The organism is Kitasatospora sp. NPDC101157 (genome assembly GCF_044768255.1).
In the GTDB taxonomy this organism is placed as follows: Bacteria; Actinomycetota; Actinomycetes; order Streptomycetales; family Streptomycetaceae; genus Kitasatospora.
Window position 1 is genome coordinate 258,302 of record NZ_JBIWPL010000007.1, and the last position, 56,958, is coordinate 315,259.

Sequence of the window (56,958 nt, forward strand, 5' to 3'; positions counted from 1 at the left end):
CGGACCGGACGGCGACGGCACCGTCGAGCTCCTCGTCCTCTTCGGCCACCAGGGCGAACGTGCCCACCTCCGGGCCCGTACCGCCTGAACCGAACAGCGCGTCGCAACCGCTCGGGCGGCTCCTGGGGGGAGGCCGGGGAGTGTCGTTTCCGGTTGTGGACCTCGGTCTTCACCCAGTTCCTTGTCCGATCAGTTCAAGCGCCTCGTCGGTGGTCCGTACGTCGCCGAATGACCGGTAGATCGTGTGCAGTGCGGCGTTGTGGTCCTGGTCGCGGCGGGCCGCGTTCGCGTCGGCGATCATCAGTACGCGCAGCCCCGTGGTGGCCGCGTCCCGAGCCGAGGACTCGCAGCAGACGTTGGTGAGCGTGCCCGTGACGAGGACGGTGCCGATGCCGCGCTCCGCGAGCAGTTCCGGCAATGGTGAACGGCCGGGGAAGAAGGCGCTGTAGGCGGTCTTCTCCACGAGCAGATCCGTTTGCCGGACGTCGAAGGCGTGCCACAGACGCGAGCGCAGTGGGCCTTCGCCGCCGGTCGCCGCGAACGTCTCGCTGACTGTCGGTCCGTAGAACTCGGTGCTCGGATTTCCGAGCGGTGCCTCGTTCGCCGGTACCACCCAGGCAACCACGCCGCCGGCCCGGCGTACCGCCTCGGCAGTGCGGTCGATGTTGGGCACGATGCCGCGGGCGTACGGATTCGCCTCGACGAAGAAGGGAACCATGTCGATCACGATCAACGCGGTGCGTGCGGGGTCGAGGTTCTCGTACGCGTGACGCCTGCCGCGTCTCGCCTCCTGGCGCGCGTACTCGCGGGGCTCGATCCGCCAGTCGTGGATCTTGGAGTCGGTCTGCACGTACCCTCCGTCGGCTTCCCCAGCGGCTCGGACAAGTCGGCCCCACGACACGGTGACCAGGTAGTGGGCCCAGTCGCACCGCGGACCGGCCCCACCCGGCGCGATCAAGTTCTGCGGTTGGAGTACTGGTCCCTCGGCAGTTCCAGGGCGTCGCGGAGGCGGCCGTCGGCGGCTGCGAGGAGTCGGGCGGCGGTGGGGGCGTCCACGTCGGCGAGCAGGACCAGAACGGCGTCCTTCGTGCGGCCGTCGGTGGCGGTGAGGGCGCGGCGGACGGCGTCCTCGTCGGCGCCGGTGGCTTCGGCGACGATCCGTCGGGCGCGGTCGCGGAGTTTGACGTTGGTGGCTCGCAGATCGACCATCAGATTTCCGTACGTCCGGCCGAGGCGGACCATCACGGCCGTGGACAGCAGGTTGAGCACCAGCTTCTGCGCCGTGCCAGCCTTCAGGCGGGTGGAGCCGGCCAGCACCTCCGGTCCTACCTCCACCTCGATCCCCAGCTCCGCCGCCGCCACCAGTGCCGAGCCCCGGTTGCAGGCCAGCCCGACGGTCAGCGCCCCGGCCGTCCGCGCCGCACGGACGGCGGCCAGCGGGTAGGGGGTGCGGCCGGAGGCGGAGACGCCCACCAGGGTGTCGGCCGGAGTGAGGCCGAGCGCCGCGACGTCGGCCTCGGCGAGGTCGGTGCGGTCCTCGGCGCCCTCGACAGCCTCCGTCACGGCCGTCCGGCCGCCCGCGATCAGGCCGACCACCAAGGACGGTTCGGTGCCGAAGGTCGGCGGGCACTCGGCGGCGTCCAGTACGCCCAGCCTTCCGGCCGTGCCCGCTCCGGCGTAGACCAGTCGCCCGCCGCGTGCCATCCGCGCGGCCGCGGCGTCCACCACGGCGGCGATCGCCGCGAGCTCCCCGGCGACGGCGGCCGGGACGGTTCGGTCCTCGGCGTTCATCAGGCGGAGCAGGTCGAGCGTGGGCAGCCGGTCGATCCCGGCCCAGTCGGCGCGGACCGTCTCGGTGGTGGGGACGGCGTCCTGGGTCATCGCGGCCTCGGGGGTGTCCAGGGGTGGCAATGGCTGGTCCCTGCGATCCTACGGGCACGCTGCCGCTCCCGCGGGGCTGCGGCTGGTGCCGAGGGCAGCCGGTCCTGGGCGGCCGGTCCTGAGGGGGCCGGTTGGTTCGTCAGGCCATCCAGAAGAAGACCGCCGTCATCCGGCGGTCCGCCAGGTCGGTGCCGTAGTAGTCGGTGGCGCTGTGGATCAGGTTGGCGTGGTAGAGCAGCAGTTGGTTGTAGCGGTTGGGGACGCGGACGTCCTCGGTGAAGTGGTCGGCGGGGACGTGGCGGGTGCCGAGGGCCTCGACCAGGTTGTTGTGCGGGGCGTTGACCAGGTTGCCGCCGAGCCTGCCGCCGGGGAACTGCTGCCGGTAGAAGCTGGTGCCGGCGTCCTTGGGGGCGCCCGGGCTCAGGTAGAGCACGGCGGCGTAGCGGCAGAGCGCGCGTGAGTCGGTGTGGGGGCGGGACTCCGACTCGCCGGCGCCGACGACCTGGACGCAGTTGTGGTTGAGCGTGCCGCCGCCCGGCGTGCTCTGCACCCAGAGGCGGGAGGCACCGGTGGCCTTGCGGACCTGGGCCTCTACCCGCGCCAGCTCGCCCGGCTCCAGACCGGGCATGGTGCGCAGGCCGGGCCAGGTCTCGGGGCGGTGCGGGTAGCCCTCGGTCCAGTCGCCGCGTGCCAGGACGCGTTCGCGGACCGCATCCGGGTCGGGTAGGACGTTGTCCAGGACCCAGTAGTCCCGGCCGCGGGTGGGCTTGCGGTAGGGCAGGACCGGCAGTGCGGCGGGCCTGATGGGCTGTGAGGGCATGGGCCGACCATAGGGGTGGCCCGCGTCAACTATCTGCCGTGAACAGGTCAACCTTTCGTCAAGGACAGCAGGTGGGTGGAGGCCCCGACGGTCCTTCAGTGGCGGATCCGGACGAAGTCCGCCGTCGGGATGGGGTGGTGGGCGAGCGCCGGCGAGACCGGGGTGCGTTGTCCGCGGACGGTTCGGTCGGGCGGTCGGGCGGTCGGGCGGTCGGGCGGTCGGGCGGTCGGTGCGGTTCGTCAGTTCTCTCGGACGGCGTAGGAGCCGAGCGCGCCCTCCAGTCGGTCGAAGGCCTGAGCGGCGGACGGGCGGACGGCGGCGGCGATGGCGGCCTGCTCCTCGCCGGCCAGGGTGCGGCGGAAGACCTCGGAGAGCACCGCCCGGTCGACGGCGGCGAGGAGGGCGGCGGCGACCCTGCTCTCGAAGTCGACGCCCCGGGGCTCGTCGGGAGCCGGGTAAACGGCCTCGGCCAGCGCCTCGGCGAGTGCGGCCTCGCTCTGCTCGTTCAACTCGCGCAGCCGGGCGCCGAGGGCGGGACTCTCCGCGATCGTGCGGGCGAAGTCGGGGCCGGAGAAGCCGAGTCTCGGGTCGCGGCGGTCCAGGCCGGCCAGGCAGTCGCGGCGCAGTGCGGCGAGCGCGGACTCGCCGGGGGCGCGCTCGGCGACGGCGCGGGGGAGCCGGTCGACGATCTCCTCGTGCAGGTCGAAGAAGAGGTCCTCCTTTCGCGGGAAGTGGTTGGTGACGGTCATCTTGGCGACCCCGGCAGCGGCCGCCACCTCGGCGATGGTCGTGCGGTCGAAGCCGCGCTCGATGAAGAGCCTGGTCGCGGCGTGCGAGATCGCCTCGCGGGTGCGGCGCTTGTTGAGCTCGCGCAGGTTCGGAGTGGTGCCGGTGTCGGTCATGGTCCGAGCCTAGCCCAGCTCGCTGGGTCGAGCACAGTAATTAGGCTTGACCTAATCAGTGGGTCCGTCCTAAGTTCTTTCCGGGCGGTCGGAGCGGCCGCCGGAGCAACGACCCAGGGGAGGGCTCATGACCACGTCGGTCACCACGAAGGGCAGGTCCGGCGAGGCGCGATCGGAGCGGTTGGAGCCGTTGCCACCGGGCCTGTGGAAGATGGGCGTGGTGCTCGCGCTGGGCCCGATCCTGGCCCTGCTGGACACCACGATCGTCAACGTCGGCATCGACTCGGTCGCCCGCGACCTGCACGGCTCGATGGCGGCGGTGCAGTGGATCGCCACGGGGTACCTGCTGGCGATATCGCTCACCATGCCGCTCTCGGGCTGGGCCGCCGGTCGGTTCGGGGCCAGGCGGGCCTGGCTCGGCTCGGTCGTGCTGTTCGTGCTCGGGTCCGCGCTGTGCGGCCTGGCCTGGTCGACGGGCAGCCTGGTCGTCTTCCGGGTGCTCCAGGGCATCGGCGGCGGGATGATCCAGCCGCTCGGCCAAGCGATCATGGTGCAGGCGGCCGGGCCCTCCCGGATCGGGCGGGTGATGGGCACCCTGCTGTTCCCGATCAGCCTGGCCCCGGTCCTGGGGCCGATACTCGGCGGGCTGGTGCTGGAGCACCTGGACTGGCGCTGGATGTTCCTGCTGAACGTGCCGGTGGGACTGCTGACCGTGCTGCTGGCGTCCCGCTGGCTCCCGGCCGAGGCACGGTCCGGACTCCCACGGCCCCGGCTGGACGTGACCGGCCTGGCGCTGCTGTCGCCCGGACTGACCGCACTGCTCTACGGACTGTCCACGGTCGGCGGGGGAGGCACGGCCGGCCCGGTGGCGGTCGTCGCGGGCGCGGTGCTGCTGGCGGCCTACGGGCGGCACGCGCTGCGGGTCGGACGCCGCGGCGACCGGGCTCCGCTGATCGACCTGCGGCTGTTCGCACGGCGGGGCTTCGCCGTGGCGACGGCGAACAGTTTCCTGCAGGGAGCCGTGCTGTACAGCTCGATGTTCCTGGTGCCGCTCTACTACCAGCAGGTGGAGCGCACCGGAGCGGTGGCAGCCGGGCTCCTGCTGGCACCCCAGGCGCTCGGTACGGCGGTCACCTCGTTGCTCTCCGGCCGAATAGCCGACCGCTTCGCGCCGCGCCCGCTGATCCTGATCGGCATCGGCTGCTCACTGCTCGGCACCCTTGCCTTCACCCGGCTCGGTCACGGCGCCGGCCCTGCCGACTGGCTGGTCGTCGGTTCCCTGGCCCTGCGCGGGGTGGGCATGGGGATCACCGTGATCCCCGGCATGGCGGCGGTGTACAAGAGCGTCGAGAAGGCCAAGGTGCCCGCGGCGGCAGGTGCGGTCAACGTGCTCAACCGGTTGGGCGGGGCGCTCGGTACGGCGGTGCTGACGCTGGTACTCCAGCAGACCCAGGCGGGGCACTCCGGGAACGCCGGGGCGGCCTTCGGCACGACCTTCTGGTGGGTGCTGGGCCTGTCGGCGCTCTCGATCGCACCGGCCCTGCTCTACCCGGGCTCCGCCCGTACGACGGACTGACCGGCCGCCGCTCCTGGCCGACCGTCATGTCCGTCCGACTCTTTAGACCCTTTCGATCCTTTCGACCCTGATCGAACTTGGAGGTACCCGTGTTCACCAAGCCCCCCGGTGGCCTGCGACTGCTCACCGTGCACGCCCACCCCGACGATGAGTCCAGCAAGGGCGCGGCCACGCTCGCCCGGTACGCGGCCGAGGGCGTGGACGTCCTGGTCGCGACCTGCACCGGGGGCGAGCGCGGTTCGGTGCTCAACCCGGCGCTGGACCGGCCCGAGGTACGGGCCGACCTCACCCGGATCCGCCGTGAGGAGATGGAGGCCGCGCGTGAAATCCTGGGGGTGCGCCAGCAGTTCCTCGGCTTCGTCGACTCCGGGATGCCGGGCCCGGACGAGCCGCTGCCGGAGGGCTGTTTCGCCGCCCAGCCGTTGGAGGTCGCGGCGGCGCCGCTGGTCGCGCTGATCCGGGAGTTCCGTCCGCACGTCGTCATCACCTACGACGAGACGGGCGGGTACCCGCATCCGGACCATGTGATGACCCACAAGGTCACCGTCGAGGCCTTCGAGGCGGCTGCCGATCCGAAGCGCTACCCCGGGGCTGGAGAGCCGTGGCAGGCGGCGAAGCTCTACTACCACCTGGCGCTCTCCCGGGCCTGGTTCCAGACGATGCACGACGCCATGACGGAGCGCGGAGTCGCTTCGGAGATGGCCGAACTGCTCGCCGGCTGGCCGGACACGCCGCCCACCCTCGCGACCACGACCCGGATCGAGTGCGCCGATCGGTTCGCCGTACGGGACGCGGCGATGCTGGCCCACGCCACCCAGGTACAGCCCGGCGTCGCGTTCATGGCGCATCCACGGGACATCGAGCGCGAAGTCTGGCCGACCGAGGACTACCACCTGGCGCGGAGCTTCGTGCCCGGGGCCGGCGTCGCGGCCGGGACAATAGGATCGGCCGGGTCGGCCGACGCCGTCGAGAACGATCTGTTCGCGGGGGTGAGGGCCGTGGACGGGGCTTGAGCAAGGAGTTCGAACCGGGCAGGTTGATCTCATGACGAATCCTCAGCCTGCCGCCGGCCGGCTCAAGCTTCCGGCCGGTCAGGAGCCGCGGACCCGAACCCACAGTTGGACGCAAGGTCCGCCGATCTCCGAGTTCTCGCACCTCACCGGTGAGGAGATCCTGCTGGAGTGGATCGCCGGGCGCATCCCGGAGCCCTCGATCTGCAGCACCATGGGTTTCCACCTCATTGAGGTGAAACCCGGTACGGCGGTGTTCGAGGCGGAGGTCGGGGACCACCTCTTCAACCCGATGAACACCGTGCACGGCGGGTACCTGGCGACCCTGCTCGACTCGGCGCTCGGCTGCGCCGTGCTGAGCAAGCTGCCGGCTGGGGTCGGGTACACCACCACCCAGTTGAACGTCCACATGCTGCGCCCGCTCTTCGCCGACTCGGAGCCGCTGCGTTGCGAGGGCGTGGCGCTGCACCAGGGCCGGTCGATGGCGACGGCGGAGGCCAGGGTGGTGGGCGCGGAGAGCGGCAAGCTCTACGCGCACGCAACAACCACCTGCGCGATCCTGGCCCCCCGCCCGGTGGCCTGACCTCGCCGGGGACCAGGGGGCCGGGGTGCTGGCAGCGCTCAGAGCGCCGCCAGCACCCCGCAGAGCGCAAGGAGGCCGCAGATCCCGAAGTTGACCAACTTGTGGGCGAGGAAGATCGCCGCGAACTCGCGGATGGTCGCGCTCGGCCAGTAGTAGCGGGCGGTGGGCGAGCCGAAGACGTGCCCGTTGACACCGGTCTTGCGGGCGGTCAAGGCCGCCCGGAAGGCGTGGAAGTTGTTGGTCACCACGACACAGCGGTAGCCGGGCCTGGCCCGCTCCATGATGGCCTTGCTGAAGAGCAGGTTCTCCTCGGTGGTCCGCGAGCGGTCCTCGCGCTCGATGTGCTCCGCCGGGAAGCCGTGTTCGATCAGGTAGGCGGCCATGGCGTCGGCCTCGGGCAGCTTCTCGTCCGGACCCTGGCCGCCCGAGGTGATCAGCACCGGCGGCTTGCCGCGCGCGGCCTGCTGCTCGTACACCTCGCGCCCCCGGTTGAGCCGGCTGGCCAGCAGCGGCGGGACGCGCTCGCCGCCGATCAGACCGGAGCCGAGCACGACCACGAAGTCCACGTCCCGGCGCGGCCGGTGGCGACCGTACAGGAAGGCGTAGCCGACGAAGCAGACGAACAGGAAGGAGATGTAGCCGACGACCAGCACAGCGGTGCCCGCCAGGATGCCGAGCCGCGGTGATCGGGTGACGATGGCGGCGAACAGCAGCGCGATGACCGCGATGATGCCCAGTCCGGCGAGCAGGGAGAGCAGGTTGGCCGGGCGTCGGCCCTCCTTACGGATCATGGTCACGCCGTTGGCGAGCAGGAACCAGACCAGGGCGACCGTTCCGGCGGTCGGCAGCAGGACGATTGCCACCGCCGCGAGTTCCGCCACCAGCGTGGGTGCCCTGCGGAGTTCGGTGAGCAGGGCGAGGGCGAGGAGCGAGACGGCGATGCCGAGCAGGACGGCGTTGCTGAACCGGCGACGGTCGCGCAGTACCCCGATCCCGCACAGGAGGAAGAACAGGGCGGCTGGGGCATAGACGAGCATGAGTCGTATCGTAGGGGGAACTGACTTCTGGATCATCTGTACGAACGGCCCGGTGGCCCCACGGTGTTCGCCCTCAGGCGAAGCGTTCGACGGCGGCGAGGAGGGCCTCCGCCATCCGTGGACTGCCGGTGTGCCCGGCCTCGTCGATCACCGTCAGTCGGGCGTCCGGCCAGGCCCTGGTCAGTTCCCAGGGGGTGCGGAGCGGCCCGCCGAGGTCGAGTCGGCCGTGGATCAGTTCGCCCGGGATCCCGGCCAGTCGACCGGCGTCGCGCAGCAGTTGGCCGTCCGCCAGGAAGGCCCGGTGGGAGAAGTAGTGCGCCGTGATCCGGGTGAAGGCCATCAGGGCGTCGGAGGGGCGGTCGGAGTAGGCGTTCGGCTTGCCCAGCACCTCGTGCGAGATGACCGCGTCCTCCCAGGTGGACCAGGCCCGGGCGGCGGCCCGACGGACGCTCTCCTGTGGGCTGTTGAGCTGCCGACTGTAGGCGGCGAGCAGGTCGAACACGTCGCCGTCCCGGTCGGCAGCGGGCAGGAAGTCGCGGAACTCCTCCCAGGGGCCGGGCAGGAAGCGGCCGACACCCCAGTAGAGCCACTCGGTCTCCTCCGGGCGCGTCATGGTGACCCCGCAGATCACGATCCCGGACACTCGCTCCGGGTGCGCCTGCGCGTACGCCAGGATCAGCGTGGATCCCCAGGAGCCGCCGTAGAGCAGCCACTTGTCGATGCCCAGGTGATCGCGCAGCTGCTCCAGGTCGGCGACCAGGTGTGCGGTGGTGTTGTGCTCCAGCCCGGTCGACGGGTCGGCGGCGTGCGGCAGGCTGCGCCCGCAGCCGCGCTGGTCGTACTGGACGACGCGGTAGCGCCGCGGGTCGAAGTAGCGCCGGGAGCCCGGGTTGTGGCCCGAGCCGGGCCCGCCGTGCACCACCACGGCCGGCTTCCCGGCCGGGTCGCCGGAGGTGTTCCAGTGGATCCGCTGCCCGTCGCCGACGTCCAACAGGCCTTGGGCGTACGGCTCGTCGTGGCGGTAGGGCTCAGGCATCGGACACACCTCCGTGGGTTCGGACGGGCTGCCGGGTGAGCCTACCTGCCGTTGGGGCCGAGTGGCCGTCGGGTCTCGATCAGAGCCCGATGTCCGGCCCGAAGGCGGTGCCGAAGGAGGCGTAGAGGACGCAGAGGACCAGCCAGAAGCCCAGTGCACCCGTGATCTTGGCGGTGATCCGGCCGAGCCGGCCGCGCCGCTCCTTCGGTCGGCGCCGGTGACGGATGCCGTGGGCGAGCCCGAGCAGGCCGAGCGCGGCGAGCCCGTACGCGCCGACCGGGCTGGCCCGGTGGAGCGCCTGGGCGAGGAAGAAGGCCGCCGCGAGCGAACCCGTGGTGAGGGCGACCAGCAGGGTGCCGCCGACGAGTTCGACGAGCAGCTCGCCGAGGCAGCCCGTCGACTCGCGGGCGGCGCCGGTGAGCAGCCCGACCTGACCGCCGGGGACGGGTGTCGGGTCCCCGGGTTGCGGCCCGGCCGGTTCCTGTGCCGCCTGTTCCCCGGCCATGTCCGACTCCCCTTTGCCGATGCTTTGACTCCGCTTTACCTGGGGCATCGTAGCCGATCGCCGCGGCGACGCCGCAGGTCAGCGGCGGTCCGGTGGCAGCAGGGCGGCCAGGCCGTCGAGGACGCGGTTGAGACAGAAGTCGAAGCGGGCGTCCATGTCCGGACCGGTGAGGTGGTCGGCCAGGTGCGAGAGGTTGGGGTACTGGTCCGTGGGCAGGCTGCGGAAAAGGTCGCCGGCGGCGTCGGCGATGTCCCGGCGGCTGGTGCCGAGCACCTCGGCGGCCGAGATCGGTGACTGCTCCTGGAGCACGAAGCCCTGGACGAAGGCACCCAGCAGGTAGCTCGCCATGGCCGCGTCGGCGTCGGTGAACCCGGCCGAGCGGATCCGGGTGAGCTGGTCCTCCATCAGGTCGAACAGGCACGGCCCCGGGGCGAGGCGGCCGGCCAGGACCTTGGCGGCGTCGCGTTTGTCGAGCAGCAGCCGGCGGTAGCTGGCGCAGTACTCGTACAGCTCGGCCCGCCAGTCCGCCTGTCGCGGCGGGGGTTCGGCCGAGGCGAGGATCGCGTCGCTGAGCAGATCGAGCAGTTCCTGCTTGTTGCGGACGTGCCAGTACAACGAGGCGGCCTTGACGCCGACCTCGGTGGCGACCTTGCGCATCGACAGTCCGTCCAGTCCGTCCCGCTCCAGCACGCGCAGCGCGGCCCGGGTGAGGGCCTCGCGGGTCAGGGCGGGGGTCGCGTCGTCGTTCTCCGGCATGGCTGTGCGGACGCCTCCAGCGGTCGGGCGGATGGGTTCGGTGCGGCAGGTCGGTGCCGGTCGGTGGACGGGTTCGGTGCGGCAGGTCGGTGCCGTCCGGTGGATCGGAGGTCCGGTGGCCCCGGTGCGGCGGGTCAACAGTGCCACGAACGCTCGGCGGGCGAATGCGCAGGTCGGGAATGCGACTTGCGAACTAACGGTGTTAGGGGCACTCTGTTCGTACCATGCCAATCCCTGACACCGTTAGGGATGGGGAATCGGGAGGGATCCATGGAGGAGTCGAGTACGCGCCGGAGGCAGGGGCTGGCGCTGCTGACACTCTGCGTCGCCATGTTCATGGCCATGCTGGACAATGTTGTCGTCAATGTCGCGCTGCCCCGGATCGGGCAGGACCTGGACTCCGGGATCAGCGGACTCCAGTGGGTGGCCGAGGGCTACAGCCTGGTCTACGCCGCACTCGTGCTGACCGGCGGCGCGCTCGGCGACCGCCACGGCCGCGCCCGGATGTTCGTGGTCGGCCTCGGCCTGTTCACGGTCGGCTCCGCCGTGGCCGCACTCGCCGGGACGATCGGGGTGTTGGTCGGCGCCCGGATGGTCCAGGGCGTGGGCGCCGCGCTGCTCACCCCGGGCAGCCTGACCCTGCTCGGCCACGTGTTCACCGACGAGCGGGAACGCGCCAAGGCGATCGGTGTGTGGTCAGGGGTGTCGGCCCTCGGCCTGTCGATCGGCCCGGTGATCGGCGGCCCGATGGTCGAACACCTCGGCTGGGCCAGCGTGTTCTGGATCAACGTGCCGATCGGCGTGGCCGGGGTCGTCCTCGCCGCCAAGGTTCTGCCGACGATTCCGCCGCGCGCCCGGAGGATCGACTTCGGAGGCTTCGTGCTCTCGGCCGCCGGCCTCGGTCTGCTGGTCTACGCCCTGATCGAGGGGCCCTCACGAGGCTGGACCGACTCCCGGGTGATCGGCTGCGGCGCCGTCGCCGTCGTTCTGCTGGTCGCCTTCCTGCTGCTCGAACTGCGTCTGACCGAGCCGATGCTGGAGCTGCGGCTGTTCCGAGACGCCGCCTTGAGCGGCGCCATGCTCAGCGGCTTCATGGTCAGCTTCGGGATGTTCGGTGCACTGTTCTTCCTGCCGCTGCTGATGCAGGGCGTGCTCGGCTGGTCCCCGTCCGGCTCGGCCTACGGCGGGCTGCCGATGACCGCGATGCTGGTGGTCGCCGGCCCGCTGTCCGGTCGCCTCGCCGCCCGGTACGGCCCCCGGCTGCCGATGGTGCTCGGCCTCTCGCTCTGCGCCGTCGGCCTCGGCGGACTGTCGCTGTACGGCGAGCACGCCCACTACCCCGAGTACCTCTGGACGCTGTTCCTGCTGGGCTTCGGGATGGGCCTGACCTTCACGCCGGTCTCGATCGCGGTGCTCCAGCGGGTCTCCCCGGTGCAGACCGGGATGGCCTCGGCGACCATCAACACCCTGCGCGAACTCGGCGGCGTGCTCGGGATCGCGGTGCTCGGCGCCGTCCTGACCAACCGGATGACGGACGAGCTGACCGCGGCCCTGAACCGGCTCGGCGTCCCGGCGTCGGCCGTGGGCTCGATCGCGGACGCGCCCACCGGGGCGGCGAACGCCGGCGGCGGGGCGGCCGAAGCGCTGCCCGCGCCGGTCCAGCAGGCGGTGGACGGAGCCTTCGTCGACGGCATCCACCTCGCGCTGCGCTGCGGCTCGGTGGCGCTCGCCGTCACCGCGGTGCTGGTCGCCGTCCTGCTCGGCCGGGCGCGTCCGCTCGCCGCGGCCGGCCACGACGACGCGCGGCCGGAGGAACTCGCTGGGGCCAGCTCCGTCTGAGCGGAGCCGAGCCGGGCCGGGCCGGTTCGGGCCGGTTCGGGTCGAGCGGGGCCGGGCCGGGCCGGTTCGAGTCGAGTGGGGCCGGGCCGGGGCGGCCCGGGGCGGCCGGGCGACGCGAGTGGCCGCGGACACAGCCGCCTCAGCGGATCCCCTCCACCGCCGCCTGCGCCGCCCGGGCCAGCTCCCGCCGGGCCCCCGCCCGGGAGGGCTGCGGCCCGGGCGGCGGGATCGGCGGCAGGAAGGTGACGTCGGCGACCAGCCCGCGTACCGCGACCACCCGGGCGAGCGAGGTGAGCAGCCCGTCGTCACCGATGAAGGCGGGTGCGCTGGTCGGCCGCCCGTCCGCCAGCCGGTAGCGGATCGTCACCGGCTGGACGAAGGCGCCCGCCTCCACCGCCGCCTGGAACAGCGCGGGCCGGAACCGGCCACTCTCCCGCCCGCACCACGTCGACCCCTCCGGGAAGACGATCACCGGGTGCCCGGAGCGCAGCACCTCGGTCACGGTCGCCACGGTGTCCGGGAGCGTGCGCAACCGGTCACGGTCCAGGAACACGGTGCCGCCCCAGGCGACGAGCGGCCCGAGCACCGGCCACCTGCGGACCTCGGTCTTGGCCAGCGAGCGCCCCGGCCGCCCGGCGGCGAGCAGCGGGATGTCCAGCCAGGACACGTGGTTGGCCACCACCAGAGCCCCGTCGGCGCCGACCGCCCCGCCACCGACCGGAGATCCGCCGCCCGTTCCGCCCGTCCCGGTTGCTCCGCCCGTCCCGGCTGCCCCGGGTGTCCGCGGCGTCCGCGGGGTCCCGGGCGTGCCGAGGTGGACGGTCACCCCGAGGGTGCGCAGCAGCACCCGGGCCCAGAGCCGGATCAGCCGGTCCCGGGCGCCGTACGGCAGCAGCCGCACCGGCAGGCTGAGCAGGACGCCGACGAGCACCACGACCAGGCAGGCGGTCAGCCGAAGCGCCCGCCGAGGGTGCGAGACCTCCGGTGCGCGCTCGCCCAGGCAGGTTTCCGGTCGGCATGGCGCGGTCGGGAGCCAGACGCTCATGACGAGGCTCCCAGGGCGGGTGCTCCGGACAGGAAGTGCCGCAGGTAGCGCGGGTCGGTGCATTCCAGTGACAACAGCACGTACAGGTCGGCGCAGTCGAAGTCGGGGTCGTACGCGGGCTCACCGCAGACCCAGGCGCCGAGTCGCAGGTAGCCGCGGAGGAGGGCGGGCAGGGCGCCGCGCTCGGCGCGCGGAACGCCGGTGGCGTCCCAGCGGCGGTGCGGGGCCACCCGGTACTGCTCGGGGGCCAGGTACTTGGCGCTGACGGTGTCCCAGACCCGGGCGGCGGTGGCGCCGCCGTCCTCCAGGCCGATCGAGCAGCAGCCGCCGACCCAGGTGTTGCCGGTGTCGGCGAGGTAGCGGGCGATTCCGCCCCACATCAGGTTGATGACCGCGCCGTTGCCCCGGTGGGCGGGGTGGATGCAGGAGCGGCCGAGCTCGACCAGTCCGGACCGCACCGGCGCCAACCCGGAGAGGTCGAACTCGCCGTCGGAGTAAAGCCGTCCGGCCCGGCGGGCGGCCTCGGGGCGCAGCAGCCGGTAGGTGCCGACGACGGCGCCGTCCTCGCCCTCGCGGACCAGCAGGTGGTCGCAGTACTCGTCGAAGGGGTCGATGTCGAGTCCGGCGACCGGGCTGTGCAGGTCGGCGCCGAGTTCGGCGGCGAAGACCTGGTGGCGCAGCCGCTGGGCGGCGCGCACGTCGCCCTCGTCGCGGGCGAGGGAGACGGTGTAGGCGGAGGCCGGGGCCGGCCGGTGGCGCGGGGCGGGAACCACCGGGGTGTCGTGGGTGGGGGCGACTGCGGACGGAGCGTACGTGGGGACGGTGGTCATGGCGGACCCTCCAGGGCAGCACGATCGGCGGTGCCGTGGATCGCCAGGGCACCGTCCCGGCCCGCAGGAGTCGGGCATGGGTGCGAACCGGTCCCCGTATGTGTCTCCAAGCCGGTTGGCATTCACGTTGCGGCCCGGCGGAGCGCAGATGTGCACCTGTTGAATGGGATCCTTCGCAGCCTGCCGGTCATCTGCCCGGCACCAGGCGGTCGTTCGTCCTGGGTGGACAACGGGGGCGCGCACCTGACTCGCGCGCCCCCGCGGTCCCGGCTGCTCCGCCGTCAGGTCGTCGCCGGCGTCACATTTCGCCGTTACGTCCCCGCCGTCACGTTCCCGCCGTTACGCCCCCGCCGTCACGTTCCCGCCGTCACGTCCGGGGCTTCACGTCTCCGCCGTCGCTCAGAACGCCCGCCAGCCCTGCGGGTCGACGCCCCCGGGAACGGCGGCGGCCTGTTCGTACGGCTCGCGGGTGTAGACGAAGGAGCCGATGTCCAGGTGGCTGACCGTCCCGTCGGGGTGCCGGACCACCCGCAGGGTCTCGCCCGCGTAGTAGTTGTCCAGGCCGAGCCAGCTGCCGTCCGGCTGGGGCCGGAAGCGCGAGCCCCGGTGGCCGCCCGCGAGTTCGGTGAGCTCCAGCACGCCCTCGGCCCGCAGCCGCAGGACGTTGGGCGCGGCGCCCCAGTACCAGGGGCCGGTGAGCGCCAGCAGTTCCGCGTCCACCTCGGACAGCGGGCGCCAGGGCGCGGGCACTCGCGGCTCGTGGGCGGCCGTGATGCCGATCAACTGGGCGGCGAGCAGCGGCGTGTTGGCGCCGCTGGTGGCGTTGGACAGGGCGAAGGCGGCCAGCCCGTCGTCCGCGCTGACCCACAGCCCGGCCGTGAAGCCGGGCATCGAGCCGGAGTGGCCGTACAGCACCCGGCCCTCGTGGCGCCGCAGTTGCAGGCCGAGGCCGTAGCCGGAGGTCCACTCGGCGTCCCACGGGCCGACGGCGGGGCGGCGCATCTCGGCGAGGGTGCCGGCCGTGAGTACCTTGTCGTCGCCGGCCGCGAGGAAGGCCGCCCAGCGTGCCAGGTCCGCGCCGGTGGACCAGAGCTGGCCGGCCGGACCCATCAGGCCGGTGTCGGTGAGCGGTTCGGGCAGCATGACGTCGGCCCAGGGGTGGACGGCGAAGCCCCCGGCGTGCGGGTGCTCGGGCAGCAGGGTGGTGCGGTCCATGCCGAGCGGGGCCAGCACCTCACGGCGCAGCACCTCGCCCCAGGGCTCGCCGCGCAGTTCCTCGACCAGGGCGCCGAGCAGGGCGTAGCCGGGGTTGGAGTAGTGGTGGCGGTGCCCGGCCGGGTGCTTGAGCGGGTTCTCCTGTTCCAGCAGGTCGCCGAGTTCGGGCCGCAGGGAGCCGTCCGTCCGCTCCCACCAGGGCTCGGGGGTCTCGGCGGCGAGCCCGCCGGAGTGGGCGAGCAACTGGGCGACGGTGACCTCGTCGGCCGGGGTGCCGGGCAGGTGGCGGCCCAACAGGTCGGCCAGGTCGAGCAGGCCCTCGTCGCGCAGCCGGAGGACCAGCACCGCGACGAAGGTCTTGGTGAGCGAGCCGATCCGGTACTGGACGTCCGGGTCCGGGGCGTGGCCGTCGACCATGCTGCGGGCGCCGCTCCACACCAGGCGGCCGTCCCGCACGACCCCGGCCACCAGGGAGGGGGTGCGGCCCTCGGCCTGGGCGACGGCGACGCGGTGCAGCAGGGCGCGTCGGGTGGTGGGCAGCAACTGGTCGGACTGGTCGGTCATCTGATCGTCTGAGCTCATCGGCATGGACGGACAGTAGCCCAACCGGGCCCCGGACCAGTGCGAACAGGGCTGCACCGGCCCTCCGGTCAGTCCCTCCGGTCGGTCCCGTAGGTCGGTCCCTCGGTCCCGTCGGTCCGTCCCGCCGACCCGCTCGATCAACGCGACTTCACCCGATCAGGCGGAGCCACCCGATCAGGTGGACCCTCCGATCAGGCCGTCAGCGGCGGAAGTTCCGGCCGCTCCAGCCACGCCTCGAACAGCGGGCCGAGCGGGGTCGCGGTGTACCGGGAGGCGTGCGCGAGCAGGTCGGAGGTGGCGACCACGCCGTGCCGGTTGACGCCCGCCCAGTCCCTCAGCATCGCGAAGAACGCGTCCTCGCCGAGCGCCAGCCGCAGCGCGTGCACCGTCAGGCCGCCGCGCTGGTACAGCCGGTCGTCGAACATCAGCCTCCGGCCCGGATCGCCGAGCCGGAGGTCCTGCGGCAGCCCGGCCAGCAGCCGGTGCGCGGCGGCGGCGTGCACGGCCGCGCCCGGGCCGCCGGCGTGTTCGGACCAGAGCCACTCCGCGTACTTGGCGAAGCCCTCGTTGAGCCAGATGTGCCGCCAGTCGGCGATCGAGACGCTGTTGCCGAACCACTGGTGGGCCAGCTCGTGCGCGATCAGCCGCTCGCGCTCCCAGCCGCCGCCGAGGTGGTTGGTGCCGAAGGTGGCCACGCCCTGCGCCTCCACCGGGACGTCCAGCTCCTCGTCCGCGACCACCACCGCGTACTCGCCGAACGGGTACGGCCCGAAGACGTCGGTGAAGTACGCCATCATCTCCGGCTGCCGGGCGAAGTCCCGGGCGAAGGCTTCGGCCAGCCGCTGCGGCACGTACCCGGTCTGCGGCACGTACCCGGTCCGCGGCGCGAATCCGGCCCGGGGCGCGTCGGGGCGGGCGGTCAGCGGCACCGGCCGGTAGTGCCCGATCGAGACCGTCACCAGGTACGACGAGGTCGGCGCGCTCTGCTCGTACACCCAGGTGGTGCTGGAGGCGCGGCTGGTCCGGGTGAGCAGCCGCCCGCCGGACAGCACCGTGAACGGGGACGGCGTGGTCACCGCCACCTGGTACGCCGCCTTGTCCGCCGGCCGGTCGTTGCACGGGAACCAGGACGGCGCCCCGACCGGCTGACTGGCCACCAGCGCGCCCTCGGTCAGTTCCTCCCAGCCCAGCCCACCCCACGGGCTGCGCACCGGTCGGGGGTTGCCGGTGTAGTGCACCTCGACGGTGAAGGCCGCACCCGCCGCGAGCGCCTTCGCCGGGCGGATTCGCAGCTTGCCGCCGCGGTGGGTGTAGCGGGCGGCCTTGCCGTCGACCAGCACCCGCCCGATCCGGAAGTCGGCCAGGTCGAGCGCGAACTCGGCCAGCGCCGCGTTCGCCACCGCGCTCAGCCGGGCCGAGGCGGCCAGCCGGTTGGGCCCGGGCCGGTAGTCGAGGGCGAGTTCGTAGCGGTGCACCCGGTAGCGGTGGTCGCCGCTGTTCGGGAAGTACGGGTCCGGACCGCCGGCGGCCGGCGGGGCGTGGTGGGGCTTCACGGGGGCGGGCGCTTCCTGCGGGCCGGGACGGGGGGTCGTGCCCGGGCGGTCGGTCTTGCCGGGACGGGCGGTCGTGCCGGGGGGACGGCTGGTCGTGCCCGGGCGGTCGGTCGGAGGGGTGGTCACGGGGTGCTCTGCCAGGCCTCGATGGGGTTGCCCAGCCACCGCGTGTCCGCAGGGACGGACTCGGCGCGCATCACCAGCGAGGCCGGTCCCAGCGTGCTGCGCGCACCCACCGTGCTGCCGGGCAGCACGATCCCGCCCGGGCCCAGGGTGGCGCCCTCGCGGAGGACCACAGTATCCATCCGCATGATCCGGTCGTGGAAGAGGTGCGTCTGCACCACGCAGCCCCGGTTGACGCTCACTCCGTCCCCGAGGGTGACCAGGTCCGCCTCCGGCAGCCAGTAGCTCTCGCACCACACGCCGCGCCCGACCTTGGCGCCGAGCGCCCGCAGCCACAGGTTCAGCACCGGGGTGCCCAGTACCGCACCGACCAGCCAGGGCACCGCCAGCACCTCGACGAAGGTGTCGGCGAGCTCGTTGCGCCACACGAAACCGCTCCACAGCGGGTGCTCCACCGCCCGGAAGCGCCCGACCAGCAGCCACTTCGCGGCCACCGCGACCAGGCAGGCCACGCCGCCCGCCGCCAGCAGCACCGGTCCGGACAGCAGCGCAGCGAGCAGGGTGGAGCCCGCGGCGGCCAGCCAGGACAGCGCCGCCACCGTCGCCAGGCCCAGCGCCCCCGAGACGAGCACCGGCACCAGCCTGGCCAGCTCGACCAGTCCGCGCGCCCACCGCAGCCGGGCCGGCGGCTCGTAGGTCAGGCTCTGGTCCGCCCGGTCCGCCGCGCGCGGTAGCCGCACCGGCGGCATGCCCAGGTACGAGCCGCCCTTCTTCGCCTTCGCCGGCGTCGCCGAGAGCACGCCCACCAGGCCCCGCTTGGGCACCGAGCGGCCCGGCGCGGTCATCCCCGAGTTGCCGAGGAACGCCCGGTCGCCGACCTTCGCCTCGCCCAGGCGCATCCAGCCGCCGCCCAGCTCGTACGGCGCGATCAGGGTGTCGTCGGCCAGGAACGCGCCGTCCCCGACGGTGGTCAGGCTGGGCAGCGCCAGCACCGTGGACACCTCGGCACCCCGGCCGACCCGCATCCCCAGCGCCCGCAGCCACAGCGGGGTCACCAGCCCGGCGTACAGCGGGAACAGCACCTCGCGGGCCCGGTCCATCAGCTGGCTGACCATCCACGCCTGCCAGCTGACCCGGCCGTGCAACGGGTGCGCCCCGGGCACCAGACCGGTGCTCAGCAGCCGGACCAGCACCACCAGCTGCGTGGCGTACAGCGCTCCGTACGCCAGGGTGGCGGGCAGCAGGCCGAGCAGGGCGCCGCCGAGGGCCGGACCGAGGTCGGCGCCCCGGTCGACGAAGCCGGAGAGCACGGCGAGGGCGGCCGCGGCGGGCAGCACCGGGAGCAGGCCGAGCAGGGCGTCGCCGGCCGCGTACAGCGCGGCCCAGGCGGGCCGGCGGACCGGCGGCTCGGCGGGCCAGGACCACTCGGCCCGGCCCAGTTTGACGGCGGGCGCGCCGCCCCAGCGCTGGCCGGTCGGCACCTGGCCGGTGACGCTGGAGCCGGGCAGCACCTGGGCGCGCTTGCCAACCCGGGCACCGGGCAGCAGCGTCGAACGGGTGCCGACCACCGCATCGGCGCCGACCCTGATCTGACCGACCTCCAGCCGGTCGCCGTCCAGCCAGTAGCCGGACAGGTCGACCTCGGCCTCGACGGCGCAGCCCCGGCCCAGCTTGAGCATCCCGGTGACCGGCGGCAGCGAGTGAAGGTCCACCTCGCGGGCGATCTTCGCGCCCAGCACCCGGGCGTAGGGAACCAGCCAGGCGCCGGACAGCCCGGTCGCGCCGCTCAGCTCGGCGAGCCGCTCGGCCGCCCACAGCCGCAGGTGCACGGCCCCGCCGCGCGGGTAGCTGCCCGGGCGCAGGCCGCGCAGCAGCAGCCGGGCGCCACCGGCACCGATCGCGAGCCGGCCCGGCGAGCTGTACAGCACGAGCGCGCCCGCGCCGACCGCCCACCAGGAGGCGGTGGGCGCCCACGGGTAGCCGCCGAAGTGGGAGAGCAGGTTCCCGGCGGCCAGCAGGCCGACCGTCCAGCGCAGGCCGACCACGGTGAACAGCGGGACCAGCAGGAGCAACTGGAGCAGCTTCGCCCGGGTCGGGACCAGGGTGACGGTCCGGGCCTCGCCGCCCTCGGCGGCGCCGCGTTCCAGGTGGCGGGCGAGCTTGCGCAGCGTCGGGTGCTGGTAGATGTCCAGCACGGCGGCGCTCGGGTAGCGGATGCGCAGCAGCGTGGTCAGCCGGGCGGCGGCCAGACTGCCGCCGCCGATCGCGAAGAAGTCGTCGCGCGCGCCGGTCACCTGCACGCCGAGGATCTCGGCCCACTGCTCGGCGAGCCAGGCCTCGGTGCCGTACAGCTGCTCGCCCGGTCCGGCGGCCTTCAGCTCGGGCAGCGGCCAGGGCAGGGCGTTGCGGTCGACCTTGCCGGACGTGCGGGTGGGCAGGGTCTCGACCGGGGCGAGCAGCGGCACCAGGGCGGCCGGCAGCTCGGCGCGCAGCCGCTCGACGGCCTGCTCGCGGTCGAAGCCTTCCTGGACCACCAGGTAGCCGACCAGCAGCTGGTTGCCGCCACGCGCGGTCCGCACGGCGGCGGCCGCGCCCGCGACACCCGGCAGGGCCTGCAGGGCGGCGTCCACCTCGCCGAGTTCGATCCGGCGGCCCCCGAGCTTGATCTGCTCGTCGGTGCGGCCGAGGAACAGCAGGCCGGCCGGGTCCGCCTGCACCAGGTCCCCACTGCGGTAGGCGCGCTCCCAGCCCAGCGAGGGCAGCGGCGCGTACTTCTCGGCGTCCTTCTCCGGGTCCAGGTAGCGGGCCAGGCCGACCCCGCCGATCACCAGCTGCCCGGTGCCGCCGGGGGCGACCGGCTGCCCGGCCTCGTCCACCACGGCGAGGTCCCAGCCGTCCAGCGGCAGGCCGATCCGGACCGGGCCCTCGCCGGTCAGCAGGGCGGCGCAGGCCACCACGGTGGCCTCGGTCGGACCGTAGGTGTTCCACACCTCGCGGCCCTCGGTGACCAGGCGCTGCACCAGCTCGGGCGGGCAGGCCTCGCCGCCGAAGATCAGCAGCCGGACCTCGTTCAGCGCCTCGGCGGGCCACAGCGCGGCCAGGGTCGGGACGGTGGAGACCACGGTGATCTCCTGCTCGGCCAGCCAGGGGCCGAGGTCGGCGCCGCTGCGCACCTGGGAGCGGGGGACGGGCACCAGGCAGGCGCCGTGCCGCCAGGCCAGCCACATCTCCTCGCAGGAGGCGTCGAAGGCGACGGACAGTCCGGCCATCACCCGGTCGCCGGGGCCGATCGGCTCCTCCTGGAGGAAGAGCGCGGCCTCGGCGTCGACGAAGGCGGCGGCGTTGCGGTGGGTGACGGCGACGCCCTTGGGCTTGCCGGTCGAACCGGAGGTGAAGATGATCCAGGCGTCGTCGGCCGGGGTGGGGCGGCGCACGCTCGCGGCCGGGCGGGTGGTGGTGACGCTCAGGCTGCGCCCGGCGCCGAGCACGGCGGCGACGGCTGCCTCGCCGAAGACCAGCTGGGCCCGCTCGTCCGGGTCCTCGGCGTCCACCGGGACGTAGGCGGCACCGGCGGCGAGCACGGCGAGGATCGAGACGTACAGGTCGTTGGTGCCGGATGGCACCCGGACGCCGACCCGGTCGCCCGGGCCGATGCCGGAGGCGGCCAGCCGGCGGCGCAGCTGCTCGACCTCGGAGGCCAGGGCGCGGTAGCTGAGCACGGTGCGGCCGTCGTCCAGGGCCGGCTCGTCGGGGTGGGCCCGCACGGTGGCGTCCAGCACGTCGGCCAGGGTGCGCGGGGCGGCGGCCGGGCGGCCGGGGAACAGGGCCTGCGGCTGCGCGGGCCGCGCAGACCGCGTCGGCGCGGGCCGGTCGGCGGTGGCGGGTTCCGGGCGGTCCTGCTTCGGCGCGTCCTGTTCCGGCGCGGGCCGCAGCGGCGTGGCGTACTGCTTCGGGTGGCTCGGTCCAGCTGTCATGGCAGCCGTGCGCTCCTCGTCCTCGCCCCGTTCCGACCGATGTCCGGCCCCTGGGGCGGTGGGAGCACTCGCCTGACGGGTGCCCCCACTCCGGGGCCGGAGCGGACAACCCGACCGATGGTAGCCCCGGCCTTCCGGGCCGGCAGGAGCTGGGACTCGGCCCAACTGGGGCCGTGATGGCTTGATCTGACGCACCATCAGTGTGCAACTGATACGCGATGGCTTTGACATGACGACCCGTCAGTCCATTTGACGGACCGTCAGCTCGAATGCGCGATCGTGATCCATGCCACAGGAAGTGCTGCTCCCTTCGGGTGATGGGCCGGGCGGGCCGGGGTTTCGGCGGTCTTCGCCCCGGCCCGCCCGGCCCCGTGGCGCCGCGCCGGTCCGTACCTAGGCGGCCCGGGGAGCGATCCTGGGCGGGGTCCAGTCGGCGTGCTTCAGGACGGTCCGCATCATCGCGCCGGGCGGGGTGAGGCGGATCGCGGCGTTGCGCAGGCCGACCGCCAGCGGGTTGGTCAGCTGCTGGCCCATCCGGCCGGCCCGGCGGGCGTCGCGGGCCACGGTCTGGCTGCGCGGACGGCGGGCGGCGTCGTAACGGGTGAGCGCGGCCTCGACCGTCCGGCTCCCGGCGACCGCCGCCGCGAGGGTCGCGGCATCCTCCAGGGCCTGGCAGGCACCCTGACCGAGGTGCGGCGTCATGGCGTGGGCCGCGTCGCCGAGCAGGGCGATCCGGCCCGAGACGTACGAGGGGAGAGGGGTGACCAGTTCGCTGACGTCGTGGTGCAGCACCGCCTCCGGGCTGGTCGCGGCCAGCAGGGCCGGGATCGGGTCGTGCCAGCGCGCGAAACGACGGCGGACCTCGGTCAGCGGGTCGCGGTAGCGCACCCCGGCCGGGGAGTTGAGCACGGCGTGCCACTCGGCCCGGCCGTCCGGGAAGGCGATGTGGCCGAACTCGGCGCCGTGTCCCCAGGTCAGTTCGAAGTCGGCGGTCAGCCCGTCGACCGGGCGCTCGGTGATCGCCCGCAGCACCGTCGAGCCGCTGTAGACCGGCCCGGGGTGGGCGGGGAAGAGCCGGCGCCGGATCCGGCTGTTGATGCCGTCGGCTGCGACGACCAGACCGGCCTCCAGGGTGGTGCCGCCGTAGCCCACCGTGACCCGGGCGGGGTCGGTGGTGTCGATCTCCGTCACCTCGGCGCCGATCACCAGGGACTCGGCGGGCAGCGCCTCGCGGAGGATGCGGTGCAGGTCGGCGCGGGGAATGCCGACGATCGGCGCCCCCAGCTCGCGCTCCAGCGCCCTGCCGTCCATCAGGGCGAGCCGGCGGCCGTCCGGCGTCCGCGTCCCGCCGGTGTACTGGCGCCGCGAGGCCGCCTCGACGGCGTCGCCGACGCCGAGGATCCCGAGTGACCGCATGCCGTTGGCGTGGAGCGAGATCCCGGCTCCGGCGTCGTCCAGGACGGCCGCCCGCTCGATCACGGTGACGTCCCACCCCGCCAGCCGGAGCCCGATCGCGGTCGCCAACCCGCCGATGCCGCCACCGACCACCACCGCGCTGTTGTTGCTCATGCCCGGTCCTTCCCGTGCTGCCGCGCTGTCTTCTACAGCTGTAGAAGGAGCGTACTACGGGCTTACGGGGGCGACCGGAGGGGAGGGGTGGGCTCTCCTGGACGGTGGAGACGGCTGCTCCAACGGCGGCCGGAAGGGCGAGATGGGAGCCCGGCCCGGTAGAAAGGGGGGATGCGGCGAGACCAGGACGAGAAGCAGGGCGGCACGGGCGGGGCGGGGAGGCCGGACCGGCGGACCGTGCTGGCGGATGCGGCGATCGGCGTGCTGGCGGACGCGGGGGTCCGGGGGCTGACCCATCGGGCGGTCGACGCGGCGGCCGGGCTGCCGGTCGGCACCACCTCGGCCTACCTGCGCACCAGGCAGGCACTGCTGACCGCACTGGTGCGGCGCCTGGTCGAGCTGGACCAGGGGGAGCTGCAGGCGATGGGGGAGCGGGTGGTGATCCGCTCGGCGGACGAACTGGTGGAGGGCATAGCCGAGTTGATGCGGCACCGGCTGACCGGCGAGGGCCGGCGGCGGTCGCTGGCGAGGTACGCCTGTGCGGTGGAGAGCGTCCGCGATCCCGAACTGCGGGAGATCCTCGTGCCGCGCGAGAACGCCGGCCGGGCCGTCGTCCGGACCTTCCTCGCCGACCGAGGGGTCGCCGACCCTGACGGGCGGACCGCCACCCTCCTGGCCTGCATCGACGGACTGGTCTTCGACCGCCTGGTCGGCGGGGGCGAGACCGGGGCCGACGAGCTCCAGGGCCTGGTGGCGGCCGCGCTGCGCGGCGCGACCGGGGCTTAGGAACTCTGCCCGGCCGCGGCCGGTTGGCCGTGATGCGGATCTGCGATGCTTGCGGCCATGACTGAGCTCCGAACGGTGGGAATCGTCGGCCTGGGCCGCATGGGCCAGACCCTGGCGGCGGCTTTCAGTCGGGCCGTCGGGCCGGACCGGGTCCACGCCGTCGGGCGCTCTGCTTCCAGCATCGCGCGGTTCGAGCAGGCCGTCCCCGGCGTGCGGATCGCGCCCGCGCCGGAACTGCCGGGCTGCGCGGCACTGATCGTCCTGTGCACGCCGCAGGCGGCGCTGCCCGCCGTACTCGACGAGCTGCGGCCGGGGCTGACGCCGGACCACCTCGTGGTCACCATCAGCAACCGGCAGCTCCTGTCCGATCTGGCCGAGGCGGTGCCGGGACCGGTGGCCAAACTGATCCCCAGCGCGGGCAACGAGATCGGCGTCGGCGCGACGCTCGTGGTGCCCGGGCCAGGCATGACCGAGCCCGCGGTGGAGGACCTCCTCGCGCTGCTGCGGACGTTCTCCACCCCGTTCGTCGTCTCCGAGGACCAGGGCCGCGCCGCGACCGACCTGGCGTCCTGTGGCCCCGCCCTGCTGGCGGCGGCCGCAGCGGCGATGGCTCAGGCCCAGTGCGGGCGAAACGCCCCGTTGCCGCGGGCGCTGGCGGAGCAACTCGTCTCGTGCAGCCTGGAGGCAGCCGGTCTCCTGGTCGGCGGCGGTGCCTCCCTGTCCGAGGTGATCGACCGTGTCGCGGTTCCCGGCGGCAACACCGCTGCCGCGATCGACGCCGCCCGCGACGGCCTCGTCACAGCCTGGCGTACCGCCTTCCAGGCCACCCGTGACAACGAGCGGTCCGGCCAACTCCTGCACTGACCCCGGCACACGCGGGCCGACCGGCGCGGTTCCCCGGGCTCAGGCCGCGACCGACCCCGGGAGCGCACGCCACCCGGCAGGTGTGACGGCGGGCTCCCCGGTTGAAGCGGAACCGCGCGACGGTCCGCGGGATGACGAGGTCACTGCTCGCGGTCGTGTCAGGAGGCGGGGTCCTCCGGGTGTCCCAGCTCGGCGGCGTAGCCGGCGAGCAGGATGCGGAGCGTGCGGTGGAAGCGCTGCTCGGAGTCCAGGCCCTCGCCGGTGTCGAAGGCCCGGGCGAGGTGGGGATAGGCGGTCCGGTCGAGTGCCGAGAACTGCCCGGGCCGGGGCTCGGTGCCCTCGTGGTGCGGCGTTTCGCCGACCTCGCTGAGGGTGTGGCCGAGGGTCCACATGACCACCGAGTTGAGGACGTCGAGCGCGTCGGCGAGCGGGACGCCGTCCTCGCGGAGCACGGTGATGCCGCGTTCGAGCAGGGTGAGCGAGGCGGTGGTGGCGGCGGGCCTGGTGGCCAGGACGGTGAGCATGGCGGGGGCGCGGGAGGTCATCACCATCGCGCTGATCGAGGGCGACCACGGGCCGGAGTCCATCGGGGAGTGGATGGAGCGCCTCGCCCCGGTCGAGGAGCGCCGCTTCCGGCGGATCAAGGACCTGGTCGGGCCGCCGAGTCTGAACGCCGTCTACCAGGTCGTGGCCGAGGACAACCTGTCGCAGCCGATCGCCGAATAGCGGTCGGCCCCCCGGGTCGTGGGCGCGCCGGAGCCCACGGCCCGGGCCGACTCCCTCGTCCCGAAACCTCGGTCGTTGAGCCGCCGTCGGGTCAATGAACCGTCAAGTTGCCTCATTCACAGAATATTCCGAACGGGTACGGCGCGGAACTCGAAAGATTTCCGCCGCTTCGAGGTCTTCACACGGAGTTCTCAGACTGACAGGCTGGGGCCGCCCTTTCAGTACGGAGGAGGTTCCTTGTCCCGCATATCCACGTTGGCCGGAGCGGTCACCTGCGCGCTCGCCCTTGTCACCGGAACCGCCGTGGCCGCGTCGGCCGCGCCGTTCGACCAGGCCCCGGGTGCGGCGGCCGCAGAGGCGAAGGTCGACCCCGTCGACTGGAAGCCGTGCAACCCCGACCCGAGTAAGCCGGACCCCGGCATCTACGACTGTGCCGTCTACCCCGTGCCACTGGACTACGACAACCCGTCCGGTGAGAAGGTCGGCATCGCCATGATGCGGCGGCGCGCGAGCGACCCGTCGAAGCGGATCGGCTCGCTGTTCCTCAACCCGGGCGGCCCCGGCGGCAGCGGCTACATGTGGGCGACCACCACCCGCTTCGGCGCCGAGGTGCAGGCCAAGTTCGACCTGGTCGGCTTCGACCCCCGCGGCGTGGCCCGGAGCAACCCGCTCAAGTGCTTCAAGACCCAGGAAGACGCCGACGCGGTCAACAAGCGCATGGTGGGCGTGCCCGTCACCAAGGCCGAGGTCGACGAGACCCTGGACGCCGACCAGGACTACACCGACGCCTGCAGCAAGAACGCCGGCCCGCTGATCGAGCACATGTCGACCATCAACGTGGTGCGCGACCTCGACCGGATGCGCCGTGCCGTCGGTGACTCCCAGCTCACCTTCGCCGGCTTCTCCTACGGAACCCTGATCGGTTCGACGTACGCGAACATATACCCGAACAAGGTGCGCGCGATCATCATCGACGGCAACGTCGACCCGAACCTGCGCCTGCACAACGGCCTGGAGTACGACCGCCAGCGGGCGGGCGGCTTCGAGCTGGCCCTGGACGAGTTCCTGAAGCGCTGCCAGGCCGCCGGCGCCCCGCGCTGCGCCTTCGGCGACGGCGACACCCGGGCCAAGTTCGACGAGCTGCGTGACCACCTGCGGACCAGCCCGATCACGCTGTCCAACGGCTCCCAGGTGACGCTGAGCAGCTTCACCAGCGAGGTGGCGAGCGCCCTGTACTCGCAGGCCAAGCTGGCTCCGCTGGCGAAGTCGCTGCAGGCCACCTACCAGGTGATGCGGAAGCCGGCCGCGGCCGCCCTGCTGGCCCCGAAGGCGAGCGTCCCGGACGACGAGGCCAACACGCTCACGGTGAACGTCCCGCGCGCGCTGCGCGAGGCCCCGGCCGACTCCGAGTACACCGGTGACGACTCCTACATGGGCGTCAACTGCCAGGACAAGCCGTACCCGTCGAACGACCGGGTGTTCGCCAACGTCGCCCGGGCGTGGGAGAAGGAGTCGCCGACCTTCGGCCGCTACCAGGCCTTCGACGCCCCGGCCTGCGCGAGCTGGCCGGCCCCCGCCCGGGACGCCGAGCGCTTCAGCGGCCCGTGGAACAAGAAGACCTCCAACACCGTGATGGTCATCGGCAACCTCTACGACCCGGCCACCCAGTACAAGTTCGCCCAGCGGATGCAGCAGGAGCTGGGCAACGCCGTGCTGGTCAGCGTCGACTCGATCGAGCACTGCGCCGTCGGCCGCAGCACCGCGCTGAACACGATGGTCACCCGCTACCTGGTGGACGGCACCGCGCCGAAGCCGGGCCAGCTGCTCAAGCCGGACGCCGAGATCTTCCCGGCGGCCTGAGGGCCCTTCCCCCGAACGCCCGGCCGCTGAGGCCGGGGCTGTGGGGGCCGGCGGTTCCGCCGCCCACCACAGTCGCGTTTCCGGCCGCGTTCCCGGCCGTGACCCTCGGAGCAGCGCCCGGAGCCTGCGGAGAATGCGGTGGAAGATCGTCATCGAACCTCCCGTTGAGCGGATTCCTCGGAGTTGTCGTGGACCGTAGTCGACGCCACTGACAATCGACCCCAGGGCTGGCTCCTGGACGAGTCCGCGAGGCGGCACAAGAAATGACGTACAGTCACACTAATTCGTAAAGGAATTCACAAAGCCGAATAGTGGTGTTAGCGTGCGGCCCGCCAGACTCTCTCGGACCTGAGAAAGTGGGGAAGGGCATGCGAAACGAATTCTCCGGGCGGACGGTACTGCCGGGCGATCCCCGCTACCGGACGCTCAGCCAGGGCTTCAACCAGCGTTGGCACAGCAGCCCCGCCTACATCCGGCTGGTGGCGGACGACGCCGACGCGGTCGCCGAGTTGAACCGGGCGCTGGACCGCGGACTGCGTCCGACCGTACGCGGCGGCGGGCACTGCTACGAGGGCTTCGTCGACAACGACGGGGGCGTGATCCTCGACCTCAGCACGATGCGCGGAGTGACCGCCGGGACGGACAAGTTCGGCCGGCCCACGTACTACGTCGAGGGCGGCGCCACCAACTGGGACGTCTGCACGACACTGTTCCGGGAGTACGCCGTCACCCTGCCGACCGGGTCCTGCTACTCGGTGGGCGCGGGCGGGCACATCTGCGGGGGAGGGTTCGGCCTCCTCTCCCGCCGGCACGGGCTCACGGTCGACCACCTCGTCCAGGTCGACGTGGTCACCGTCCGCGGCGGCCGCGCCGCGGTGACGAGGGCGAACCGGCAGGACGCGAGCGGTTCGCCCGAGCAGGACCTCTTCTGGGCCCACACCGGTGGCGGTGGCGGGAACTTCGGGGTGGTGCTGCGCTACCACTTCGCGGTCGACGTGCCCGAGCCTCCGCCGCGGGTCTGGATCAGCAGCGTGGCCTGGCCCTGGGACGAACTGATCGACCGCCCTGGCGACTTCGAGGCACTGCTGACCAACTTCGGCGCCTTCCTGGCCGAGCACAGCGGTCCCCGCGAGCCGGTCTACGACGGGCTGTTCGCGATCCTCAAGCTGACCCACCACTCCAACGGCAACGTCGTGCTGTTCAGCCAGTGGGACGGCGAGGACCCGGCGCCGCTGGACGCGTTCGTGGCGGCGGTCGAGCAGGGGATGGCGACCCGGTCGGTGGTCCAGACCCACAGCGTCACCGGTCTGTTCCTGCCGTATCCGGAGCGACGGCGTCAACTCCCCTGGTTCCAGGCGACCATGACGCTCAACCCGTCGGGTGACAACCAGCGCGGCAAGTACAAGTCGGCCTACCACCGGGAGCCGTTCGACCGCCGCCGGATCGCCACTCTCTGGGACTGGCTGACGCGGGACGTGGACGGAGTGGACCTCTCCAAGACACTGGTGCAGATCGACTCCTACGGCTGCCGGATCAACGCTCGCCGGCCCGATGAGACCGCCGTGCCGCAGCGGGACTCCATCATGAAGCTGCAGTACCAGACCTACTGGACCGACCCGGCCGAGGATGCCGGTCACCTGGCCTACCTGAGCGGGCTCTACCGGGAGATGTACCGGGACACGGGAGGCGTCCCGGAGATCGACACCGCGACGGACGGCGCCTACGTCAACTACCCGGACGTGGATCTGGGCACGGTCGACGAGCCCGACCCGGCGTACCCGAGGCTCTACTACAAGGAGAACTATCCACGACTGCAACGAGCGAAGGCCTACTGGGACGGAGAGGAGGTGTTCCACCATGCCCAGTCGATCCGGCCACTCCGGGCCTGAGCCGCGGCTCGCGCTGCGCTGAGCGGGGCGGCGGTCCCGCGCGCCCGTCGCCGCCCCCTCTGCCCCGTCCGCCTGGTCCCTGGTACTGCCCCGCCGCCCTGGCCCGCCGCCCTGGCCCGGCCGGCCGGTCCCGCCGCCGCTACGCTGCCTGCTCCGCGTCCTCCTCGACGATCCGGCCGTCGTGGAGCTCGATGACCCGGTCGGCGAGCCCCATCAGCGTCGGATCGTGGGTGGCGACGAGGGCGGTGACGCCCTCACTGCGGACCACCGCGCGCAGCAGCTCCATGATCGAGCGACCGGTCTCGGAGTCCAGCTGGCCGGTGGGCTCGTCGGCGATGATCAGGCCGGGGTCGTTGGCCAGCGCGCGGGCGATCGCGACGCGCTGCTGCTGGCCGCCGGAGAGCTCGCCGGGTCGCTGGTTGGCGTGGTCGGCCAGGCCGACCAGCGCCAGCAGGGTGTGGGCACGCTCCTCGCGCTCGGCCGGCGGGACCTTGCGCAGGCGCATCGGTACACCGACGTTCTCGGCGGCGGTGAGCATCGGGATCAGTCCGAAGGACTGGAACACGAAGCCGATCCGCTCCCGGCGCAGGGCGAGTCGGCCGTCCTCGTCCAGCCCACCGAGATCGATGCCGTCCAGCGCGATGCTGCCGCCGGTCGGAGCGTCCAGGCCGCCGACCAGGTTGAGCAGGGTGGTCTTGCCGGAGCCGGAGCGGCCCTTGAGAGCGGTGAACTCACCTCGCTCGACCGAGAAGCTGATGCCGCGCAGGGCGTGGACGGTCCGTTCGCCGGTGCCGAAGCTGCGCCGGAGGTCGGTCACGGCCACCATCGGGCCCGCGGCCGTCGGGGCGGCGGCCGCCGGGGCGGTGTCGGCGGCCTGGTGTCGTGTCATGCGGCGTCCCCCTGTGGGCGGTGGATACCCGGTTCTGACCGGGTCAACGGTAGAGGTGGCTTCGCGGGTTCACCGCTCCTGAGCGGAGAATTCGCGAAAGGGAAGTTCCTGGTCAGGGAGGTGCGGTGAAGCCGGAGTTGTGAAGTGTGCATGGCATTTCAACGGCTCGGTGCCGGCGGAGATCCTATCAATGCAAGGAATTTGCTCATTACTTACTTGATTCGCGCAAGTCCCTTCCGTTCCCGGATCGAATCTGACAGCATCGTCCGCTATCCGGCGACCGATTGCCGGTGATCACTGCGCCGGTGTGCCCGTGAAGTGTCCGTCTGTGAGCACGATGTGTTCGGATGGGATCGGATCGACGGGTGGGGCTGGGGTGCGACCGGGGATGTGACCGGGGGAGGAATTGTGATGCTCGGCTTCGTCGTGCGCAGGTTGCGTGGGCGACTGCCGCTGGCTGCTGCGGTCCTGTTGACGGTGTTGGTCACGACCGCGGTGTTGACCGCGTTGGTGGTGTTCAACCGTGGTGTCGGGCAGGCGGGTCTGCGGCAGGCGCTCCAGGGTTCGGCGGGCCATGCCCGGACGACGGTGGTGGTCACGGCCGAGCACGGGTCGGACCGGCGGCAGAAGGACGAGGCGGCGCTGGCGTCGTATCGGGAGGGGCTGTTCGGTGCTCTGCCGGTGCACACCGACAGTCTGCTGCGCAGCCGTTCCTACGGGCTGCCGGGCAGTGACGCGGCGGGCGGGCAGGGCGGTGACGCGGCGAGTGGGCCCGGCGGTGACACGGCGGGCGGGCAGGGCGGTTCCGCGAGAGTCGATCTGACCGTACTGGCTGATCTGGACCGTGACCGGGTGGGTCTGGTCTCGGGCGTGTGGCCGGGTGCGGTGACCGGGCCGGTCGGGTCGGTGGTGCCGCAGGTGGCGGTGCCGCAGGCGCTGTTGACGCGCCTGGGCCTGTCCACGGGTGCGTTGCCGGTGGATGTGCGGTTGGCGGACCGGCTCGACGGGAAGCCGCTGGTCGTGCGGGTCACGGGTGTGTACCGGGCGGTGGATCCGGTGGCGCCGTACTGGCGGATCGATCCGGTGGGCGGTCATGAGATCGAGGTGGGCGGATTCACCACCTACGGTCCGATGATGGTGGACCCGAGCGCGTTCACCACGGGGGGTCTGGCGCAGAGCAGTCGGGGCTGGCTGCTGGACGCGGACTTCGCGGGGGTGGACGAGGGCACGGCCCGGGCGATCGGCGAGCGCGCGCAGGGGCTGGGCGATGAGCTGCGCAAGAGCGCCTCCCTCTCGGCGACGACCGAACTTCCGGAGGTGGTACGGGAATTGTCGGCAAGTCTGCTGGTCGCCCGTTCCACGCTGCTGATCGGGGCCCTGCAGTTGGCCGTTCTGGCCACGGCGGCCCTGTTGCTGGTCGTGCGGCTGATCTCGGCCCGCCAGGAACGTGAGAACGAACTCCTCGCCGCCCGCGGCGCCTCCGGTGCCCGTCTGGGCGTCTTCACCGCCCTGGAATCGGTGCTGCTCGCCCTGCCGGCCGCGGTCCTGGCGCCCCTGCTGACGCCGTTCCTGGTACGCGTCCTGGCCGGTCTGGGCCGTTCCCACCAGGTCGCTCTGGAGACCGGGCTGAGCTGGACGCTGTGGCCGGTGGCCGTCCTGTGCGCGCTGGTGTGCATCGCGGTGGCGACGGTGCCCAGCCTGCTGCGCGGGGCGGGCGCGGCGCTGCGCCGCCGGGCGGGCCGCCGCCAGGCGGTGGTGTCGGGTGTCGCGCGCAACGGTGGCGACCTCGCCGTCCTCGCACTGGCCGTGCTGGCGTATCAGCAGCTCGACCAGTACGGGGGCGGGCTGTCCACCGACGCCTCCGGCAGGCTCGGTGTCGACCTGCTGCTGGTCGCGACCCCGACGCTGGCGCTGTGCGCGGGCACGTTGGTGGTGCTGCGTCTGCTGCCGCTGGTGGCCCGCCTCGGTGCGCGGGTGGCGGCTCGCGGCAGTGGTCTGGGCCCGGCGATGGTCGGCTGGCAGCTGGCGCGTCAACCGGCGCGGGCCACGGGCCCGGTGCTGCTGCTGGTGATGGCGGTGGCCACGGGTGTGCTCGCGCTGGGCCAGCACGCGACCTGGAGCGCCTCGCAGCGTGACCAGGCTGGATTCGACACCGGTGGGGGTCTGCGGATCTCCGGCTCGCGCGGCGCGTTGATGGGCCAGGGCGGCCGCTACGGTGCCCTGCCGGGCGGGGAGCGGCTGGTCGCGGTGGCCCGTGAGGACCAGGCGCTGCCCAACGGCACCGGGCAGATCCTCGCCCTGGACACCACCGCCCTGGCCGACCGCGTCCCGGTGCGCACCGACCTCCTCGACGGACACTCCGCCCCGGACCTGTTCCGCCCGCTCGCCCAGCCCGACCCGACCGGCGCCGCCGCGGGCGTCACCCTGCCCGGCCACCCCCTACGGATCGACGCGGACCTCTCCGTCCGGCAGACCTTCCGCGGGCAGGTCCGGCTGCCCACCACCGCGCACATGATGGCCGACGCTCCCCCGGAGGTGGCGCTGCTGCTGCGGGACCGCTTCGGCTACGTCCACAAGGTGCCGTTCGCGGGACTGCCGGTCACCGGTGACCTCCGGGCCTCGGCCCCGCTGAGCACCCTGGTCGACGCGCCGACGGGCTCCGCCGCCGCACCGCTGACCCTGGTCGGGGCCACCGTCTCCTACAGTGACCGCGCCGACGGCGAGGTCACCGTGCGCCGGTTGGCCGTGTCCGACACCGCCGACGGGCCCGCGACCGACGTCGCCCTGCCGGCCGGGCTCTCCTGGACGGTCGGGCGGAGCCAGTCCGGGCCGCCGGCCACCGTCCGGCCCGAACAGGCCGACGCGGACCGGCTGTTCACCGTCGGCTACAGCGCCGTGAGCGGCACCGGAGAAACCTTCCGCGCTGTTCTCGGCCCGGCCGGGGCCACTGCCCCGACCGCACTGTCCGGTGTCGCGACCCGGGACTACCTGAAGCTCACGGGTGGCTCGGTCGGCGAAACCGTGCAGGTGCCGTTCGCCGGGACCGTCGTGTCGGTCAAGGTGACCGGGGTGGTCGAGGCTCTGCCGGTGGTGGGCCGTACCGCGCTGGTCATCGATCTGGGAACCACCGCGCGGCTGTTGGCGGCGCAGGGCCGTTCCCTGCCCGGCCACGCCGAGTGGTGGCTGCCCGCCGCCGGCCCCGGTGACCGCACCCCGGCCCGGGCCGCGGCCGCGCTACGGTCCGCGCCCGGATCCCAGGACGTCCAGCTCTACGACGAGGTGGCCGAGGGCATGCTCAGCGACCCGGTGGGCGCGGCCCCGCAGAACGCGCTGATGGCCATCGCGGTCGTCACCGCCCTGCTCGCCGCGATCGGCTTCGTCGCCGCCGTCGCCGGCTCCGCCCACGAACGCGCCCGCGACTCCGCCCTGCTGCTCGCCCTGGGCGCGCCCCGCAAGCAGGTCAGCCGCACCGTCGCGGCCGAACACGCCCTGCTCGTCGGACTCGGCGCAACTGTCGGCCTGGCCCTGGGCGCCCTGCTCGTCCACCTGATCGTGCCCTTCGTCGTCCTGACCCCCGCCGCCCGCCCACCCATGCCCGAAGCCCTGATCGAGCTACCCGCCGGCCAGGCACTGCTGTTCGCGGCCGCGATCGCCCTCGCCCCACTTCTGTCCGCCTTCCTCATCGGACGCCGCCGTCGAGACGTGGCCAACCGGCTGCGCCACGTGGAGGAGATGTGACCACCCAGGCCGGCACCAGCGTGCCCACTCCCGAGAGCACCAGCGTGCCCACTCCCGAGACCGTTCACCGCCCGGCGCCCTGGGTCCGCACCCGGCTGCGGGCCGGCCCGCTGGCCGCGGTGCTGATGGCGGCGCTCGCCTTCGTCACCGTCTTCCTCGCCGCGGCCTTCCCCCGCATCTCCGACCGCGGCGCGGACGCGGCGCTCCAGGACTTCGTCCGCCAGAAGGGCCTCAACCCGACCAGCCTGCAGACCACCTCCAGGACCCGGGACTACGACAACGCCGCCGAGCTCGACCGGGTGCGGCAACAGCTCACCGAGAAGACAGGGCGGCAGCTGACGCTGTCCCAGTCGGGGCTGGCCTACGGCACCCGCGCCCTCGGCGACCGCGGCATGGGCAACCCCGGGTACGCCCGGATCGCCGACCCTCCCGTGCTCAGCCTGCTCTACCTGCACGACCTGTCCGCCCGGGCCACCCTCACCGACGGCACGTGGCCGACCCCCGGCACCGTCGGCGGTCCGCTGCCGATCGTGATCAGCAAGCAGGCCGCCGAGACCATCCACGTCGGACTCGGTGACGTCATCGACAACGGCGTCGAGGGCTCGGGCGCCCAGCGGAGCACCGTGGTGGTCGGCCTCTACCGGATCAACGACCCGCAGGATCCGTTCTGGGACGACCTCGGCTGCCCGGCCCGCGCCTGTCTGAACGCGGCCGCCGAGCACGAGCACTGGATGACGAGCGGGTTCGTCAGCGGTGACAGCCTGGCGGCGCTGGCCCGTTGGGGTTCGAACGGCGAGAACTTCTGGCGGCTGCCCGTCGATCCCGCCTCGCTGCGGGCCGACCGGCTCGACCGCACCCGCAACACGATCAGCTCCTTCCTGACCGGTTCCGGCGCCACCGAGCTGATCGGTGCCACCGGGCGCGCGGATCTGCACACCGCCTCCGGGCTGCCGGAGATCCTGACCCGGGCGGACCAGCGCTACCGGGCCGCGCTGCCGCTGAGCACGATCGGTCCCGCCGGGGTCGCGGGCGTGGTCACCGTGGTGCTGTGCCTGGCCGCCGCCGTGACCACCGACCGGCGCACCGCCGAGATCCAGTTGCTGCGCGCCCGTGGCGGCTCCCGAACCGGCGTGCTGCTGCGGCTGACCGGCGAGGGTGCGGCCACGATCCTGCCCGCCGCCGTCCTGGCCACCGCGCTGGCCCTGACGCTGCTGCCCAGCCCCCGGTGGGGCCAAGCGGTGCTGGCGGCGCTGGCCGCGGCCCTGCTCGCCCTGCTGGCCTTCCCGGCCCGCGCCGCCCTGCTGTGGTCGCGCGGCAAGGCGGTCGGTGGCCGACGGCGGCTGGTCGGCGAACTCGCCGTCCTGGCGGTCACCGCCGCGGCCGTCGCGGAGGTCCGCCGCCGTGGTGTCGGTACCGGCGGTGGGCTGGATCCGCTGTTGGTGGCCGCGCCGTTGCTGCTCGCCGTGACCGGTGGGTTGCTGCTGGCGCGGATCGAGCCGGTGGCGGTCGGCCGGCTGGCCAGGCTCGCCGGACGCGGTCGCGGCCTGATCGGCTTCCTCGGCCTGGCCCGGGCCGCCCGTGACGGCTCGGGGCGCCGCAAGCCGTCCGTGCTGCCGCTGCTCGCGCTGCTGATCGCCGTCACCACGATCGGTTTCGGCGCCACCGTGCTCGACACCGTCGACCACGTGCGGACCCGCGCCGCGCGCATCGCCACCGGCGGGGACATCGGCGTCTCCGTCCCGGACTACACCACCCTGCCGGAGTCGTTCACCAAGGCTGCCGCGGCACTGCCGGGCGTCCGGGCCTCGACCGGAGCGTGGGTCGAGCCCAAGGCCCGTTTCGTCGGCGCCGACCAGGACTACACCGAGGCCTACCTGGTGGTGGTCGATCCGGCGGCGTACGCCGAGATCGCCCGCACCGTCGGGGTCGGGGAGTTCGACCCGGCGAAGCTCGCCGTCGAACCCGGCGGCCGGGAGACCCCGGTGCCCGCGCTGTTCAGCCGCGACCTGGCCAAGCGTCTGGCCGCCGGCCCGGCCGTGCTGCGCACCCCCAACGGGAACGGTCTGCGCACCACGGTCGCCGGGATCATCGGCGCGACCCCTGCCCTTCCGGACCCGGGCAAGCCGTTCGTCGTGGTGGCCGCGGGCCCGGCGTGGGAGCGTCTGCCGGACGCCAAGCGGATCAACAAGTGGTTCGCCGTCGGCGACATCGATCCCGAGCAGGTCAGGTCGACCCTGCGGGACAACGGCGGGGGCCAGCCGACCGGCATGGCCAAGCTGATCGCCGAGGAGGCGGCGGCTGCGGGCAGGTCGACCCATGGTCTGCCGGCGGGTTACACGGTGCACAGCAGCGGGGAGAACGCGGCGGCGCTGGCGGACGATCCCTTGCAGCACGCCGCGGGCCGGCTGTTCTGGTACGCGGCCGCCGCCGGTGCCGGGTTCGCCCTGCTCGCCGTCCTGCTGACCCTCCTGCGCGCGGCACCCGAACGCACCGCCGTCCTGGCCCGGCTGCGCACCATGGGCCTGCGCCCCCGCCAGGGCCTGGCACTGATCATGACCGAGGCCCTGCCCCAGGCCCTCACCGCCGTCCTCGGCGGCGGCCTGACCGCCCTGGCGGCCGTCGCCCTGCTCGGCGCGGCCTTCGACATCTCCACTCTCGTCGGCGCCAGGGTCGGCGACGTCATCACCCCCGCACTGATGCCCGTCCTGCTGCCCACCGCGGGTCTGGCGCTGCTCGTCGCCCTCGCCGTGGCCGTCGAGACCCTGATCGCCGGACGCCGCCAGATCGCGACCGAACTACGGGCCGGAGAACAGCCATGACACCCCGAACAGCACCACAGGCCGCAACCGGAGAAAGCGTCGAGACAGGAGAGCAGCGGTGAAGAGCACGTCCCAGGAGCGGCCGGTGGTGCAGGCCCCCAGCCTGCAGGAGCTGCGGCAGCGGGCCCTGGCCGCGGCCTCCCCGAAGGCCTACGGGCAGGGCGCGGCGATCGTCTGTGACCGGCTGGTGAGGATCTTCAGTGCCGAGGGGATCGAGGTCCAGGCCCTGCAGGGACTGGAGCTGACCATCGAGCAGGGCGACCTGGTCGCTCTGGTCGGTGCCTCCGGCAGCGGCAAGTCGACCCTGCTGACCATCCTGGCGGGGCTGGACGTGCCCACCGCCGGCACCGCGACCGTCGCGGGCTGCGATCTGCTGGAGATGTCCGCCAGGGAGCGGCTGCGCTACCGCCGTGAGGTGGTGGGGTTCATCTGGCAGCAGACCGCCCGCAATCTGCTGCCCTTCCTGAGCGCGGCCGAGAACATCGCCCTGCCCATGCAACTGCGCGGCCGCCGCGCCGGAGCGGGGTCGAAGGCGCAGGCCGCCCGGGTGGCGGAACTCATGGACGCCCTGGAGATCGGCCACCTCGCCCACCGCCGCCCCAACGAACTCTCCGGTGGCCAGCAGCAACGCGTGGCCATCGCCGTGGCCATGGCCAACAACCCGCCCGTCCTGCTCGCCGACGAGCCCACCGGCGAACTGGACTCCGAGACCGCCGGCGTCATCTTCGAGTCCTTCCGCACCGTCAACCGTGAACTGGGCACCACCGTCGTCGTCGTGACCCATGACCCCATGGTCGCCGCCGAGGTCCGCCGCACCGTCGCCATCCGCGACGGACGAACCAGCAGCGAGGTCCTGCGCCGCACCGTCACCGACGAACACGGCGCGGAAACCGTCAACGAACGCGAATACGTCATGCTCGACCGCACCGGCCGCGTCCAACTTCCCGTCAAGTTCCTCGAAGCACTCGGCATGGAACACCGCGTCGCCGTCGATCTGGCAACCGACCACATCGAGATCCGCCCCGACGACCACACCGACGGCTGAGGCCCGATCTCAGCCGTCGCCGCCGGTCCGCGGGAAGAGGCCGCTGCCCTCGGCGTCCTTCCGGAGGTCGGGCGGCGTGGTCCCGGCGGAGTGCTCGCCGCGGGAGGGAGCGGTGAACCGGGCGAAGACGAGAAGGGCACCGGCCGCCAGGGCGAGGATGCCCACCGCGGTCAGGACACGTAGCCAGGTCAAGGTAGTGCCTCCTGGGGACGGTGCGAGGGAGCGCCGCCGGGGTGTATCGGCACCTCGGCCCGCACGGTCGAGTGCCCACGGTCGGTCTCTTCCCGCCGTCCGCCGCGCGACAGGTGGTCCGCGCGGGCGCTCGAAGCACCGGTAGGGCGCGCCACACCACTTCGCGCGCCCCCGGTGCAGTGACGGGCTGCCCGCTCCGCTCCCCGGCCAGGGCGCGGAGCGCCGGCAGATCGGGCTTGCCGAGCCCGTTCCGCGGGATCGCCGGGAGGATCAGTACGGTGTCGGGCGCACACCGGGCGTCCCCGTGTTCCCGTGTCCGGCGGCGCAGTCGCTCGCCGTCACCCGCGCGCCCGGCCCGACGGCGACCGCGGCGTGCACGCGCTCCAGCCGGTCCGGGGCGGAGCTCGCGAACATCACCGCCTCGCGGACCTCCGGGTGGCTGCGCAGCGGCTCCTCGACCTCATGGGGGAACACATTGTGCCCCTCGACGATCGCCATCCGGTCCCGCCGGCCCACCACCGTCAGACAGCCCGCCGCATCCAGGCTCCCCGGATCAGCGGTGTGCAGCAGCCGTCCCGCAGCACCCGCGCGGTCAGCTCCGGGTCACGCCAGTAGCCGGCCATCGCGGTCGGGGTGCGCGCAGATCTCCCCGGCCCGGCGGCAGCGGCGCGCCCTCCCCGTCCGGGCTCGGCACCCCGGTGTCCGGGTACGGGCGCCCGACGGTGGTCAGCAGCCGCGGGTCCAGGTGCTCGTCGGGGCTCAGCCGGGAGACCGGCCCGCACTCCGTGAGGTCGGCGGGCCGGGCGGACAGTCCTCAGGCGCTTCCGGCGGCGCCGGGGGCGACTCGTGCAGCCAGCCCGGGTCCCAGCGCTGGAGGACGGGCAGGAAGCTCTCGTCCGGTTCGTCATGGTCCCGCGAGGACACCCACCGCGCGGGCTCGCGCCCTTCCAGGCGGGCGAGTCGGGCCTCGGCGATCTCCCGTACGTGGAAGGGGGACCGGTCACTGGCGCGCAGCCGGAACGCGGCCGTGACGGAGGGGTGGTAGGTGGACTGGATGCACGAGCGCAGCCAGGTGCGGGCTCCGGCGTGCGCGCCGGTGCGCAGGTGGTGCTGGGCCACCCAGAGGTTGCGCAGGTCCGTCCGGTCGACCGGAAGCCCGGCCAGTTCGCCGACGTCCGTCCCAAGGCCTTCGAAGACGGCCCGGCAGCTCAGGTAGAGCTGTCGTTCGGGGTCGGGTGCGGGGTACAGCTCGCGGGCGGTGACGAAGGCCGAGCGCACCGACTCCCGGTCGGCTGTGCCCCGGGTGCGCAGGAGTGCGAGGTAGGCGACGCGCTCGCGCACGTGCGGGCTGCCGAGTTCGTTGGCCCGCGCGAAGTGCCGTTCGGCGAGGTCCAGGTCCTCCTTTTCCAGTGCCTGGTACCCGACGTCGCACCACCAGTCCGCCTCGGTGCGCAGCGGTCCCATGGCCAGCAGCACGTCCATCGGCGGCCCCTCGGGGTGGTAGTTCAGCAGCATCCAGATCATGGGATTGCTGCCCTCCGCGTCGGGCGGAGTGGGTTTCCTGGCGCGGTAGACGGAGGTCATCCGTTCGGCCAGCGGTCGGCCGGTCGTGGCCAGGGCCTCCCGGAGCCGCTCGTAGGGGTCCTTGCGCAGGATCCTGAGGTGGTACGGGTAGGGCCAGCCGCCGCCGATCCAGCGGGCCAGTGCCTGGTCGACGAACTCGTCGGTGGCGAGGTCCAGGCCGTCCGTCACCGCGTCGGCGAGCGCGCCCAGCGCGACGTCCGGATCCTCCTCGACCGCGAGAAGCCACTGCTTGCGGGCGAGCGGGAGCAACCGGGCCCGCTTGCGCTCCCGCTGGGCCAGCAGCCCGCGGATGCCCTCCAGACGAAGTTCCGCCCCCCCGGTAGGTGTGGTTGGCGTCCCGGAACAGTGCCTTGCTCCGGCCGACCCTGATGCGTTCCACGCCCCGCCCCTCCCGCTCGGCCCTCACGCTAACCCGTGGCCGACGCGAGGAGCGCCGCGAGGCCCGGCGTACCCACCGGTGCGGTGGGGAGCACCGCAGTTGTTAGGGTCTTCGGTCGGACACGGACGGGGGAGCGGTGGGCGGCGAGGCGCAGGCGTTGGTGGTGGCGCCGCGGGGGGTGGTGGACCTGCGGGGGAAGGCCGGAGCGGGGCTCTTGGTGGCGTACCCGGGTGACGCCGTGGTGGTGGTGTCGGGACTGCCGGGGGCGGGCAAGAGCACGCTGCTGCGGCGCTGGGCGGCGGACGGGGCCGTCTCGACGGTGGATCCGCGCACGGTGCACGAGGCCTGTGAGGCGGTGATGCCCGCGCGCCTGCCGTACGCGGTGTACCGGCCATGGGCGCGGCTGGAGCACTTCCGGTTGCTGCGCACCTCGGTGCGGCGGGGCGGTCCGCTGCTGGTGCACGACTGCGGCAGCCGCGCCTGGATGCGGCGCTGGCTCGCCCGGGAGGCCGGTCGTCAGGGCCGCGAACTGCACCTGGTGCTGCTCGACGTCGGTGCCGCCACCGCCCTCGACGGCCAGCGGACCCGCGGACGGCACGCCTCGGCCCGGGTGTTCGCCCGCCATCGTCGCGGCCTGGGCCGGTTGTCGGCGGAGTTCACCCGGCACGCGCGGTCCGGTGGGCCGGTGCCGACCCCGGAGGCGGCCTCCGTGCTGCTACTCGACTCGGTCTCCCGCTCCCGGGCGCACGCGGTCCGGTTCGGTGGGGCGACCTGAGGAGCTCACCGGCGGGCCAGGCGCTCCGCCTCCGCGTGCCACCAGCCCGGCGGGCTGGGTCCGTTGGCGGCGGAGGTCGGCTGGTCGGGGTGGAGCCCGAGGGGGCGCAGGGCCTCGGCGTCGATTCGCACGTCGAACCAGCACTGCCAGTGGCCGTCCGGTCCGATGCCACAGGGCGCGTCGCAGCGGACGGCCTCCGGCGGGAAGGGCATCCAGTCGATGCCCCGGTCACGCAGTCAAGCGCGCACGGCGGCCATGGGCGTCGGGCGGCCGGTGCGGTTCCGGTAGGCGGCGATGCTGATCCACTCGGTCATGACGGCATGATGGCACGGAGGCGTGCGGAGTCGAAGGGGGTTTCGAGCGGATGACGGTCGACGAGGAACGCGGTTTGCCCGCCGGGGTGTTGGCGGCCGAGCGGCTCGCCGCCCGGCTGGGGTTCGGCAAGAGCTGTACCCGGGAGGTCGGCCGGCTGCTGGCGTTCGCCGCCGCGGCCAAGCCGGGCGGGACGGTCGCGGAGAGCGGCACCGGCGCGGGGGTCGGCACGGCCTGGCTGCGCAGCGGACTCGGCCCGGGCGCCCGGCTGGTCACCGTCGAGCGGGACGGTGAACTCGCCCGGGAAACAGCGGAGTTGTACGCCGACGACGCCCAGGTGCGGGTGCTGCACGGGGACTGGCGGCGGCTGGAGGAGCACGCGCCGTTCGACGTGTTCTTCTGCGACGGCGGCGGCAAGCGCGACGACCCCGACCGGGTGGTCGAACTGCTGGCCCCCGGAGGCCTGTTGCTGATGGACGACTTCACGCCCTCGCCGCACTGGCCGCCGCGCTTCGGCGGCGAGGTCGACGGGCTGCGCCTGCACTACCTGACCCACCCTGCCTTGGAGGCCGCCGAGGTGCTGACCGCCCCGGGCAGTTCGGCGATCCTGGCCGTCCGGAAGGCGTGAGCGGATGGTGACGATCGACACGCCCCGCCTGGTGCTGCGGCGCTGGCGCGAGGAGGACGTACCGGCGATGGCGGCCGTCGACGCCGACCCCGAGGTGATGCGGTGGATCGGCGACGGGCGGGTCCACACCCCGGAGGAGACCCGCCGGGCCGTCGAGCGGATCGAACGGAGCTGGGACACCGAGGGCTTCGGCCTGTTCGCGGTGGAGCTGCGGGAGACCGGTGAACTCGCCGGGTTCACCGGCCTGGCCGTGCCCCTGTTCCTGCCCGAGGTGCTGCCCGCGGTCGAGATCGGCTGGCGGCTCGGCCGGTCGTTCTGGGGCCGGGGCATCGCCACCGAGGCGGCGACGGCGGCACTGCGGTTCGGCTTCGAGACCTGCGGTCGGGACCGGATCATCAGCATCGCCCGGATCGGCAACACCGCCTCCGAGCGCGTGATGGCCAAGCTCGGCCTGCGGCCCGAGCGGGAGACCACCGTCCCCCGCAACGGCGCCGCCGTCCGCGTCCACGAACTGACCCGCGCCGACTACCTGGCGCGCCCACGGCCCTGACGGCGGGACGGCCCTGACGGCCGTGATCGGAAAACCGCTGGCCGGGCGCGCGGTGCGTCTCCTACGCTCGGCGCACCGGAGGAGCGAACGCGGGTGAGCAGGGCAGCACATGAGCAGGGCCGAGGCCGTACGGGCCGCCAACGCGTTGGGCGAGCGCTGGGTCTGGCAGATCGATCCGGGGAAGGGCACGGTCCTGATGCCGGCCGGTGTCTGGCCGCTGCTCGGGCTGCTGGCCCCGGCCGGAAGCAGCCCCGTCCGGAGCGAGTTGGCGCAGGCGCTCGGGGTGCCGGTCACCGTGGCGGCCGAGCGCGCCCGGGACCTGCTCGGCCTGCTGGGGGACATCCCGGCGGTGCGGTCCGCGCTCGGCGTGTGGAGCGACGACCGGCTGCGGCTGAGCCCGGAGTGGCTGTCCTCGGTCCCGGCGGACCTGGTCGGCCGGCTGACGGGTGACAGCGGGCGGGACCGTGTTCTGCTGGACACCTGGGCGGCCGAACAGACGGACGGCCAGATCGACTCGATGCCGGTCGAGGTGGAGCCGGACACCCGCCTGGTGCTGGCCGCGGCGCTCACCGTCCGGACGGAGTGGATCAAGCCGTTCACCGACTACGGCGCCTTCCGGCAGGACGGGTCGGACGGTTGGGGCCGGGCCGTCCACTACATGACCCGGGCGACGTCCCTGCTGGACCGCGCCGCCCTGCTGGAGGCGTCCACCGGGCCGGTGACCGAGTTGCGGGTGCTCGGGTACGGCGACATCAGCGTCCACCTGCTGCTCGGGGAGCCCGACGCCGCGCCCGGGGACGTGCTGTCCGCCGGGATCGGGGTGCTCTCGCAGCGGCACCGCCGGACGGGCGCCGACCGGCTGCCCGTGGGCGTCGCCGCGCCGGGAATGACGATCGAGGCGGTGCGGCGCTACGAGCCGGAGGACCGCCTGCACGTGAACGTCCCGAAGTTCACCGTCGACGCCGACCACGACCTGATCGCCCGCCGCGAGTTGTTCGGTCTGCGGACGCTCGCCACCCGGTCCGAGACGGAGGACCGGCTGCCCGGCCTCTCGGACGGCCGGCCGCCGCTGTTCCTCAACAGCGCGCGGCAGAAGGCCACCGCGTCCTTCTCCGCCCGCGGGTTCCGGGCCGCGTCGATGACGGCCATGGGAGCGGCGGCGGGCGGCGCGGGCGGCAGCCCGAGGCCGCCGTACCTGCAGCGCTTCGTCCATCTGAGCTTCGGCCGCCCGTTCGGCTTCCTGGCCGTCCACCGGCTGTCCGGGCTGGTCCTGGCGGCGGGCTGGGTGACCGAGCCGGACCGGGGCGAGGACCCCTGGGGGTTCGGGGCGGAGGAGCGGGAGGAGTGGGAGGAGTGGGAGGAGTCCGAGCAGGACTGACCCGGCGCCACGGCCGGGCGGTCGGAGCGCGGGAATCCGGGTAGCGCACCGTAATCGCCCCCGGTGGCGCACGCGCACTGCGAGACTGGGGTGAGCAGAGTCCGTCAGGGAGAGAGGTCACACCCCGCATGCCCAGCAGCGCTGCCGTCGACAACCCGTGGTTCCGCAGGTTCAACCCGTCCGACTTCGCTCCCGCCCGGATCGTGATCTTCCCGCACGCCGGCGGATCGGCCAGCTACTACATGGAGTACGCCAAGGCGCTCGCGCCGTACGCCGACGTGCTGGCGGTCCAGTACCCGGGCCGGCAGAACCGCTTCGCCGAGCCCACGATCGACTCGGTCCCGGAGCTCGCCGAGCAGATCCACCGGGAGCTGCGCCCCTGGGTCGACCGTCCGATCGTCTTCTTCGGGCACAGCATGGGTGCGGCGGTCGCCTTCGAGGTAGCCCGCTGCTTCGCCCGCGACGGCCTGGCGGGGCTGGAGCGGCTGTTCGTGTCCGCCGGCCGGGCGCCCTCGCTGCCGCGGGACACCGCGTTCCACAAGCTGCCGGACGACGGCCTGCTGGAGCAGGTCATCCGGCTGGGCGGGACGGACGCGCGGATCCTCGACGTGCCGGCCCTGCGCGAGCTGATCATGCCGGCGCTGCGCGCCGACTACACCGCCATCGAGACCTACCGGGCCGCGCCGGACGCCGTCGTCCCCCAGCCGATCACCGCCCTGGTGGGGGAGAGCGACGCCAACGCCACGGTCGAGCAGGCCGCCCAGTGGGAGCAGCACACCAGCGGCGGCTTCAGCCTCCGGCTCTTCCCGGGCGGGCACTTCTACGTGGCGGAGCAGACCGACGCCGTGGTGCGGCTGCTCACCGCGCACCTGCGCGGCTGAGCCGCCCGCCGGGCCCACCCGCCCGCTGCCCCCGCTGAGCGGCCCCGGGGGAGGCAGCGGGCGGAACGCCGGCCACTCTCCGCCGATGGACGTCAGGTCGTGTAGTCGGCGTTGAGCTTGACGTACTCCTCGGTGAGGTCGCAGCCGTACACCGTGAACGCGCCGTCGGCGATGCCCAGGTCGATCCGGATGACGACCTCCTCGCCGCCCAGGTACGCACGGGCCCGTTCGAGCAGGGCCTCGCTCGGCTCCTCGGGGTACATCGGGAGGTCGTCGAAGCGGATGCTGACGGCCGCCGGATCGATGTCGGTCTCGTCCTCCAGCTTGCCGATGGCCATGGTGACGCGGCCCCAGTTCGGGTCGGCACCGTGCACGGCCGCCTTGACCAGCGGTGAGTTGACCACGCTCTTGCCGACGCGCTTGGCCTGGGCCGCGTCCCGGGCTCCGGTGACCCGCACCTCGATCAGTTTCGAGGCCCCCTCGCCGTCCGAGGCGATCTCCCGTACGAGGTGCAGCGCGCACTCGTACAGCGCCTGTTCGAAGGCGGGGAGGTCGACCGCTCCGGCGAGCCCGTTGGCGAAGATCGCGGCGGTGTCGCTGGTGGAGGTGTCGGTGTCGATGCTCAGCGCGTTGAACGTCCGGTCCATCACCCGGCGGAACAGGGCGTCGAGTTCGGGGGCCGGGATGTCCGCGTCGGTGAAGAAGAAGGTCAGCAGCGTCGCCATGTTGGGCTCGATCATGCCCACGCCCTTGGCGATGCCGACGAGCACGGCGTCGCCGCAGCGCAGGTGGAGGTACTTGGGGCGGGTGTCCGTGGTCATGATCGCCCGGGCCGCGGCCGCGTAGTCGGCCTCCGGGAACGGCCAGGTCATGGCGTCGAGCCCGGCGCGGATGCCGTCCATGGGGTAGGGGCGCCCGATGACGCCGGTGGAGCCGATGACCAGTTCGTCCGGGGCGATGCCGGCGATCTCGGCGACCCGGCGGCGCACCTCCGCGGCGTTCTCCGCACCGGTGCGGCCGGTGGCCACGTTGGCGTTGCGGGACAGCACGACCATGCCGCGGCTGTGCTGGAGCGCGGCCGCCTCGCGGCTGAGCACGACGCTGGGGCCGGCGAAGCGCGAGCGGGTGAAGACGGCCGCGGAACGGCACGGGACCTCGGAGACGACCGCCGCGAAGTCGTCCTCGACGTCCTTGAGGCCCATGTTGGTGGTGACGGCCCGGAAGCCCCGGGGTACAGCAGGCTGCATGGTCGATCGACCCCTCATCATATCTGAATGAACTTGCAGAGATCTGAATACATCAATCATTGCGGCGAGGTCAACGCGGATTTCAAATGGCTGCCTGCCACGGGATGGAGAGGAATGCGCGCCGCCTCCTCACGTCGGCCGGACTGCATGATTATGCGGTCCTCCGGGAGTGTGCCGACCGCGGCCGCCCGGGCGGCGCCCACCGGATTCCTCGGGCCCGGCCCCTGCCCGTGGCCCGGCGGCTGGGCTACTGTGCCGCTTGACGCACCGTGTCCGGACACCCGACGGACCGTCAGCAGACCACCGGGAGGCCACCGCATGCGCCGTATCGCCGTCGTCGGAGCCGGCCAGGCCGGCCTGCAGCTCGCGCTCGGGCTGCTGGCCGACGGCTGCGAGGTGACGCTCGTCGCCGAACGCACCCCGGAGCAGGTGCGGGGCGGGCGGGTGCTGTCCACCCAGGCCATGTTCGGCCCGGCACTGCGGATCGAGGCGGCGGCCGGACTGGACCTGTGGGCGGACGAGGCCCCGTCGGTGTCCTCGGTCGACGCCGTGCTGGTCGCGCCGCCAGCCACCCGCGTCCTGGAGTTCACCATGACCCTGGACGAACCCGGCCGCTCGGTCGACCAGCGGGTCAAGCTGGCCCGCTGGCTGGAACTGCTCGCCGAGCGCGGCGGCCGGATCGAGTACCGCTCGCTGGACCGGGCCGGGCTGCACGCGCTGGCCCGGCGGCACGAGCTGACCGTGGTCGCGGCCGGGCGCGGCGAGCTGGCCGGGATCTTCGAACGGAACGCCGCCCGCTCACCGTTCGACCGGCCGCAGCGCGCGCTGTCCTGCCTGTACGCGCACGGCGTCGGCTCGCCCGACCCGGCCGCCGGGCCCCGCGCCCGGATGCACGCCCTGCCCGGCCTGGGCGAGCTCTACCTCCAGCCCGCCCTGACCCACTCCGGCCCCTGCGACATCCTGCTCTGGGAGGCGCTCCCCGGCAGCCCGCTGGACGTCTTCGGCGACGGCCCCGAGGTCGGCGTCCAACTCGACCGGATCCGCGCCCTGTTGGCCGAGTACCTGCCCTGGGAGGCGGAGCTGTGGCGGGACGCCGAGCCGACCGACGCCGGGGCCGGGCTCCGGGGCGCGGTGACCCCGACGGTCCGCCGCCCGGTGGCGGAACTGGGCTCGGGCGTCGATGCCGTGCACGTCCTGGGACTGGGCGACGCCGTGGTGGTCAACGACCCGATCACCGGCCAGGGCGCCAACGGCGCCGCCCGCGCCGCGGACGCCTACCGGCAGGCGATCCGCGAGCACGGCGACGCCCCGTTCACGGCGGACTGGATGTGCCGCACCGCCGAGCGGTTCTGGCAGCAACACGCCCGCCACACCGTCGAGTTCACGGCCACCATGCTGACCATGCCGGACCACCTGCAGGGCGTCCTCGCGGCCGCCGCCGAGCACCCGGCGGTCGCCCGCCGGCTGGCCAACACCTACGCCGAACCGAGCGACCACGCCGCCTGGCTGGCCACCCCCGGGCTGACCTCCGCCTACCTCGCCACGATCGGGCGGTAGGGCCTGACCGACGCGGACCCCACTTGCCCCCGGCCCGCACCCGGGACGACGCTGGAGGGGGACGGCAACGGCTGCGGGAGGCGTCGCTCGTGGACGATCGTGAGCCCGCGCCGCGGTCCGAGCGCGGCCACCGGAGCGTGCCGCACACGGCGGACCTGCGGGTGGAGGCATGGGCGCCGACGGCCGAGGGCTGCATCGGCGAGCTGGTGCACGCCGTCGTCGGCAGCTTCGCCGACCTGTCCGGCGCCCGGATCGTCGGCGAGCGCGCCTGCACCGTGCTCGCGGTGAGCGACCCGGACCTGCTCGCGGGCGTCCTGGAGGAGGTCATCTACCGGATGGACGCCGACGGCGAGCTGCCTGCCGAACTCGCCCTGGGACCGATCCAGGGCCTGGACGGCGCCCGCAGCGTCGAGGTGCGCTTCCGGATGGCCGACACCTCGACCGCCGCCCTGGTCGGCGCGGTGCCGAAGGCCGTCTCGCTGCACGGACTGGAGCTGGGCGGGGCACCGGGCGGCTGGACCTGCGCCGTCACCGTGGACGTCTGAGGCGCGCGCCGAGCGAACGGGGTGAGCGAGGTGGAGATCGTACTGGCCGAGGCGGGCCGCCACCGCTGGCGGATCGAGCCGCGCCCGCCGATGCGGGTGCCGGGCGTGGTCTTCGCGGACGGCGCGCTGCTGCCGCAGGCCGCCGGGGACCGCGCGCTGGAGCAGGTTGCGAACGTGGCGACGCTGCCCGGGATCGTCCGCGCCTCCTACGCGATGCCCGACGTGCACTGGGGCTACGGCTTCCCGATCGGCGGGGTCGCCGCGACCGACGTCCAGCGGGGCGGGGTGGTCTCGCCGGGCGGGGTCGGCTTCGACATCTCCTGCGGGGTCCGGCTGCTGGCCGCCGGGGTGGATCGGGACGAGCTCGACGCCGAACGGATCCGCCGCCTGATGGACCTGCTGGACCGCACCGTCCCCCGCGGGCTCGGCCGCGGCGGGCTGTGGCACCTGTCCGGGCCGGAGGAACTGGACGAGCTGCTGCTCGGCGGCGCCCGTTACGCCGTCGAGCACGGCCACGGCGTGCCGCGCGACCTGGAGCGCTGCGAGGACCACGGGGTGCTGGCCGGTGCGGCCCCCGGCGAGGTGAGCACCCGGGCCGTCGAACGGGGCCTGCAACAGGTCGGCAGCCTCGGCTCGGCCAACCACTTCCTGGAGGTGCAGGCCGTCGACCGGGTGCAGGACCCGGAGACCGCCGCGGCCTTCGGACTGCGGACGGGCCAGGTCTGCGTCATGATCCACTGCGGCTCGCGCGGCCTCGGCCACCAGATCTGCACCGACCACGTCCGGGTGATGGACCGCGAACTGCACCGCTACCGGATCGAGCTCCCGGACCGCCAGCTCGCCTGCACCCCGGTCGACTCCGCGCGCGGCCGCGCCTACCTCGGTGCCATGACCGCTGCGGCCAACTACGGGCGGGCCAACCGGCAGCTGCTCTCCGAAGCCGCCCGGCGTGCCTTCGCCACCGCCCTCGGCGTCGGACTGGAGCTGGTCTACGACGTCTCGCACAACCTCGCCAAGCTGGAGACCCACGAGGTGGACGGCGAGGCGCGGAAGCTCTGCGTCCACCGCAAGGGCGCCACCCGCGCCCTGCCGCCCGGCGACCCCGACCTGCCCGCCGACCTGGCCGCGGCCGGGCAGCCGGTGCTGGTGCCGGGGACCATGGGCACCGCCTCGTACGTCATGGTCGGCCTGCCCGGCAACGAGGCCTTCCGCTCCGCCTGCCACGGCGCCGGCCGGGTGTGGAGCCGCCACCAGGCGCTGCGCACGGTGCGCGGCGAGCACCTCAAGGTCGAACTGGAGGCGCGCGGCATCGCCGTCCGGCCCGCCTCGATGCGGGCCCTGGCCGAGGAGACGCCCGAGGCGTACAAGGACGTGGACGCGGTGGCCGCCGTCACCGAGGCCGCCGGACTGGCCCGGCAGGTCGCCCGGCTGGTCCCGCTGGGGGTCTGCAAGGGATGAGCCGCCGGGACGAACGGACGAGCGGGCGCGCGGGAGGAAGCAGGCACGGGGAACACGGACGGGCCGGTGATCGAGTTCCGCGCGCTCACCGAGCGCTACGCCACCACCACCCACCCTGCGCTGCCCGGTCGGCCTGCTCGGCCCCAGCGCGGGCCGGGTGCGGTTCGGCCCAGGCCGTCCCGGTTCCCGGTCGCCTCACACACCCCGTGAGCACCGCTTTCCGCAGCCCAGGGGCTCGGTCGGTTTGGCCCTTCTCCAGCGTGTCGGGCGACAACCCCCGGTGGATCGGGCCAGGGTGAGCGGGACCTGACCGCCCGCCCGAAGACCGAGGCACCCCGATGCACCGTGACCAGGCGCCCGGAGCCGCCCCACCGGGCGGGTGGCCCGATCCCCGCCGCAGGCTGCCGCGCACCGACGCCGTGCTGGCCGATCCCCGGCTCGCCGAGGCCGCCGAGCGCCTCGGGCGTCCGCTCGTCAAGGCGGCCGTCGTCGAGGCCCAGGAGCGGGCCAGGCGCGGGGAGATCGGCCCCGCCGAGGTCGCCGAGGAGGCCGTCCGGGCGCTGCCGCCGACGGCCGCCGCGCTGCGCCCGGTGCTCAACGCCACCGGGGTCCTGCTGCACACCAACCTCGGCCGGGCCGCCCTGTCCGGGGCTGCCCGGCAGGCGGTGCTGGCCGCCGCCGGTGCCACGGACGTCGAGTTCGACCTCGCCTCCGGCGACCGCGCCCCGCGCGGCCGGTCGACCGTACGGGCCCTGCTCGACCGGGTCCCCGCCGCGCAGGCCGCCCACCTGGTGAACAACGGCGCCGCCGCCCTGATCCTGGCCGCCACCGCGCTCGCCCAGGGCCGCGAGATCATCGTCAGCAGGGGCGAACTGGTCGAGATCGGCGACGGCTTCCGCCTGCCGGACCTGCTCGCCTCGACGGGCGCGCGGCTGCGCGAGGTCGGCACGACCAACCGGACGACCACCGCCGACTACGCCGCCGCCGTCGGGGAGTCCACCGGCTTCATCCTCCGGGTCCACCCGTCGAACTACCGCATCACCGGCTTCACCGGCACCCCCGGACTCGCCGAACTCGCCGCACTCGGGCCGCCGTTGGTCGCCGACATCGGCTCGGGTCTGCTCCGGCGCGAGCCGCTGCTGCCCGACGAGCCGGACGCCGAGGGCTGGCTGCGGGCCGGCGCGGACCTGGTCACCGCCAGCGGCGACAAGCTGCTCGGCGGCCCGCAGTGCGGCCTGCTGCTGGGCCGCGCGGACCTCGTCCGCACCCTCGCCCGGCACCCGCTGGCCCGCGCCCTACGGGTCGACAAGCTGACCCTGGCCGCACTGGAGGCCACCGTCAACTCGCCTGACACGCCAACGAGTTCAGCCCTGCGCGCCGACGTTCGGGAGCTGCGTGAGCGGGCCGGGCGACTGGCCGCGGCGCTGGCGGCCGAGGGCATCCCGGCCCGGGCGGTCGACAGCCCCGCCGTGGTCGGCGGCGGCGGGGCGCCCGGAGTGGTCCTGCCCAGCGCCGCCGTGGCCCTGCCGGAGGCGTACGCCGCCCCGCTCCGGCAGGGGCCGACACCGGTGGTCGGCCGGACCGCCGACGGCTCCTGCCTGCTCGACCTGCGCACGGTGCCGGCGCCGGCCGACGCCGAACTCGCCGCGGCCGTCCGGCTGGCCGCCGGGGAACTGGCCCGACCGTGAGCACGACCCCTCCCGCACCGGGCCCCCGGCCCCGCACCAGACCACCCGCCCCGCACCCGGCCGCCGTCCCCGCACCAGACCACCGGTCCTGCACCCGGCCGCCCACCCCGCACCCGACCATCCGCCCGGAGCCCGCATGCACGTGATCGCCACCGCCGGGCACGTCGACCACGGGAAGTCGGCCCTGGTACGGGCACTCACCGGGATGGAGCCGGACCGGTGGCCCGAGGAGCGGCGCCGGGGGATGACGATCGACCTCGGCTTCGTCTGGACCGCGCTCCCCGGCGCCGGGGACGTCGCCTTCGTCGACGTGCCCGGCCACGAGCGGCTGGTGGCCACCATGCTGGCCGGGGTAGGGCCCGTCCCCGCCGTGCTGTTCGTCGTGGCGGCGGACCAGGGCTGGCAGGCGCAGTCCACGGAACACCTCGCCGTGCTCGACGCGCTGCGGGTGCGCCACGGCGTGCTCGCCGTCACCCGCAGCGACCTGGCCGACCCGGCCCCGGCCCGGGAGGAGGCGCTCGCCCGGCTGGCCCGCAGCTCGCTGGGCCGGGTCGAGGCGGTGGCCGTCAGCTCGGTGACCGGTGCGGGGCTGCCGGAGCTGAGGGCCGCCCTGGTCCGGCTGACGGCCCGGCTGCCCGCTCCCGACCCGGCCGCCGACGTCCGGCTGTGGGTCGACCGCACCTTCACCGTCCGGGGCCACGGCACCGTCGTCACCGGCACGCTCGCGGCCGGCTCGATCGCCGTCGGCGACCGCCTGCTCGCCGTCGGTGGATCCGCGGCCGCACGGCCCGCCGAGGGGGAACCGCTGCGGGTGCGCGGCCTGGAGAGCCTCAAGCGCCCGCTGGCCGAGGTCGCCGCAACCGCCCGGGTGGCGGTCAACGTGCACGGCCCCGCCGCCGCCGAGCTGCGGCGCGGCAGCGCCCTGCTGACCCCCGGCCGCTGGCTCACCACCGACACCGTGGACGTCCGCCTGCACGGCGACCCGGCCGCCGACCTGCCGCGCCGGCTCACCCTGCACCTCGGCTCGGCCGCCGTGCCGGCGACCGTCCGCCCCCTCGGCCCGGACACCGCCCGGCTCACCCTGGCCGCGCGACTCCCGCTGCGGATCGACGACACCGCCCTGCTCCGCGACCCCGGCCTGCACCGGATCGCCGCGGCGGCCACCGTCCTCGACGTCCGGCCGCCCGCCTTCACCCGCCGCGGCGCGGCGGCCCACCGCGCCCACGACCTCGAAGGACGGCGCGGCGCACCCGACCCGGCCGCCGAACTCCGCCGACGCGGCCTGATCCGCCGCCCCGAGTTCACCGCGATGGGCCTCACCCCGCCGCAGGAGCCCGTCACCGGGGACTGGCTGTGCGACCCGGGCCACTGGGCGCACCTCCGACGCCGCCTCCGCGAGGCCGTCGAACGCCACGCGGCCGAGCGGCCGACCGATCCCGGCCTGCCCGTCGAAGCGGCCCGCCGACTGCTCGACCTGCCCGACCGCGCCCTCGTCACCGCCCTGCTGCGGGCCATGGACGGCCGACTGGAGCAGCGCGAAGGACGGCTCTACGGCAGCGTCACCGGACCCGCCCTGCCGCCCGCCGTCCAGGAGGTGCGGGCCCGCCTCGCCGCCCGCCCCTTCCGCGCCCCCGAGGCGGACGAGCTCGCGGCCCTCGGCCTGACCCCCAGGCTGCTGGCCGCCGCGGCCGCCGCCGGCGCCCTGCTGCGGCTGCCCGACGGCATCGTGCTGCTCCCGGACGCCGACCGCCGCGCCGCCGCCGAACTCGCCCGGCTGGCACAGCCGTTCACCACCAGTGAGGCCAGGATCGCCCTCGACAGCACCAGGCGGGTGGTCATCCCGCTGCTGGAGCACCTGGACCGGCGCGGCTGGACGGAACGCGTCGACCCCACCCACCGCCGCCTCACCCCGGCGGCCCGTGGCGGAGGCGGACGGGAATCGAACCCGCCTGCCCGAGATCCTCGGACACCTCGGTTTTGAAGACCGGGAGGGCCACCAGGCACCCACACGCCTCCCCACCACCGCCCCATGGAAGCGGTCCGGCCGCCCCCGGATCAACCCGCCACACCGCACGGAGGAGACGCCATGACCACCGGCACCCCGATCCGCCTCACCGGCTACGCCCACGGCGGCGGCTGCGCCTGCAAGATCCCGCCGGGCGAACTGGAGGCCGCGCTGGCCGGGCTCCTCCCGCCCCAGGGCGGCCCCGGCACGGCCGAGCTGCTGGTCGGCCCGGAGAGTGGGGACGACGCCGCCGCCGTCCTCCTCCCGGACGGGGACACGGCCGTGATCGCCACCGCCGACTTCTTCACCCCGGTCGTCGACGACCCCTACGACTGGGGCCGGATCGCCGCCGCCAACGCGCTCTCCGACGTCTACGCGATGGGCGGCCGCCCGCTGGTCGCCGTCAACCTGCTCGCCTGGCCGCGCGAGGTGCTGCCCTTCGAGCTGGCCCGGGAGGTGATGCGCGGCGGCCTCGCCGTCGCCCGGCAGGCCGGCTGCCACGTCGGCGGCGGCCACAGCATCGACGACCCCGAGCCCAAGTACGGCATGGCCGTCACCGGCGTCGCCGACCCGGCCCGGCTGCTGCGCAACGACGCCGGCCGGCCCGGCCTGCCGCTGTCGCTCAGCAAGCCGCTCGGCACCGGCGTGCTGAACAACCGGCACAAGGCGACCGGCGAGCGCTTCCCGGAGGCCGTCGAGCTGATGGCCGCGCTGAACCGCGACGCGGCGCGCGCCGCGATGGACGCCGGGGCCCGCTGCGCCACCGACGTCACCGGCTTCGGGCTGCTCGGCCACCTGTACAAACTGGCCCGTGCCTCGGGCGTGACGGCCGTGGTCGACGCGGCGGCGGTGCCCTACCTGGCCGGGGCCCGGGAGGCGCTGCGGGACGGCTTCGTCAGCGGCGGAACGCGCCGCAACCTCGACTGGGTGGCGCCGCACACCGACTTCGGGCGGGCCGACGAGGAGGAGCGGCTGCTGCTGGCCGACGCCCAGACCTCCGGCGGGCTGCTGGTCGCGGGAGAGGTCCCGGGCGCACCGGTGATCGGCGAACTCGTGCCGCGCGGCGAGCACATCCTCGTCGTGCGGTAGTCAGACCTCCGTACCCGTCCGGTCGGTGATGCCCGCCCGGCGGCGGTACTCGCGGACCAGCTCCACCGAGGCCGGGCCGCGCGGCCGCCGCCCGGGCCGGATGTCGCAGGCGAGCGCCTTGGCCTCCTGGATGTGGGTGTTGGGGTCCAGCGACAGGTGCAGCAGCTCGTTCGCCGCGTCGCCGGTGGTGCAGCCGTTCGGCCCCCAGTGGTAGGGCAGCCCGACCTGGTGCAGGGTGCGGCCGTGCACGGTCAGCGGCATCATCCGGTCCGTCACCAGGACCCGTGCCTCGATCACGCCGCGGGCCGTCACCACGGTGGCCCAGCCCAGGTGTTCCAGCCCGCGCTCGGCGGCGAGCTGCGGGGAGACCTCGCAGAACATCGCGGGCTGGAGCTCCGCGAGGTAGGGCTGCCAGCGCGTCATGCCGCCCGCCGTGTGGTGCTCGGTGAGCCGGTAGGTGGTGGCGACGTACGGGAAGACCTCCGAGCCCGGGGCGGCGCCGCTCGGCTGGTACCGGTTGTCCGGCAGCGAGGGCAGCAAGTGGCGTACCGGGTTGCGCTGCTGGCCGTACAGGAGGTTGTCGAACGGGGAGTCCTGGGGCTCGTAGTGGGCGGGCAGCGGGCCGTCGGTCAGCCCGGCCGGGACGAACAGCCAGCCCTTTCCGTCGGCCTGCATGACGAACGCGTCGTCGCCGGCGAGGGCCTCGGCGGCGCGGGCCCCGTCCGGGGGGCGGTGGCCGGGGGGCGTCTCGGCGGGGAAGTCCGGGACGTCGTGCCCGGTCCAGCGGGAGTGCTCGGCGTCCCACCACACCAGGGCCTTGCGCTCGCTCCACGGCCGGCCGTCCCGGTCGGCCGACGCCCGGTTGTAGAGGACGCGGCGGTTCGCGGGCCAGGCCCAGCCCCACTCGGGGGCGACCCAGTCCTGCTCCCGGCCGGGCCTGCGCCGGGCCGCCTGGTTGACGCCGTCGGCGTACACGCCGCAGTAGATCCAGCAGCCGCACGCGGTGGAGCCGTCGTCCTTCAACTGGGTGTACGAGGAGAGCGGACGGCCCTCGGCGTCCCGGCCGTTGATCTCGGCGAGGACGGCCTCGGCGTCCGGCTCGTCGAGCCGGCCCCGGGTGGGGTAGTTCCAGGTGAGGTCGAGCACCGGGCGGTCCATCTCGTCGGTGGAGGCGGCGAGCCTGCGCCGGATGATCCGGCCGAGGTGGTAGGTGAACCACAGGTCGCTGCGCGCCTCCCCGGCCGGCTCCACGGCGGTGTGGTGCCACTGGAGCATCCGCTGGGTGTTGGTGAAGCTGCCGTCCTTCTCGGTGTGCGCCGCGGCCGGGAGGAAGAAGACCTCGGTGTCGATGTCCTCGGTCCGCAGCTCGCCGGTCTCGATCTCCGGGCCGTCCTTCCACCAGGTGGCGCTCTCGATCAGCGAGAAGTCGCGTACCACCAGCCACTTGAGGCCGGCCATGCCGAGCCGCTGCAGCTTGGTGGCCGCCGAGCCGACCGCCGGGTTCTCGCCGAACAGGAAGTAGCCCTCGCAGGTGCCCTCCCGCTGGGCCAGCACCGTCTCGTAGGTGCTGTGCGAGCCGGTCAGCCGGGGCAGGTAGTCGAAGCAGTAGTCGTTGTCCGCCCGCGCGGCCTCGCCCCAGTACGACTTCAGCAGGCTGACCAGGTAGGAGCGCATCTCGCCCCAGAAGCCCTTGTGGGCGGCTTCCGCCTCGACGAAGGTGTCGAGCGTCTCGTCGGCGTGGGCGTAGGGCATCGGGATGTAGCCCGGCAGCAGGTTGAACAGTGTCGGGATGTCGGTGGAGCCCTGGATGGACGCGTGCCCGCGCAGGGCCAGGATGCCGCCGCCCGGGCGGCCGATGTTGCCGAGCAGCAGCTGCAGCACGGCGGCCGTGCGGATGTACTGAACGCCGACGGTGTGCTGGGTCCAGCCGACCGCGTACGCGAACGCGGTGGTGCGCTCCCGCCCGGAGTTCTCCGTGACCAGCTCGCAGACCTGCCGGAAGACGTCCTGCGGCACGCCGCAGATCCGCTCCACCAGCTCGGGCGTGTAGCGCGCGTAGTGCCGCTTGAGCACCTGGAAGACGCACCGGGGGTGGTTCAGCGACTCGTCGCGCCGCGGCTCCTCCTCGCCGATCGCGGCGCCGCCCGAGCCGTGCGACTCGCCCCGGCCCGTCTCGGAGGTGCGCCGGTCGTACTGCTGGTCGCGCGTCCCGGAGGCGGCCTGGACGTCGAGGCCCTCGTACTGCCAGGTCTCGGTGTCGTAGCTGCGGCCCTCGCGGTCCAGGCCGGAGAACACGCCGTCGAGGTCCTCGGTGTCGCGGAAGTCGTCGCGCAGCAGTACCGGCGCGTTGGTGAACGCGACGACGTACTCGCGGAAGTACTTCTCCTGCTGGAGGACGTAGTTGACGATGCCGCCGAGGAAGGCGATGTCACTGCCCGCGCGCAGCGGCACGTGCAGGTCCGCCAGGGCGCTGGTCCTGGTGAACCGCGGGTCGACGTGGATGACCTTGGCCCCGCGCGCCTTGGCCTCCATCACCCACTGGAAGCCCACCGGGTGGCACTCGGCCATGTTGGAGCCCTGGATGACGATGCAGTCGGAGTGCTGCAGGTCCTGCTGGAAGGTCGTGGCGCCGCCGCGGCCGAACGAGGTCCCCAGACCGGGGACGGTGGAGGAGTGTCAAATACGGGCCTGGTTCTCGATCTGCACCGCGCCGAGCGCGGTGAACAGCTTCTTGATCAGGTAGTTCTCCTCGTTGTCCAGGGTCGCGCCGCCCAGGCTCGCGAAGCCCAGGGTGCGGCGGGTGCGGACCCCGTCGACCTCCCACTGCCAGCCGTTCCGCCGGGAGGCGATCACCCGGTCGGCGATCATCTCCATCGCGGTGTCCAGCGGCAGCGGCTCCCACCCGGTGCCGTGCGGGCGGCGGTACAGCACGCGGTACTCGCGGGCCGGGCCGGTGGTCAGCTGGAGGCTGGCCGAGCCCTTGGGGCAGAGGCGGCCGCGCGAGACCGGCGAGTCCGGGTCACCCTCGATCTGGGTGACCCTGCCGTCCTCGACGTAGACGTCCTGGCCGCAGCCGACCGCGCAGTACGGGCAGACGGACTTGACCACCTCGTCCGCCGTGCCGGTGCGGGGCGTCAGGTGCTCGCTGCGGGCGCTCTTGGCCGCCTGGCCGCGGCCCAGCGGATCCGTGCCGGTCAGCTGGCGGTAGACCGGCCAGGAGCCGATCCAGGTCCGTACA

The 56,958-nt window shown here is 73.8% G+C and carries 45 protein-coding genes, 1 tRNA gene and 1 pseudogene (2 of these 47 only partly in view); 24 read left to right on the top strand and 23 right to left on the bottom strand.

The features are described 5' to 3' along the window. Positions 1–88, top strand: the 3' end of a protein-coding gene (locus ACIRVF_RS18195) for a helix-turn-helix domain-containing protein (protein ID WP_402818205.1). It extends 485 nt beyond the left edge of the window; the window shows 88 of its 573 coding nt (coding positions 486–573); its start codon lies off the left edge, out of view; it ends in the stop codon at positions 86–88. Between the two features lie 81 nt (positions 89–169). Here the strand turns inward: ACIRVF_RS18195 and ACIRVF_RS18200 are convergent, their stop codons facing one another. The 4 genes from ACIRVF_RS18200 to ACIRVF_RS18215 all read right to left on the bottom strand — a co-directional run bounded on the left by ACIRVF_RS18200 (position 170) and on the right by ACIRVF_RS18215 (position 3,603). After that, a complete protein-coding gene (locus ACIRVF_RS18200; RefSeq protein WP_402818208.1) occupies positions 170–850 on the bottom strand; it encodes an isochorismatase family protein in 681 nt (226 codons plus the stop codon). A gap of 104 nt (positions 851–954) precedes the next feature. Further along, positions 955–1,881, bottom strand: a complete 927-nt coding sequence (gene murQ, locus ACIRVF_RS18205) for an N-acetylmuramic acid 6-phosphate etherase (protein WP_402818520.1) — start codon at positions 1,879–1,881, stop codon at positions 955–957. Positions 1,882–2,020: 139 nt separating this feature from the next. Further along, positions 2,021–2,701 (bottom strand): DUF6445 family protein, encoded by a 681-nt coding sequence (locus tag ACIRVF_RS18210; protein ID WP_402818210.1) that lies wholly within the window; start codon positions 2,699–2,701, stop codon positions 2,021–2,023. 239 nt (positions 2,702–2,940) lie between these two features. Further along, positions 2,941–3,603 (bottom strand): TetR/AcrR family transcriptional regulator, encoded by a 663-nt coding sequence (locus tag ACIRVF_RS18215; protein WP_402818213.1) that lies wholly within the window; start codon positions 3,601–3,603, stop codon positions 2,941–2,943. 127 nt (positions 3,604–3,730) lie between these two features. On the opposite strand from ACIRVF_RS18215, the gene ACIRVF_RS18220 reads away from it, so the two are divergent. From ACIRVF_RS18220 to ACIRVF_RS18230, 3 genes are all read left to right on the top strand, one after another. After that, the gene (locus ACIRVF_RS18220) at positions 3,731–5,179 is read left to right on the top strand and encodes a DHA2 family efflux MFS transporter permease subunit (RefSeq protein WP_402818215.1); all 1,449 of its coding nucleotides are present in this window, start codon (positions 3,731–3,733) and stop codon (positions 5,177–5,179) included. Between the two features lie 89 nt (positions 5,180–5,268). After that, positions 5,269–6,192: a mycothiol conjugate amidase Mca gene (gene mca / locus ACIRVF_RS18225; protein WP_402818218.1), complete on the top strand. Its 924-nt coding sequence runs from the start codon at positions 5,269–5,271 to the stop codon at positions 6,190–6,192. A 31-nt stretch (positions 6,193–6,223) separates the two neighbouring features. Further along, positions 6,224–6,772: a PaaI family thioesterase gene (locus tag ACIRVF_RS18230; protein ID WP_402818221.1), complete on the top strand. Its 549-nt coding sequence runs from the start codon at positions 6,224–6,226 to the stop codon at positions 6,770–6,772. A gap of 38 nt (positions 6,773–6,810) precedes the next feature. Here the strand turns inward: ACIRVF_RS18230 and ACIRVF_RS18235 are convergent, their stop codons facing one another. From ACIRVF_RS18235 to ACIRVF_RS18250, 4 genes are all read right to left on the bottom strand, one after another. After that, positions 6,811–7,809 (bottom strand): YdcF family protein, encoded by a 999-nt coding sequence (locus ACIRVF_RS18235; RefSeq protein WP_402818224.1) that lies wholly within the window; start codon positions 7,807–7,809, stop codon positions 6,811–6,813. A gap of 73 nt (positions 7,810–7,882) precedes the next feature. Continuing rightward, positions 7,883–8,845: a prolyl aminopeptidase gene (pip, locus tag ACIRVF_RS18240; RefSeq protein ID WP_402818227.1), complete on the bottom strand. Its 963-nt coding sequence runs from the start codon at positions 8,843–8,845 to the stop codon at positions 7,883–7,885. Positions 8,846–8,924: 79 nt separating this feature from the next. After that, positions 8,925–9,350, bottom strand: a complete 426-nt coding sequence (locus tag ACIRVF_RS18245) for a hypothetical protein (protein WP_402818230.1) — start codon at positions 9,348–9,350, stop codon at positions 8,925–8,927. Positions 9,351–9,428: 78 nt separating this feature from the next. Continuing rightward, complete coding sequence (locus ACIRVF_RS18250; protein WP_402818233.1) at positions 9,429–10,106, bottom strand: TetR/AcrR family transcriptional regulator C-terminal domain-containing protein; 678 nt, start codon at positions 10,104–10,106, stop codon at positions 9,429–9,431. A gap of 270 nt (positions 10,107–10,376) precedes the next feature. Between ACIRVF_RS18250 and ACIRVF_RS18255 the strand changes: the two genes are divergently transcribed. Continuing rightward, on the top strand, positions 10,377–11,945 hold the full coding sequence (locus ACIRVF_RS18255; protein ID WP_402818236.1) for an MFS transporter: 1,569 nt from the start codon (positions 10,377–10,379) through the stop codon (positions 11,943–11,945). A 139-nt stretch (positions 11,946–12,084) separates the two neighbouring features. Here the strand turns inward: ACIRVF_RS18255 and ACIRVF_RS18260 are convergent, their stop codons facing one another. The 6 genes from ACIRVF_RS18260 to ACIRVF_RS18285 form a co-directional block, all read right to left on the bottom strand. Next, positions 12,085–12,990 carry a lysophospholipid acyltransferase family protein gene (locus tag ACIRVF_RS18260; protein WP_402818239.1) on the bottom strand — a complete coding sequence of 302 codons (906 nt, stop codon included), beginning with the start codon at positions 12,988–12,990 and terminating at the stop codon, positions 12,085–12,087. Continuing rightward, the gene (locus tag ACIRVF_RS18265) at positions 12,987–13,820 is read right to left on the bottom strand and encodes a GNAT family N-acetyltransferase (protein ID WP_402818242.1); all 834 of its coding nucleotides are present in this window, start codon (positions 13,818–13,820) and stop codon (positions 12,987–12,989) included. Before ACIRVF_RS18265 ends, ACIRVF_RS18260 begins: the two co-directional genes overlap by 4 nt. Before the next feature lie 399 nt (positions 13,821–14,219). Beyond that, positions 14,220–15,599: a serine hydrolase domain-containing protein gene (locus ACIRVF_RS18270; RefSeq protein ID WP_402818523.1), complete on the bottom strand. Its 1,380-nt coding sequence runs from the start codon at positions 15,597–15,599 to the stop codon at positions 14,220–14,222. Positions 15,600–15,808: 209 nt separating this feature from the next. Beyond that, the gene (locus ACIRVF_RS18275; RefSeq protein WP_402818245.1) at positions 15,809–17,170 is read right to left on the bottom strand and encodes a M1 family metallopeptidase; all 1,362 of its coding nucleotides are present in this window, start codon (positions 17,168–17,170) and stop codon (positions 15,809–15,811) included. A gap of 122 nt (positions 17,171–17,292) precedes the next feature. After that, positions 17,293–21,267 (bottom strand): Pls/PosA family non-ribosomal peptide synthetase, encoded by a 3,975-nt coding sequence (locus tag ACIRVF_RS18280; protein ID WP_402818248.1) that lies wholly within the window; start codon positions 21,265–21,267, stop codon positions 17,293–17,295. A 393-nt stretch (positions 21,268–21,660) separates the two neighbouring features. Continuing rightward, complete coding sequence (locus ACIRVF_RS18285; RefSeq protein WP_402818251.1) at positions 21,661–22,836, bottom strand: FAD-dependent monooxygenase; 1,176 nt, start codon at positions 22,834–22,836, stop codon at positions 21,661–21,663. A 171-nt stretch (positions 22,837–23,007) separates the two neighbouring features. On the opposite strand from ACIRVF_RS18285, the gene ACIRVF_RS18290 reads away from it, so the two are divergent. Together ACIRVF_RS18290 and ACIRVF_RS18295 are read left to right on the top strand one after the other, a co-directional pair. Continuing rightward, complete coding sequence (locus tag ACIRVF_RS18290) at positions 23,008–23,622, top strand: TetR/AcrR family transcriptional regulator (protein WP_402818254.1); 615 nt, start codon at positions 23,008–23,010, stop codon at positions 23,620–23,622. A 57-nt stretch (positions 23,623–23,679) separates the two neighbouring features. Beyond that, positions 23,680–24,486, top strand: a complete 807-nt coding sequence (locus tag ACIRVF_RS18295) for a pyrroline-5-carboxylate reductase family protein (RefSeq protein WP_402818257.1) — start codon at positions 23,680–23,682, stop codon at positions 24,484–24,486. A gap of 158 nt (positions 24,487–24,644) precedes the next feature. On the opposite strand, the gene ACIRVF_RS18300 is transcribed toward ACIRVF_RS18295, so the two are convergent. Next, positions 24,645–25,037: a TetR/AcrR family transcriptional regulator C-terminal domain-containing protein gene (locus tag ACIRVF_RS18300; protein ID WP_402818259.1), complete on the bottom strand. Its 393-nt coding sequence runs from the start codon at positions 25,035–25,037 to the stop codon at positions 24,645–24,647. Between ACIRVF_RS18300 and ACIRVF_RS18305 the strand changes: the two genes are divergently transcribed. From ACIRVF_RS18305 to ACIRVF_RS18315, 3 genes are all read left to right on the top strand, one after another. Beyond that, complete coding sequence (locus ACIRVF_RS18305) at positions 25,009–25,212, top strand: hypothetical protein (protein WP_402818261.1); 204 nt, start codon at positions 25,009–25,011, stop codon at positions 25,210–25,212. The two genes, ACIRVF_RS18300 and ACIRVF_RS18305, sit on opposite strands and share 29 nt — an antisense overlap. Before the next feature lie 237 nt (positions 25,213–25,449). Then, the gene (locus tag ACIRVF_RS18310) at positions 25,450–27,072 is read left to right on the top strand and encodes an alpha/beta hydrolase (protein WP_402818263.1); all 1,623 of its coding nucleotides are present in this window, start codon (positions 25,450–25,452) and stop codon (positions 27,070–27,072) included. Positions 27,073–27,440: 368 nt separating this feature from the next. After that, a complete protein-coding gene (locus ACIRVF_RS18315; RefSeq protein ID WP_402818265.1) occupies positions 27,441–28,961 on the top strand; it encodes an FAD-dependent oxidoreductase in 1,521 nt (506 codons plus the stop codon). Positions 28,962–29,100: 139 nt separating this feature from the next. Here ACIRVF_RS18315 and ACIRVF_RS18320 read toward each other — a convergent pair whose 3' ends face one another. Continuing rightward, positions 29,101–29,850, bottom strand: coding sequence for an ABC transporter ATP-binding protein (locus ACIRVF_RS18320; RefSeq protein ID WP_402818268.1), 750 nt, complete (start codon positions 29,848–29,850; stop codon positions 29,101–29,103). A 411-nt stretch (positions 29,851–30,261) separates the two neighbouring features. Between ACIRVF_RS18320 and ACIRVF_RS18325 the strand changes: the two genes are divergently transcribed. The 3 genes from ACIRVF_RS18325 (at position 30,262) to ACIRVF_RS18335 (ending at position 37,452) form a co-directional block, all read left to right on the top strand. Next, positions 30,262–33,588 (top strand): FtsX-like permease family protein, encoded by a 3,327-nt coding sequence (locus ACIRVF_RS18325; protein ID WP_402818271.1) that lies wholly within the window; start codon positions 30,262–30,264, stop codon positions 33,586–33,588. Then, positions 33,585–36,407, top strand: coding sequence for a hypothetical protein (locus ACIRVF_RS18330; RefSeq protein WP_402818274.1), 2,823 nt, complete (start codon positions 33,585–33,587; stop codon positions 36,405–36,407). Before ACIRVF_RS18325 ends, ACIRVF_RS18330 begins: the two co-directional genes overlap by 4 nt. Positions 36,408–36,492: 85 nt before the next feature. Continuing rightward, entirely contained in the window at positions 36,493–37,452 is a 960-nt protein-coding gene (locus ACIRVF_RS18335) for an ABC transporter ATP-binding protein (RefSeq protein WP_402818526.1), read from the top strand. A gap of 9 nt (positions 37,453–37,461) precedes the next feature. On the opposite strand, the gene ACIRVF_RS18340 is transcribed toward ACIRVF_RS18335, so the two are convergent. The 3 genes from ACIRVF_RS18340 to ACIRVF_RS18350 all read right to left on the bottom strand — a co-directional run bounded on the left by ACIRVF_RS18340 (position 37,462) and on the right by ACIRVF_RS18350 (position 39,477). Then, on the bottom strand, positions 37,462–37,644 hold the full coding sequence (locus ACIRVF_RS18340; protein WP_402818276.1) for a hypothetical protein: 183 nt from the start codon (positions 37,642–37,644) through the stop codon (positions 37,462–37,464). Between the two features lie 270 nt (positions 37,645–37,914). After that, positions 37,915–38,142: a hypothetical protein gene (locus ACIRVF_RS18345; RefSeq protein ID WP_402818279.1), complete on the bottom strand. Its 228-nt coding sequence runs from the start codon at positions 38,140–38,142 to the stop codon at positions 37,915–37,917. 261 nt (positions 38,143–38,403) lie between these two features. Next, complete coding sequence (locus ACIRVF_RS18350) at positions 38,404–39,477, bottom strand: hypothetical protein (protein ID WP_402818282.1); 1,074 nt, start codon at positions 39,475–39,477, stop codon at positions 38,404–38,406. Positions 39,478–39,743: 266 nt separating this feature from the next. On the opposite strand from ACIRVF_RS18350, the gene ACIRVF_RS18355 reads away from it, so the two are divergent. After that, on the top strand, positions 39,744–40,382 hold the full coding sequence (locus ACIRVF_RS18355; RefSeq protein WP_402818285.1) for an AAA family ATPase: 639 nt from the start codon (positions 39,744–39,746) through the stop codon (positions 40,380–40,382). 5 nt (positions 40,383–40,387) lie between these two features. Here the strand turns inward: ACIRVF_RS18355 and ACIRVF_RS18360 are convergent, their stop codons facing one another. Next, positions 40,388–40,594: a hypothetical protein gene (locus ACIRVF_RS18360; protein WP_402818288.1), complete on the bottom strand. Its 207-nt coding sequence runs from the start codon at positions 40,592–40,594 to the stop codon at positions 40,388–40,390. Positions 40,595–40,746: 152 nt separating this feature from the next. Here ACIRVF_RS18360 and ACIRVF_RS18365 point away from each other — a divergent pair, with 152 nt between their 5' ends. From ACIRVF_RS18365 to ACIRVF_RS18380, 4 genes are all read left to right on the top strand, one after another. Then, on the top strand, positions 40,747–41,322 hold the full coding sequence (locus ACIRVF_RS18365; protein WP_402818291.1) for an O-methyltransferase: 576 nt from the start codon (positions 40,747–40,749) through the stop codon (positions 41,320–41,322). Positions 41,323–41,326: 4 nt separating this feature from the next. After that, a complete protein-coding gene (locus ACIRVF_RS18370) occupies positions 41,327–41,872 on the top strand; it encodes a GNAT family N-acetyltransferase (RefSeq protein WP_402818293.1) in 546 nt (181 codons plus the stop codon). A gap of 109 nt (positions 41,873–41,981) precedes the next feature. Beyond that, positions 41,982–43,250 (top strand): serpin family protein, encoded by a 1,269-nt coding sequence (locus ACIRVF_RS18375; RefSeq protein WP_402818296.1) that lies wholly within the window; start codon positions 41,982–41,984, stop codon positions 43,248–43,250. A gap of 128 nt (positions 43,251–43,378) precedes the next feature. Beyond that, positions 43,379–44,131, top strand: a complete 753-nt coding sequence (locus ACIRVF_RS18380) for a thioesterase II family protein (RefSeq protein WP_402818299.1) — start codon at positions 43,379–43,381, stop codon at positions 44,129–44,131. Positions 44,132–44,223: 92 nt separating this feature from the next. Here ACIRVF_RS18380 and argJ read toward each other — a convergent pair whose 3' ends face one another. Beyond that, positions 44,224–45,396, bottom strand: coding sequence for a bifunctional glutamate N-acetyltransferase/amino-acid acetyltransferase ArgJ (argJ, locus tag ACIRVF_RS18385; protein WP_402818529.1), 1,173 nt, complete (start codon positions 45,394–45,396; stop codon positions 44,224–44,226). A gap of 300 nt (positions 45,397–45,696) precedes the next feature. Here argJ and ACIRVF_RS18390 point away from each other — a divergent pair, with 300 nt between their 5' ends. The 5 genes and pseudogenes from ACIRVF_RS18390 to ACIRVF_RS18410 form a co-directional block, all read left to right on the top strand. Beyond that, positions 45,697–46,935 carry a styrene monooxygenase/indole monooxygenase family protein gene (locus ACIRVF_RS18390; RefSeq protein WP_402818302.1) on the top strand — a complete coding sequence of 413 codons (1,239 nt, stop codon included), beginning with the start codon at positions 45,697–45,699 and terminating at the stop codon, positions 46,933–46,935. An 89-nt stretch (positions 46,936–47,024) separates the two neighbouring features. After that, complete coding sequence (locus ACIRVF_RS18395; RefSeq protein ID WP_402818304.1) at positions 47,025–47,480, top strand: archease; 456 nt, start codon at positions 47,025–47,027, stop codon at positions 47,478–47,480. A 30-nt stretch (positions 47,481–47,510) separates the two neighbouring features. Next, positions 47,511–48,938 (top strand): RtcB family protein, encoded by a 1,428-nt coding sequence (locus tag ACIRVF_RS18400; RefSeq protein WP_402818307.1) that lies wholly within the window; start codon positions 47,511–47,513, stop codon positions 48,936–48,938. Between the two features lie 338 nt (positions 48,939–49,276). Next, positions 49,277–50,626 (top strand): L-seryl-tRNA(Sec) selenium transferase, encoded by a 1,350-nt coding sequence (selA, locus tag ACIRVF_RS18405; protein ID WP_402818310.1) that lies wholly within the window; start codon positions 49,277–49,279, stop codon positions 50,624–50,626. Between the two features lie 136 nt (positions 50,627–50,762). Further along, positions 50,763–52,511, top strand: a pseudogene (locus ACIRVF_RS18410) (SelB C-terminal domain-containing protein); the annotation flags it as partial. A 35-nt stretch (positions 52,512–52,546) separates the two neighbouring features. Here ACIRVF_RS18410 and ACIRVF_RS18415 read toward each other — a convergent pair. Next, positions 52,547–52,642 (bottom strand) — tRNA-Sec (locus ACIRVF_RS18415). 70 nt (positions 52,643–52,712) lie between these two features. Here ACIRVF_RS18415 and selD point away from each other — a divergent pair. Further along, a complete protein-coding gene (gene selD / locus ACIRVF_RS18420) occupies positions 52,713–53,720 on the top strand; it encodes a selenide, water dikinase SelD (RefSeq protein ID WP_402818313.1) in 1,008 nt (335 codons plus the stop codon). Here selD and fdh read toward each other — a convergent pair whose 3' ends face one another. Beyond that, positions 53,721–56,958: the 3' portion of a formate dehydrogenase gene (gene fdh / locus ACIRVF_RS18425; RefSeq protein ID WP_402818316.1), read on the bottom strand. The gene runs 5 nt beyond the window's last position; only the last 3,238 of its 3,243 coding nucleotides appear in the window; the start codon falls outside the window, past its right edge — the gene reads right to left on this strand; the stop codon is at positions 53,721–53,723.

Excerpts from the sequence above, each read along its gene's own strand:
- murQ (WP_402818520.1), bottom strand. The coding sequence starts at position 1,881 with ATGACCCAGGACGCCGTCCCCACCACCGAGACGGTCCGCGCCGACTGG.
- ACIRVF_RS18210 (WP_402818210.1), bottom strand. The coding sequence starts at position 2,701 with ATGCCCTCACAGCCCATCAGGCCCGCCGCACTGCCGGTCCTGCCCTAC.
- ACIRVF_RS18215 (WP_402818213.1), bottom strand. The coding sequence starts at position 3,603 with ATGACCGACACCGGCACCACTCCGAACCTGCGCGAGCTCAACAAGCGC.
- ACIRVF_RS18220 (WP_402818215.1), top strand. The coding sequence starts at position 3,731 with ATGACCACGTCGGTCACCACGAAGGGCAGGTCCGGCGAGGCGCGATCG.
- ACIRVF_RS18230 (WP_402818221.1), top strand. The coding sequence starts at position 6,224 with ATGACGAATCCTCAGCCTGCCGCCGGCCGGCTCAAGCTTCCGGCCGGT.
- ACIRVF_RS18235 (WP_402818224.1), bottom strand. The coding sequence starts at position 7,809 with ATGCTCGTCTATGCCCCAGCCGCCCTGTTCTTCCTCCTGTGCGGGATC.
- pip (WP_402818227.1), bottom strand. The coding sequence starts at position 8,845 with ATGCCTGAGCCCTACCGCCACGACGAGCCGTACGCCCAAGGCCTGTTG.
- ACIRVF_RS18245 (WP_402818230.1), bottom strand. The coding sequence starts at position 9,350 with ATGGCCGGGGAACAGGCGGCACAGGAACCGGCCGGGCCGCAACCCGGG.
- ACIRVF_RS18250 (WP_402818233.1), bottom strand. The coding sequence starts at position 10,106 with ATGCCGGAGAACGACGACGCGACCCCCGCCCTGACCCGCGAGGCCCTC.
- ACIRVF_RS18255 (WP_402818236.1), top strand. The coding sequence starts at position 10,377 with ATGGAGGAGTCGAGTACGCGCCGGAGGCAGGGGCTGGCGCTGCTGACA.
- ACIRVF_RS18260 (WP_402818239.1), bottom strand. The coding sequence starts at position 12,990 with ATGAGCGTCTGGCTCCCGACCGCGCCATGCCGACCGGAAACCTGCCTG.
- ACIRVF_RS18265 (WP_402818242.1), bottom strand. The coding sequence starts at position 13,820 with ATGACCACCGTCCCCACGTACGCTCCGTCCGCAGTCGCCCCCACCCAC.
- ACIRVF_RS18270 (WP_402818523.1), bottom strand. The coding sequence starts at position 15,599 with ATGACCGACCAGTCCGACCAGTTGCTGCCCACCACCCGACGCGCCCTG.
- ACIRVF_RS18280 (WP_402818248.1), bottom strand. The coding sequence starts at position 21,267 with ATGACAGCTGGACCGAGCCACCCGAAGCAGTACGCCACGCCGCTGCGG.
- ACIRVF_RS18285 (WP_402818251.1), bottom strand. The coding sequence starts at position 22,836 with ATGAGCAACAACAGCGCGGTGGTGGTCGGTGGCGGCATCGGCGGGTTG.
- ACIRVF_RS18290 (WP_402818254.1), top strand. The coding sequence starts at position 23,008 with ATGCGGCGAGACCAGGACGAGAAGCAGGGCGGCACGGGCGGGGCGGGG.
- ACIRVF_RS18295 (WP_402818257.1), top strand. The coding sequence starts at position 23,680 with ATGACTGAGCTCCGAACGGTGGGAATCGTCGGCCTGGGCCGCATGGGC.
- ACIRVF_RS18305 (WP_402818261.1), top strand. The coding sequence starts at position 25,009 with ATGGCGGGGGCGCGGGAGGTCATCACCATCGCGCTGATCGAGGGCGAC.
- ACIRVF_RS18300 (WP_402818259.1), bottom strand. The coding sequence starts at position 25,037 with ATGGTGATGACCTCCCGCGCCCCCGCCATGCTCACCGTCCTGGCCACC.
- ACIRVF_RS18315 (WP_402818265.1), top strand. The coding sequence starts at position 27,441 with ATGCGAAACGAATTCTCCGGGCGGACGGTACTGCCGGGCGATCCCCGC.
- ACIRVF_RS18320 (WP_402818268.1), bottom strand. The coding sequence starts at position 29,850 with ATGACACGACACCAGGCCGCCGACACCGCCCCGGCGGCCGCCGCCCCG.
- ACIRVF_RS18325 (WP_402818271.1), top strand. The coding sequence starts at position 30,262 with ATGCTCGGCTTCGTCGTGCGCAGGTTGCGTGGGCGACTGCCGCTGGCT.
- ACIRVF_RS18345 (WP_402818279.1), bottom strand. The coding sequence starts at position 38,142 with ATGGCGATCGTCGAGGGGCACAATGTGTTCCCCCATGAGGTCGAGGAG.
- ACIRVF_RS18360 (WP_402818288.1), bottom strand. The coding sequence starts at position 40,594 with ATGCCCTTCCCGCCGGAGGCCGTCCGCTGCGACGCGCCCTGTGGCATC.
- ACIRVF_RS18365 (WP_402818291.1), top strand. The coding sequence starts at position 40,747 with ATGACGGTCGACGAGGAACGCGGTTTGCCCGCCGGGGTGTTGGCGGCC.
- ACIRVF_RS18370 (WP_402818293.1), top strand. The coding sequence starts at position 41,327 with ATGGTGACGATCGACACGCCCCGCCTGGTGCTGCGGCGCTGGCGCGAG.
- ACIRVF_RS18375 (WP_402818296.1), top strand. The coding sequence starts at position 41,982 with ATGAGCAGGGCCGAGGCCGTACGGGCCGCCAACGCGTTGGGCGAGCGC.
- ACIRVF_RS18380 (WP_402818299.1), top strand. The coding sequence starts at position 43,379 with ATGCCCAGCAGCGCTGCCGTCGACAACCCGTGGTTCCGCAGGTTCAAC.
- argJ (WP_402818529.1), bottom strand. The coding sequence starts at position 45,396 with ATGAGGGGTCGATCGACCATGCAGCCTGCTGTACCCCGGGGCTTCCGG.
- ACIRVF_RS18390 (WP_402818302.1), top strand. The coding sequence starts at position 45,697 with ATGCGCCGTATCGCCGTCGTCGGAGCCGGCCAGGCCGGCCTGCAGCTC.
- selA (WP_402818310.1), top strand. The coding sequence starts at position 49,277 with ATGCACCGTGACCAGGCGCCCGGAGCCGCCCCACCGGGCGGGTGGCCC.
- selD (WP_402818313.1), top strand. The coding sequence starts at position 52,713 with ATGACCACCGGCACCCCGATCCGCCTCACCGGCTACGCCCACGGCGGC.